We start from the raw sequence: 57,671 nt of genomic DNA, 5'->3' as shown, positions 1-57,671 counted from the left end.
ATCAAGTAGTAAGAACAAGGGAACCTGGTGGAACAGAAATTAGTGAGAAAATAAGAGAAATAATCCTGGACAATGATAACTCTAATATGAGTTATATGTGTGAAGCACTACTTTATGCAGCTTCTCGAGCACAACTAGTTAGTGAGGTTATAAAACCAGCATTAAAATTAGGGAAAATGGTTATATGTGACCGGTTTGTTTATTCTTCAATGGTGTATCAAGGCATTGGTAGGGGTTTAGGAATAGAAAGAATTAAGGACATTAATGAAGCAGCACTGGATGGTCTTGAGGCTGATTTAATATTTATGATTACCATTCCCTATGAAGAAGGACTAAGAAGAAAAAAAATGCAAGGGAAATTAGATCGTTTAGAAAACAGTGGAAATGAGTTTCATAAAAAAGTTTTTCAAGGTTATTTAGACATTTGCAAGAAATATGATAAAATAGAAGTAATCAATGGTAATAGAAATGTAGATGTAATACATGAAGATATAATAAAGGCTATTAAAAAAATAAAATTATAAAGGATGGGATTATATGAAACTAGTTATTGCAATAGTACAAGATGATGATGCAAGTGATTTAATTGAAGTGATAACGGATAAAGGCTTTAGGGTTACAAAATTAGCTACTACAGGCGGGTTTTTAAAATCGGGGAATACAACTTTACTGCTAGGTGTAGAAAAAGAAAAGGTAGATGAAGTTTTAGCTATTATAAAGGAAGTATGTAAGGCAAGGAAGCAAATAGTAACATCACCATCACCTGTAGCAGGATCCACAGGAGTATACATGCCATTTCCTATTGAAGTGGACGCAGGTGGAGCAAATGTGTTTGTAGTTGACGTAGATAAGTATATAAAGGTATAACTAATTATAAGCAAGTATATATAAATCTATACTTGCTTATATATATGGAGGACTAAAATGAGTTTTGAGAGCATAATAGGCCATAATGGTATAAAGGATCAAATAAGTAAATCTATAAAATTAGATAAGTTATCACATGCTCATCTTTTAGTTGGAGAGGATGGAATAGGTAAGAGTAAACTTGCAAGGAACATAGGGTTCAAAATTTTAGGAAAAAATAAAGACATGCAATATGTTGATTTAGTGGAATGGTGTCTAGAAAGAAATAAAAGCACAATAGGTGTTAATTCTATAAGAACTTTAATTGAAGAAATTAATAAAAAACCCTATGAAGGGGATAAAAAAGTTGTGATTATTTATCATGCAGATAAAATGACAGTGCAAGCTCAAAATGCACTTTTAAAAACAATTGAGGAACCACCTAATAATGTGACTATATTTTTATTGTGTGAGAACCTTGAAATTATATTGGATACAATAAAATCAAGATGTCAAATACATAAGTTGAAGAACTTAAATGTAAATGAGATGAAAGAATTTTTAAAAATAAATTATTCTGGGTTATCTTTAGAGGAAATAAAGGTTGTTGTAGCTTTTAGTGATGGTATACCTGGAAAAGCAGAAAAGTTTATGGGTGATACTAATTTTAAGGATATTAGAAATATTACATTGGAAATATTACTACAACTTAATAGTGTGGGAACAGAAGAATTAATAAAATATGAAAAGAAATTATCTGGTCAAAAAGAAAACTTCAAAGAAATATTAACTGCATTTCTTTCATATGTTAGGGATACTATAATATATAAGGAAATTGAAGAAGAAAATTTAATAATTAACATAGATAAGTTATTAAGCATAAAAGAATTAGCTAATACATTTTCATTTAACAAATTAAATGGTATTATAAATGTAATAAATGATACTAGAGAAAATTTAGATAGGAATGTTAACCCAGGGCTTACGTTCGAAGTAATGTTACTTAAAATGCAGGAGGTTTAAAATGGTTACGGTAATAGGAGTACGATTTAAGAAAGCTGGTAAAATATATTATTTTAGCCCAAACGATATAGATATACAAAAGGGCAATAAAGTTATTGTTGAAACAGTAAGAGGAATAGAATTTGGAGAATGTGTTATTGGTATAAAGGAAATAAAAGAAGATGCAATAGTAACTCCTCTTAAATGCGTTATTAGAAAGGCTACAGAGGCGGATGCAGAAAAGGATGCAGAAAATAAAAGAAAAGAAAAAGAAGCTTATGAAGTATGTTTAGATAAGATACACAAGCATCAGCTTGATATGAAACTCATTGATGTAGAGTATACTTTTGATAATAATAAGGTCATATTTTACTTTACAGCAGATGGAAGAGTAGATTTTAGAGAACTGGTAAAGGATTTAGCAGCTGTATTTAGAACCAGAATAGAACTTAGACAAATAGGTGTTAGAGATGAAGCAAAAATGATAGGTGGGCTTGGACCATGTGGTAGATCTATGTGTTGTTCTACTTTTTTAGGAGAATTTGCACCAGTATCTATAAAAATGGCCAAAGAGCAAAACTTATCATTAAACCCAACAAAAATCTCAGGTATTTGTGGTAGACTTATGTGTTGTTTGAACTATGAGCAGGATACTTATGAAAAAATAAGAAAAACACTACCTACTTTAGGATCTATAGTTGATACACCTTATGGTAGGTCACAGGTTATCGGAAATAGTGTTGTAAAAGAAGCTGTGAAAATAAAGATAAAACTTAATGGTAGCGATGAGGAAATAGTGGAGGTTAAAATTGAAGATCTGACATTAATCTCAGGAAGCTATGAAGATGCTGTAGTAGTGGAGGATACTAAATTAAAATTAGAATTGGTTGAAAATGAAGAAGATTCATATATAGTAAAAGAATTATTTAAAGATAACTAGGAGGATAGAGATGAGGTCAGTTATAAAAGTGTGCAATATGAGTACTTCAGATGATATTAGTAATATTAATGTAGCAATATCAAATAATCAAGGAGTTGTTGCTTGCCAAATAAATAGCGAAACTAAAGAAATAGAAATAATATATGATGATTATTTTGTTTCATTAGATAATCTAATTGAGTCCATTGAAGATGCTGGGTACGCAGTTATATAAATAAACAAATTTAAAATTTAATACATTATTATAAATACCGGATAGATAATTTAAATAATTACTATTCGGTATTTTTTTATCTAGTTTTTTATTATATTAAAGTGAAAGTATAATGGAGACATTTGAATACACTTTTTAAAATTGGAGATAATAATTTTGAAGGGAGCGTGAAATATGAAGAAAGTGGCAGTTCAAAATGGCTTAACCGCAATTAGCGATTACTTATGTAAAGAAGGATATAAAGTTAAAGAATTTGATAATAGAAAAAAAAATGCAGGTAATTTTTTAAACAAGTATGATGCAGTTGTTGTTACAGGCGAAAATCAGAACATTATGGGTATAGAGGATACTATATCAAACACTCCTATAATTGATGCAACTGGAATGACAGCGCAGGAGGTTGCTCAGAGAATAGATAAAAGTAATAAAGATTAGGCATATAGTAAAGTAAAAAATAGCCAGGTTGTTGATCTATATTCATGGATTGACAGCCTATTTTTTGTACTTAGAATTATTTAAATATATATTTATAAGATTATTGGTAACAAAAAAATATTATGTGTATGAGATATTTAAATTGTGTCAACAATTAAAATGTAAATAATTTACTAATAAATATGAAAGGGGTTATAAATATGAAAATGAAAAAAGGAATAATTAGTATATCTACTGTTGTTGTAGTAATATTAGGAGTATTTTTTGCTTTAAGGTTTATTGGAGGGCGAGAAAGTGCTACTAATGTAAAAACACCAGCAGAGAGTACAGTGAAAAGTGATAATTTAATACCAGAGGGAAATAATGAGCTATTAACAAATGAAGTAGTATCAAATGAAGTACAAAAGAATGAAAATGAAGTTGAAAATATCCAAGGAAAAACGACTAATGATATGGATTTAGCTTATATAAATGACAAAACAGATGTTGGAATATATACTGTTAAAAAGGATGATACAGTGTTTAGTATAGTACAAACATATATGCCTAGTCAGGATAAGATAAAAGTCCTCGAATTTATTAAGAATAGAAATAGTATGGATGAAAAATATAAAATTGAAGTGGGCCAAAAGTTAGTAATTCCTTATGAAAAATCAAATGATACATCTAAAGCTGTAGTTTCAGAGGATAATAATAGTAAGTATACCGTTAAAAAGCAAGACACTTTAACTTCAATTGCTAAAAATAATATGGCTACTTATAGTGTAAAACAGGCCATAGAAATATTAAAAGAAACAAATAAGATAGCAGATGAGAATGCCATAAAAGAGGGTACAATTATCTATATACCTAGATAATTGTAGTAAAAAAGAAGCATGTTTTGAGAAATTCAAAATGCGCTTCTTTTTTAATTTGCTAAATTTTAAGTATTTTCATTTTACTACTTTCAGCAAAAATAAAGTCACCATCTAAAGTCAGTAAAAAATCTATATTATTAAATTCAGCAGTAGCTAGGTGAAAAGCATCATTTACAGATAATAAGTTTTCACACATGAATTTTTTAACTAGAAAGATACATCCTTCAGTAATGTTAAGATATTTTATGTTTATAATTTTTTCAAGCTCAGATATTATTTCTACGGACTTATTATAATATATATTCAATAAATTTCTTTTCATGGAATTTTTTGAAATATTATCAAAATACCTTTTGTATGGGATATGAATAAGTCTATCTTCTTTCTTTTGCTTTAATATTTTTGTGTCATGTCGGCTAAAGCTATTTATTATAGACCTAATGTTGTCAATTGAGTTACAGGGCCTAGTATTATTTATTTTAGATTCGATGTCACTAATAAATAATTTGTAGAGTATTTGATTTAAAACTTCTGCAGATATGATGCTAGTAGTATAGAATTCAGAGCCACATTCAGAAAGCTGTTTTAAGCAAGATAAACAATCACTATGCTTAATATCATCATCATATATCAAGCTTAGCAGGAAAGAGGCGTCTAATAACACAGAATTTTTATTGAAAATTATATTTTTAAAAGGGTATAATATTAGTTCCATTTAAAACCTCATTAAAATCAATTATTATATAATTAATATATTCAACAATAGCTAGTAATAGTAGTTTTATAAACTATGAATAATGAATTTATTGGTTTATAAATATGTACCCTGTTGATTTAGTAACAAAACCTCTTGATTTAAAAACAAAAATTGAGGTATACTTCTCTTAATGCTATTTATATAGTTAACGTAAATTACAGAGAAAGGGGATATATAATGGAGTTTTTAAGAAATGATGAAACTTTAGATGATCTTAATTTAAAGGGTATTAAGGTTATTCAAAAAAAAGATGCATTTAGGTTTGGTATAGATGCAGTACTACTTGCTAATTTTGCTAAAGTAAAAAGAAATGCTAAAGTTGTTGATTTATGTACTGGTACCGGCATAATTCCCTTCATACTGGCAGGTAAAACGGACGCAAGTGATATAATGGGTGTAGAAATTCAAGAAGAACTGGTTGACATGGCTAATCGTTGCGCCCAGTACAATAATTTAGAAAAAAAAATAAGCTTTATATGTGGTGACTTAAAAAGCACAGAACTTATTAAAAGTATTCCTAAAGTAGAGGTTGTTACAGTTAATCCACCCTATAAGCTTCAAAATTCAGGACTTATAAATTTAAATGATAAAAATGCTATATCAAGACATGAGATTTGTTGCAAATTAGAAGACGTAATTATTGCAAGCAGAATTCTACTTAAAGATAGCGGAAGGGTGTATATGGTACATAGACCAGATAGATTGGTTGATATTTTATGCACCATGAGAAAGCATAAAATTGAGCCTAAACGTATAAGAATGGTGCATCCTAGTGTGAATAAGGCACCTAATATTGTACTCATTGAAGGACAAAGAGATGGAGGAACCTTTTTAAAATGGGAGACACCTCTTTACGTTCACACTGAGGATGGTGGGTATACTCAGGAGATCCAAGATATGTACAATTCAGATAATATTTAATGATAGGTACAGTTAAAACTAGAACAGGCTAATGCAAATATTACATAGTAAAGGATGATAAAAATGGTAGGAAAATTATACTTAGTTCCAACTCCTATAGGAAATCTAAAGGATATAACGCTCAGAGCATTAGAAGTGCTACAAGATGTAGATATAATAGCGGCAGAGGATACAAGGCAAAGCTTAAAATTATTGAATCATTTTAATATAAAAAAAACACTTATAAGTTACCATCAACATAATGAACAAGGAAAGAGTGAAAATTTAATTGAGCAGATTAAACAGGGTAAAAATATAGCTATAATTAGTGATGCTGGATCTCCAGGTATATCAGACCCTGGAAGTGTTATAGTTAAGAAGTGTATAGAGCAGAACATAAAATTTGAAGTATTGCCTGGAGCCACAGCAATCACTACTGCGCTTGTATATTCAGGTCTTGATACTACAAAATTTATATTTAGAGGTTTTTTACCTAGAGAGAATAAAGAAAGAAAGCCTATTATTGATGATTTGCTAAATAGAAGTGAAACATTAATTTTTTATGAAGCACCACATAGACTTGTAAGCACTTTAGAATTTTTGTATGAGAATATTGGTAATAGGAAAATATCAATGTGCAGAGAACTTACAAAACTTTATGAAGAAATAATTAGGCTAACTTTAAAAGAGGCTATAGAATATTATAAAGATAAAGCTCCAAGAGGAGAATATGTATTAGTGATTGAAGGTAAAAGTAAGGAAGATATAGATAAAGATGAAAGAGCCAAATGGGATATGCTAACTATAGAAGAACATATAGAAAGATACATAAATGAAGGTATAAGTAAAAAAGATGCTATGAAAAAAGTAGCAAAGGATAGAGGGATTCCTAAGTCGGAAATATACAAGCATTCATTAAACATTTAAACACATTTTAGGAGATATACCCCTGTTTCTGTAAGTGTGATTATAAATTTGCTTTAGAAATCCTTAGTATTGCAGCTCACAAGACAATATTCAAACTACTAAATGGTAAATTTATACAAAAAAATATGAAGGAGAATATATTTATACATATTATTATGAAATTACTTGTTCAAATATAGGAATATGTAAAAAAGTTTACATTTTAATCTGTGTTTTTCATTGAGATTTGGCATAAAGTAGGTTATAATAAAATTATTGAAAAAAACAGCAAAAACGTACAATATTTTGTTTTGATTAGGGGGAATTAGATTGCATAAAAAAATGATTTCATTGATAGTTATAATTGGACTAGTTACTACAATAAGTATGCCTACATTTGCAGATCCATTATCAGATAAGCTTAACAATCAAAAGAGTCACCTTGAGGATCAAAAGAGCGCATATAAAAAAGCACAAAGTGTGGTTGACAATATAGAGATTTCTATTGAAAAAATGGATGCAGACATAGAAAAGGTTTTAGCAGATGTACATAAAACAGAAGTTAAAATAGGTGAAACTCAGCAAGAAATAGAAAAAACAAAAGAGAGCATACAGGTTGCGGAGGCTAATATTAAAGACGAGGAAGATTTATTTAATAAGAGAATGCGAAGCATGTATATGAATGGTGTTGATAGCTATTTAGAAATTCTATTGGATTCAGAGGGAGTAGAAGATCTTATTTCAAGGGTTGAGAATATTAAAAAGATTGTTGAATATGATAATAAAATTATTGGAGAACTAACAGTTAAAAAGAGTAAAATTGAAGAGCAAAAGGTAGCACTTGAAACAGAAAAAACTAAACTAGTCGTTTTGAAAACTGATAATGAAAGTAAAATAGACAAGCTAACAGCAAAAAAGAAAGAACAAAACATATTAATTGCAGAAGCTAAAAAGAAAGAACAAACATATTCTAGCAAGATTGGTGATGCGGAGGCAATTGTTAATTCTACTATGAAACAAATACAAACAATAAGAGATAATACTCCAAAGTATACTCCATCTAGGGGATCATCATCACTTAGTTCGAATTCAGTAGTGGCTTATGCAAGTAATTTTTTAGGAACTCCATATGTTTGGGGTGCAGCAGGTCCTCAATATTTTGATTGTTCTGGTTTTATGCAATATGTATATGCTCATTTTGGAGTGAATATAGGTAGAACTACTTATGAACAGATAAATGACGGAACATATGTAGCTAGAGAAAATTTACAAGCAGGAGATTTGATTTTGTTTGGTTCAGAGTCAAATCCTCATCATGTTGGAATGTATGTAGGTAATAACTCTTATATTCATGCACCTTCTACTGGAGATGTGATTAAGATATCTGCATTAACAAGAAGTGATTATCTTACAGCAAGAAGAGTTAAATAATTTTGAAATTGAACAGGCTATTACAAATAGTCTGTTTTTTATACAAAAGAAAATATTGAGATTTTAAGTGTTTAGTAATATATGTTTTTGAAAACGCAAATAAAAAAGAATCCTATAGCTATAGGATTCTTTTTTATTTATGTTGGTAATTATAAAACCTAATTTTCTTGTTTAAGTTGTTCTAGGCAAGGTTTACATATATTTTTACCTCTGTAGTTGACCACATCTCGTGCATCACCACAGAAAATACATGCTGGTTGATATTTTTTTAGGATAATTAGCTCACCATCAACGTATATTTCTAAAGCATCTTTTTCAGCAATATCTAGAGTCCTTCTAAGTTCTATCGGGATAACAATTCTTCCAAGTTCATCTACTCTTCTTACAACACCTGTTGATTTCATAATAATTCCTCCTTAGGATAACAATTTACGACATTGTAATATTGGAATATTAATAAATATGACGTATAAAGTCAAAATTCTTACTAGATTAATTTAATTAATATTACAAAATTAATAATTACTTCCATCTAAAGATAATATACTACCATATTATACAAATGTCAATATTTTTTTAAAAAAAATACAAATTTTTACTTTACCTACAAACTGTTTAAAATCAATAAATAAGGCTTAAATAATTCTATAAACCCATAAAATTCAACGGAAGAACAGTTTTTTTATTGCTAAAATATACTGTAAGTAAAATAGTAATTTTATGGATATATACAATGATATAAATAAGTATATGTCGAAGGGTTGTACTAACAAGTAAATATGTGAGTCTGATATTTATATAAAAAGAAAAAGAAAACGTAAAATTTGAAATATGAGGCTATTTAAATACTAATAGGTACAAGTATAAATAAAAAATGCGAAAAAAAATTTTGTATTGTAAATATTGTAAAAATAAAGGAAATTTATTTCTGAAATATATTAAAAATATATTTTTTAAAATTATATTATAGGACACAGACAAATTCAATGCTTTTGATGTTTTTGTATAAAAAAAGCGTTATAGTTAATCAGTAAACGTTTATAAAATGAAGCTGGAGCTTAATATAGCTACAATCCCCTATAAAATATTAATAGACATGATTAAACATAATCTTACGGATAAAGGGATAGCTAAGTTTTTAGCGGATTATAGTAATTCATTGAAATAATATGGGAAACAAATAGCAGAAAAAAATAAAAATTGAAAGTAAAAAAGTAATTTCATACTCTTTGTTTCACATAGAATTAACAAGTTATACACAGTCCATAATGTACAATGTGGATAAAAAACCTATAAAAATAACTTTTATTATGTAAGACCCTCTAAATAGTGCTCTTAAAAATAAATTAAGTTGTCCACAACTTCTGTTGATTAAATGTTAAAAACTGTGGATAACTTTATTATAATATTTAAAATTTAGCTAATTGCAATATTAACTGTGAGTTAAATCAAAACTAATATAAAAACATTTATAAAATTGTATAATTATATATTGAAAATACAATTTTATATAAAAAAGATAAGGTTACTTTTGTTTAAGCGGTTAAAGGCCAAAAATGAAATATAAAATAACTTGTAATAGGGTAATATATACCTTAATATATATGTATATATGATATGGAGACTAATAAACATATTTTATTTAAGATAATAATTTTGGAAGGTGATAAATAGTGGATAAGGATAAATTTACTTTAGAAAATATAAATTTATTATCAAAAGAAATATCAGATAATAGTTTAATAACATATGAAGAATTACCCCAATATGACCTGTTTTTATCTCAAGTTATTGATTATTTAAATGATAAATTTGAGGCTGATAATTACACTAATAATATAGTACAGAATTATATAAAAAGTGAAGTTATATCAAAACCAGAAGATAGTAAAAAAAGAGGATATACAAAACTACATTTGGCTCAGTTGGTATTACTTAGCTATATGAGACCTATACTTACATCGGACGAAATTAAAAAGGTTTTTAGATTAGCGTTCAATGAAATTAATGATAGAGAAGATGATATTATTTCATGGGAAAATGCTTATAAGATTTTTTCCGATATGCAAAAAGAGAGTCTTGGTGATTTTATAAAAACTAAATTTTGTGATAAAGAAAAATTAGAAAAAATAATTGATACATTAGATTTAAAGGAAAGCGATAGGGAAAGAATATCTGTGTTTTTGGTTGTAATGACATTAGTATCTCAAGCTAGCACAATAAAAAAATTAGTTCAAAAGATCGTAAAGGAATATGAAAATTGAAAATTGAAACTTAAAATTTATAAAAAAATAAAAGATCCTATAAAAATAGGGATCTTTTATTTTTTGTTATTTACAAGAACTATTTGAAGTTTCAGACGTAAAAATTTTAAAAGAATCTCCAAATATGCTTTTAGTATATATAATCTCCGTATCTTCAAAAACGAATGAAGATTCATTATCTACTATAAAGTTTATTCCATTAACTGATTCTAGAATATCATCTTCTTGTTGTTCATCCAGAACAACTCCTAATATTGGACCGCCTCAACCAAAACCTTTTATAAGTAATCTAACTGAAGATTTACCCTTTTGCAAAAGTTGTTTGTTCAAAGCATTTTTAGTTGTTTCATTAAAAGAAATATTCATAAATTATCCTCCTTGTACCCACATGGGGTATGTGCTGTTACTAGTATTATATGCGTTTAATGTTATTATGTCAAATAAAAGATATAAATATAAAAAAAATTTTTACAAAATTTATTCATTAAATGTATATATTTATACATTTAATATATTGTTTTCTTTAAAATTTAAGAAGATAATTAAGAATTTTAATAAATCAACAGGAAATGGGCAGAATACTTATGCAACTAATATAAAATTCCATTGGTTGACAAGGATTGCATAACAGGATAGTATAAAAATATGGATAATTTTAATGAATTATAAAATAATAAAAAATAATAATTTGGGGGATTTAGTTATGAAAATAGTATTAGCATTAGGTGGAAATGCGCTTCAATCAGATCCTAAAGATAAAAGCTCAGATGCACAACTTAAGACTTGCAAGAAGACGGCTAAATCAATAGTGGATCTTATAGAAGAAGGCCATAGGATATCAATAGTTCATGGGAATGGACCTCAAGTAGGGCAAATTGTTGCAGCAATAGAAGGTGCTCAAAAATTTGATGAAGGAAATGTATTATTTCCATTTGATGTATGCGGGGCATTTTCACAAGGATATATAGGATATCATCTCCAAAATGCTATAGGTGAAGAACTAAGAAGTAGAAATATAGATAAGACTGTAGGTACTATAGTGACGCAAGTAGTTGTGGATAAAGACGATGAAGGATTTCAAAATCCAACTAAACCAATAGGTTCATTTTATACAAAAGAGGAAGCAGAAAAGTTACAAGCGCAGCAGGGTTATATAATGAGAGAAGATGCTGGTAGAGGATATAGAAGAGTTGTAGCATCTCCAAAGCCTATTGATGTTATTGAAAAGAATTTAATAAAAGAATTAGTGGATATGGGAAATGTGGTTATATCTTGCGGTGGCGGTGGTATACCGGTTATTTGTGAAAATGGAGCAGTTAAAGGGGTGGCAGCAGTTATAGATAAAGATTTTGCTGCTGAGAAACTTGCAGAAATACTAGATGCAGATGTGCTTCTTATATTGACAGGGGTAGATAGAGTTTGTGTAAACTATAATAAGCCAGACCAAAAGGAACTTGCCAAAATAACTATTGATGAACTTAATAATTATATTGATGAGGGCCAATTTGCTCCAGGAAGTATGCTTCCAAAGGTTGAGGCTTGTAAAAAATTTATAATGAATAATAAGGATAAAATGGCAATTATAGCATCATTGTCAAAAGCTAAAGAAGCATTAAAAGGATTGTCTGGAACAAAAATAGTATATTAATTATTCTAAAATTGGAGGTTAAAAGAAGATGGATAAGAGAAAAATCAATATTTACTCAGAAATAGGAAATTTGAAAACTGTTCTTATACATAGACCTGGAGAAGAAATTGAAAATCTTATACCAGAGTATTTAGAAAGGCTTTTATTTGACGATATTCCATTTATGAAGGTAGCTAGGCAAGAGCATGACAATTTCGCTAAGATATTAAAAGAAAATGGTGTGGAAACTCTGTACCTTGAAGATTTAGCAGTAGAAGCAATAAAAGATCCTAAAATTAAAGAACTATTTTTAGATGAGGTTATAGAAGAATGTGGTGTAAATGAGACTAAAATTATAACATCTATAAAAGATTATTTATATTCATTGCCAGAAAAAAAAATGGTAGATAAAGTTATGGCCGGAATAAGAAAAAAAGAAATAGAACTTAAAGAACATTATGATGAATATCCATTTATAATGGATCCTATGCCAAATTTATATTTTACAAGAGATCCTTTTGCATGTATTGGAAATGGAATAAGCTTAAATTCTATGAAAACTAAAACTAGAAGGCGGGAGACGATTTTCGGAAAATATATTTTCAAATATCACCCTGAGCTAAAAGATTCAGGTATTCCGTTGTGGTATGATAGGAATGAGGTATATAATATAGAAGGTGGAGATGAATTAATTTTATCCAAAGAAGTTATTGCGGTTGGTAATAGCGAGAGAACTGATAAAGAAGCAGTTATAAATATGGCTAAAAACATATTTGAAAAGGGAGAACATTTTAAAACAATTTTAGTTTTTGATATCCCAAAGACTAGAGCATTTATGCATCTAGATACTGTATTCACAATGATTGATTATGATAAATTTACTGTTCATCCGGGAATAGAAGGTACCTTAAAAGTTACAGCAATAACCTATGATTATAAAAATAAAGAATTAATAAGTAGAGAAGAAGAAGGAAGTTTGGAAAAAATACTCTCCAATCATTTAAAAAAAGATATCACTTTGATACGTTGTGGTGGTGGAGATAAAGTTATATCAGGTAGAGAACAATGGAACGATGGATCAAATACATTAGCTATATCTCCTGGTAAGGTAATAACTTATGAGAGAAATTATGTTACTAACGAGATTTTAGATAAAAACAATATAACAGTACTTCAAATGCCTTCTGGTGAACTATCAAGAGGTAGGGGTGGTCCAAGATGTATGTCTATGCCTTTCTACAGAGAGGATTTAATATAGTCAGATAAAATTAGAAATAAAGACAAGAGAGGAGAATTTATTATGTTTAACTTAAGAAACAGGAATTTTTTAACACTTATGGATTTTTCACCAAAAGAGATTAACTATTTTCTTGACTTGGCTAGAGATTTAAAAAGAGCTAAATATGCCGGTACAGAGAGGCAAACATTAAAAGGTAAAAATATAGCACTTATATTTGAAAAAAGCTCTACAAGAACAAGGTGTGCTTTTGAAGTAGGCGCACTAGACCAAGGAGCACATGTTACATATCTTGGACCTACAGGAACTCAAATCGGTAAAAAAGAATCTGTTGCAGATACAGCAAGAGTTCTTGGGAGAATGTATGATGGAATAGAATATAGAGGATATGGTCAAGAAGTAGTTGAAGAGCTTGCCAAATATGCTGGAGTGCCCGTATGGAATGGATTAACGACGCAGGATCATCCAACACAAATTCTTGCAGACTTCTTAACACTACAAGAACATTTTACAAAACCACTAAACGAAATTAAATTTGTTTATGCTGGTGATGGAAGAAATAACATGGCTAATGCTCTTATGATAGGAGCTGCAAAGATGGGTATGGACTTTAGAATAGTTGCTCCAACTTCATTATTCCCTGAAGAATCATTAGTTAGCAAATGTAGAGAAGTAGCTATGACTACAGGAGCGAAAATAACTATTACGGGTGATGTAGCAAAGGGTGTATTAGATGCAGATGTTATATACACAGATGTTTGGGTATCCATGGGAGAACCAGATGAAGTTTGGAAGCAAAGGATTAGTGTATTAAAACCATATCAAGTTAATATTGAAATGATGAATTTGACACATAATAAAGATACTAAATTTATGCACTGTCTACCAGCATATCATGATTTAAAAACTGGTGTTGGTAGAGAAGTATTTGAAAAATTTGGAATGAATGGTGTTGAAGTCACAGATGAAGTATTTGAAAGTCAAGCTTCTATAGTATTTGATGAAGCTGAAAATAGAATGCATACAATAAAAGCAGTTATGGTGGCTACATTAGGAGATTAATATGGCATCATCTTAGGTGATGATTTAAATGTAGAATTTGCATTTTTAACAAGAAACTTTCGGATTAATTCTGAAAGTTTTTTTGTTCTATATTTTATATACTCTATTCATATGGTCTTTAAAAAATATATAGGTGAATATATCAAAGTTAATAATATTTTTAGCATAAATAGCTATATATCATAATATTTATTAATTTATAGTTAATAAATATAAAAGGGGTAGATATATATGCTAAATAAGATACCATTGTTAATTTATGATATTTTTGGGGACAAAGTAGAGGTTATGAATTATACAAAAGTTTACTTTCAAAATAAAAATGTTGAGGGGTATGTACTTCATGTAGAGCAACATGATAGAATTACATCAATAAATGAGTTTGACCTCGAAAAGAGAGAAGATAAGTATTATTGTACTAGAAAGTTATTTAGTTAATTTAAATTTAAACATGATTTTTAAGAGGAAATTATTCAATCATACAGGCTTTATAATTCATAAAACTTGTGTGATTTATTATGCTTGTAGTATTATAATATATTTGTAGTATAATCTAATAATGATGACTATATTTTAGCTTGCTAAATAGAAAACATTATCTAGAAATGAGTTAAGATTTTAGAAAAATTAAATGTGAAATATAGAGAGTCTTGAGAAAGGTATGTTTATCTATATTATAAATAGAAGCATAATAACAATAATTGATACAGGGGGTAAAATATGCTAAGCCAGCAAGAGAAAATAAAGGTTTTGGAAAGCTTTGCAGAAGAAAATCAACCTATTGAAATAATAAATGAATTAAACGATGGGGAATCTGGTGCAGCTGTGTATACTGTAGAATTTGGTGAATCTCGAAAACTTGGAGTTTTAAAGATTCAGGAAATGAATGAGAGTGGACTGCATAATAAAGCATTTTTACAATCCAGGGAGAATTCAATTGAAGGATATATACCTAAAATTATTGATGAAGTGGAAATTAAGTGCCTAAATAATTTAAAAAGATTTGGAGTGCTATATGAACTTGGGGGTGACAATGTACTGGGAATTAAAACACTAAAATATTCATTGGAAAATGAATTAGCATTAGTTAAGCAAACCTCAGAACAGGTAGCTAAATTTTTGTATACTTGGAATAAACCACATACTTCAGAAATTAAATCTCCTTTTGATATAATGAAAACATCTCTAGGTTATAGATTTATGGATGAAAAACAAATAAAGGCATTTGAAAACTTAATGATTGATGAAGATAAAAAATGGCTAGTAATTGATGGGGTTGATAAATTCTTCCCTAATCCATATAAATTCTTTACAGATGCAGAGGTTTGGGATGGTAAGGAGATAAAGTATTTACATTCCTGCATACATGGTGATTTTCATGGTGGGAATATAATTGTTTCAGTGAAAAAACCATCTATTATTGATTTTGGAAGTTATCAAACTCATAGTAATATTTTTTATGATACAAGGTATCTAGAATTACATTCACTTATGGATTATTTAAAATTTGACAATAATAAACAAAGAAAATTTTGGATTAGTTTATGTGAAGAATTAACTAAAAATGTGAAGTATGTTGATATACCGGATGGAGATGGTGCTAGTATACTTAGAGATATAATACCTGAATTAAGGCATGGTATAGACTATTTGCTTTCAGATTCCAGAAATAAACTATATGAGCCATCTTTTTATTTAGCTGGAGTCGCTGCAGGATTAAACTTCATTCGTAAAACAAAGGATGAAAATAAAAGACTGGCAGCAATGATATATACAATGTATAATTTAAGAGCTGTTTTAAAGCATGAACTTATAGATCTATATAATCCTAGTCTAACTTCATGTGCCAGTTTTCAATGGTTTTTAGATGAAAGCTCAATAAATGATTATTTAGATAAGGAATCAATATATAAGATTGATCAAAAGGCATACCATATTTCAGGCATAATAAAAAATAAATCTATAGAGCTTACTGTAGAGCCTATCATAAACTTAAACAGCGGGAAGGTTAAGTCATTAGAAATACTAGTTAGGGATTCAAGATTAGAATTTTTTCCGGATGAGATGTTTGAAAAAGCTAGGCTTACCGGTGACTTAGAAAAGCTTACATTGCTTGCTTGCGATAAATTGTGCAATTATCTAGATAAACTGAAGCCGTTTATTGAAGAAGGGCTATTTTTTAAACTTCAATCAGATACAACAAGGCACACTATTAAAAAAGTTATTAGAAAATTACAGGATACAAATTTAGTTTTAGAAATCACTCAACGTATACCAAGAAGCGCGTTTTGGAGGAATTTTGCCAAGGAACTAAAATTTAAGCTAGCTATGGAGAATTATGGAGAAGGAAACTCTAATATGGTGGAGCTAATAAAGATGAAGCCACATTTCATAAAGATTTCTCAACAAATCGTTAGAGATGTTAATAAAGACGAAATAAAAGCATTGATGGTAGAACACATGGTTAGAATGGCTATAAAAATTGACATGAAAATTATAGCAGAGGGAATAAGAACTTTAGAAGAAAAAGAAAAATTAATAGAACTAGGAGTTTCATATGGTCAGGGTACATATTTTTCTTCTGCCATGCTTATTGACCATGCAGACTATGAAATTTGGGAAAGAGGATTTTAAAATTTTAATTATGAAAGGACATTTCTTATATAAGAAATGTCCTTAGTTTTTATAATTTATACGGTGTTATTGAATTTTATTTTAAAAGACATATGGCATTTGAAGAAATTCCTTCTAATCTGCCTGTAAAACCAAGGCCTTCTTCAGTAGTAGCTTTAATATTAACCTTATCTATAGGCAATTGTAATGCAGTTGCAATATTTTTCACCATATAGGGAATATGTGGTGCCATCTTAGGGCTTTGCGCAATTATTGTAGCATCAATATTTTCAATTATATATTTACTATTTTTAATTAAACTGCCTACATGTTTAAGTAAGACAATGCTAGAGACACCTTTATATGTAGAGTCAGTATCAGGGAAATGCTTCCCAATGTCTCCAAGAGCTGCAGCACCGAGTAGAGCATCCATAATAGCATGAACAAGAACATCTGCATCTGAATGCCCCAATAAACCAGTTTCGTTAGGTATGTTTACCCCGCCAAGTATTAAGCTTCTTCCTTTAACTAATTTATGAACATCGTATCCCATTCCAATTCTCAAGCAAATTACCTCTTTTCAATTTGATTTGTTAACATTTTAGAACTTCAGCTGATGATTTTAATATATCATTTTCTAAGAAGGTAATCAAGAAATTTATAATCAGCAAATTTAAATATGGTATTAGTAATATGCACACCTATAAGAATAGCCATTCATAGGCTTATAGTAAAGAAAAAAATTATAGAAAAATAGATAAAAAGTTATCAACATGTTATCCACAAAACTGTGGATAATGTGGATAACTTTAAAAAAATATTTTGAATAATTTAATTTAAAAAGCATATATTTACATTGTATTTTTAAAAATATCTGCAATTAATACTAATAATCAGTCACAAACATCAATTCCACAAGTTATACACAGGGTAATTGTGGATAATGTGTATAAGTCTCCAATAGTATATATTAATTTTTGAAAAAGCGACATATTTTCACAATATTTGTGGACTAGTAAATGTTAATGTGTATAATCTGTTAGTCTAAAGAAAAACAGGAATGTATTTTAAATAGATAATAAATTTATAAAAATTTATGGTAATACTAGTAAAAAAGAGAAATATTTAAGGATAATTATTTTGAAGCATCTTCAGTTTTAATTGAATTAGAGATTAATTCATTGATACCTAGTAGTTCCTTCGATGTTAGGTATCTCCATTTGCCAAGGGCTAAATTATTTATAGAGACATTCATAATTCTAAGCCTCTCGAGTTTTACAACAGCATAACCTAAATGCTCACACATTCTTCTTATCTGACGATTAAGCCCTTCTGTTAAAATTATTCTGAAAATATATTTGCCTTCTTTTTTTACAAAACAATTTTTAGTAATAGTATTAAGTATGGGTATGCCGTTTGCCATACTTTTTATAAAATCAGAAGATACAGGTTTATCCACAGTAACAATGTATTCTTTTTCGTGATTATTACCTGAACGCAAGATTTTATTTACAATATCTCCGTCACTTGTTAGAAAAATAAGACCTTGGGAAGGCTTATCGAGGCGACCAATAGGAAAAATTCTTTTCGGAAAATTTATAAAATCTATAATGTTTCCCTTAATCTTATGTTCTGTAGTACAGGTTATTCCAACAGGTTTATTGAAAGCTAAATAAACGAATTCTTCTTTAGTTTTTAATGGCTGCCTGTTAATTTCAATATAGTCGGATTTAGATACTTGGGTGCCCATTTCAGGTATTTTACCATTTACGGTGACCTTTCCTGCATCAATTAATTTATCCGCCATACGCCTTGAACAATAGCCAGTTTCACTAATAAATTTATTTAATCTAGTTTTTGAATCATTATTATCGTAGGTCTGGGTTACATTATTTTCTTTTTGGTTATGTATGGTCTTCATATTACACCGTCCTTTGAAATTATAAAGTAAAATTAAGTTGAATAATTCATATTATATGGTAAAATAGTTATAATATATGGTTAAATAGTCATACAGATAGAAGCAATTTTATAATTATTGGACAAACTGTTGTTTAACAAAAGTATTAATTTATTTAATTATATTAAATAATGTGCCAAATATAAAGGAAAATAGCAAATTAATTAATTTAATTTTGTAGTAAAGATGTTGCATAGTCCACCTTAGTGGATTTCCAATAAAAAGTATAGGGGGAAGATAAATTGATAAATAAATTGTTTTCAAACAAATTGATGTTATGCTTAGGCATAATGTGTTGCCTATTTATATTTATTCCAAATACTGTTATAGCGGCTCCAAATCCGATTCAGTGGGGACAAAAGACTGTAAATGTGAAGTCTGATAAAGTATGGAAGATTAAGTTTAACCAGGAAATTAATGTGGACAACATTGCAAAAGGTGTTAAGATTTATAATCCTGTTGGAATTTCAGCGGATGTAAATATATCTTATGATTCTAATAATAATACAATAATAGTACAACCGCCAGTTTCTGGATATTTACCTGGGCAAACTTATTCACTACAAATAAATGATACTTTAAGGGCCTTAAACAGTAATCAACTTAAGACACCTATAATTATGAGTTTTACTATAGCAGTACCAGATAATGGACAATTAAAAGATGAAGGTAATAAGAAATATGTTTATAAGTCATATGATACGACATTAGATCAAATGGTAGGAGTGCAAAGTAAAGACAAGCCTATTAATTACGTACCTAATTATCCGGATTTAATCCCTAGTGATATAGATATTCGTAATTATTTGAATCCTAAAAACTTTGAATATCATGATTATGCTGTATATCAATTTTTAACACTAAATTATGTTGAAGGGATTAGTTCAGAGGAATTGGATAGTGCATTAACGGGACAGGGAATATTAGAAGGACAAGGGAAAACAATTTTAGATGCTTGTAAGGAATATGATGTGAATCCAGCCTATATTATTGCCCATGCCATATTAGAAAGCGGTCATGGAAAATCACAATTATCTATAGGTTATCCAGTATGCATGGTTGCGGGCAAAGCAGTTCCAAGTAAAATTACATACAATATGTTCGGGATTGGAGCATGGGATAGTGATCCTCTTAGATTAGGCTCAGAAAAAGCTTATACAGAAGGGTGGTTTACTCCAGAGGCAGCTATAGCAGGGGGCATTAAATGGATTTCTACAGGGTATATAAATAAAGCTATTTCTAAGCAAAATACATTATATAAAATGAAATGGAATCCAATCGTCCCAGCAACAAATACTGATCGTCATCAATATGCCACAGACATAGCATGGGCATATAAGCAGAGTTATTATATTAAAGCAATTCTTGATAAGTGTACGAATGCAAAATTAACATTTGAAATACCTCAATATAAATAGTAATAAGGGTATCCTGTATAGGATGCCCTTATTCAATTGAAGCTTGTCCATTATTGTTTATAAACACTTTAAAATTATGTGTGCCAGCATATTTTTGAAAATCACTTAAATCAATAGGAGCGTTGTCTTTATTTCCAGAAATAAATATAGAAATTTTGAAGCCGTCGTCCGCGTGTGCTTTAGTTAAGTATTTTTGCTTAATAGATTCATCTAAAATAATATGCAAGGCCTCCGATAAAGACTTATTTTCTAATGGTAGTAGTTCTTTTACTTTATAGCCTTTAGAGTTAATGCCCTCAACTTTTTTTATCTTATTTGAACTGCTTACCTCCATTTTTATAGAACAATTCATGTCTACTATAACGGAAAAATTGTATTTATTATTCAAATATAATTTTCTGATTGAAAACATAAGCAATAGTATACAAAAGATGGATAACAAATATTTCCAATAAACTGATTTTTTAAATTCTTCTCCTGCATATAATTCACCTATTTTAGGATCTGCAGTGTGCTTTTCAAGAGTTGCAAATTCTTTATTTGCAGTTATGATATACACTTTATTTTTTTCAATATTAATTATTTTACCAGCTTTACGCATAAGACACCTCTTTCATAGGATAATAGTAGTTAGGGTAAATATTTAATAATACTTGACATAAGGTGAAAAAATTGGTATTTTCATTATAGAACATACAAAATTATTAATAATGAATAGAGGTAGATTATGAAAAAAATTTCTTGGATTAATGATTTATTTTTCATATGCATAGGGATTATATCAAGTATTATATATATTCGTATTAAAATTAAAAGGGTAACTATTAAAAAATCCAAAGAATTTGATAAAAAAATTAAGACTACTATTGACATATTTAAATCTACAACAGATATAAAAGGAATTTTTAAGTCATTAATAGATAATTTATATGAAATTTTAGACTATGATGCTGCTATAAGTGTATTAAAAACTGATAATGAATTTAAACTTATGGCTTGTCGTGGTTATGCAGAGAAAATAGATTTAAATAGCTATTTACAAGAGAGCAAATGTATTGAACTTATAGAGAAAATTATAGAGTGTGGTAAGCCTAGTTATATAAAGGATTTAAATAAATCTGAATATACAAATTATAACACTTGCTTTCAATTAGTATTATATCACATGAGAAGCATACTTATAGTTCCAATAATATATAAAAAGAATATATATGGAATAGTTATTATATTAAAGTGTAAAAGGTCAGCATACAATGAAACTGAAAGAACTAATGCTTTTTCTTTTGTTAGGGAAGTAGCTGTAGCCATAGAAAATGCTATGCTTTTTCAAAAACTAAAAGATATGGATACGATGAAAACGGATTTTTTATCTACTGTTTCTCATGAACTTAGAACACCATTAACCTCTATTATTGGTTTTGCAGAAATGGTTAAGAGAAAATTTGAAGGCTCTATAGTGAAAGAACTAGATCTTAAAATTGAAAAGAATCAAAATGCAGTAGTTAAAATAAGGAGAAATGTAAATATAATTTTATCAGAAGGAGAGAGATTATCTAGCCTTATAAATGATTTGTTAGATATATCAAGATTGGAAGCGGGAAAATTTAAATTAAATATGATGGAAATGGATATGGAAGAACTTATTACTGAGGTAATAACATTAACAAATCCAATTATTAGAAATAAATCGCTTCAAGTTATACTAAGCATAAGAGAGCCACTTCCCAAAATTATGGCAGATAGGGATAAAATAATGCAGGTGATAATTAATCTTGTTTCTAATGCTATAAAATTCACGCAGCAAGGGTGCATAGTATGTACAGCAAGAGTAGTGAAAGAGAATATTATAGTATGTATTAGTGATACAGGTGTAGGTATTAGGGAGGAAGATAAAAAATTTATATTTGAAAAATTTAGTCAAGTTGGAGATACACTTACAAATAAACCTAGAGGTACGGGGCTAGGACTAGCTATATGTAAGCATATTATTGAAGAGCATGGGGGAGAGATATGGGTTGAAAGTGAAACTCAAAAGGGAACTGATTTTTCCTTTAGTATACCTATTTTGAGGGTGAAAATATAAAGGTTCGCGAAGGCACTACTGGGGGGTAAAAAATGAGAAAAAAAATGTTTATAATTAGTTTTATAGCATTGTTTTTGGCTATAATAGGATTTCAGTATAAAGTGGAATATGATATAAGGTCGCAGTCACCATCTGCTAAGTGGAGTAAAGAAGTTGCTATATCTACCGGAGATGTTACATGCTTCCCTAAAATATTAAAAGATTATGAGAATAATATAGTAGCATTTAATGATGGGGACAAGTTACGACTTACAAAAACAGATGATTTAGGTAAAAAGATTGTGGAGAAAAGCTTTGACACTAAAGGTGATTTAATTAAAGAAGTTAATTTTTTAAAGTCACAAGATTTTTTTTATCTTAGTTATAATTCTTATGAAAATGGTACTAATTCATTAAAAATTATAAAATTGGATAAAGGATTAAATAAGGTGGATTCATCTATAATAGAAAATATAACTGAGACCTATCAAATAGGAGATGATATTTTAATAGTTGGATATAAGGACAAAATTCAAGTATTAGATATGGCTAAAAATTCTACAAAGGATTTTAATATAAAAGGAGCAACTTTATTATCAGGTGTAAAAACTAAAAATGGAATTATGCTTACATATTGTAATGGAGAAGAAGGATTTAGTTATATAACTATGGAGAAAGGGGTGGCATCTGGGCCTAAATCAGCAGGAGTGCTTAATAAAAGTGAAGCTATGATATTTATACATACTGCTACCTCTAGTGATAGTAAAAATGGATATTTATTAATAGAATACAGTGTGCAAGGAGAAGTTGTCGGGACTAGAATTTTAGAATTTGCATTAGATGGAAGTAGCAAAAATTCTAGTGAATTGTATATTGATAATAATAAATATATATATAATGTAATTGGGAGCTATTCTAAGGACGGTGCTAGGTTTTTTGCCACAACTGATAGAATATTTGGAACTAAAGATAAGCAGCAAGGGATAGTTGATTTTATCTTAAAGGATAACAAGGTAAGTAGTTATAGCTATGTAACTAGACTAGCTGGACTTTCTACTTATCCTGCAATAAATGGAGAGATAATTGCATACTGTAGTTATATTAAGCCAGATGTGTATGGGGTTTACTTAGCATCACAAAATCAGGGGTTTAAGGTAGCTAATAATGTCCATTTACCCATAGAAACAAAGCAGGCAACATTAAATACACTGCAAGGTGTTGTATACAGCTTAGTTTACATAATATATCCTATTAAATGGTTAATGCCTATAATACTTCTAATAGCTATTATGACTTTTATCTCTTTTAATCTTTCAGAAAAGAAAAAGAAAAGATATTTCATACTTATTTCTATTGTGAGTTTTGCATTAAAAATATCAACGGTATTAGAAAATTCCTATGGAGATAGACTGTATTTACTTCCACAAATGTTAGCACATAAATGGGTTGGAATACTTATATGCGCCTTTATAAGCACAATATGTTATTGTTTTGGATATAATCTCTACAGTGAAGATTTAGAAGGAATGGTTATTGGTAAGTTTGGTATAGCTTTGTTATTGGATGCTATGTTAACTATGATGATATTTGTGCCCTTCTTTCTTACAATTTAACATTATATAGGAAACAGCTTGCGGAAAACAATGTGGATAACTTTTTTATAGATGAGAGTTAAAATAATATTTATAAATTTTTATTTGTTAACAAATGTTTTTATACGCAAAAAAAAGTATATATTACGTATAATGCATTGAAGCGAGCTTTAGAACTTCTTATTTTATTTTTAATTGATATGCGTTTAGAAAAATATATGTTTGAGCGACAGCGAGTTTATATTTTTTAGCAGATTAATTAAAAATAAAATTAGTAGTTCTTAGCAAAGTGACTGCATTAATCGTATTGCAATACGCGTAATATATACTTTTTTTTTTATTTTTATAGTATGGGAGAAAGTAATCTTGAAACGGATTCCTTGATTTTAACAATAAAGGTTCTGTTAGTATATTTTTCTAGAGTTAGCTCATCACAGAATTTTAGGTCATCATTAAAATAGACATCTAATTGTGAAGTTATTTCCTTATCATATATAAAAGCATTGATTTCAAAGTTCAGTGTAAAGCTTCTAATATCTAGATTAGCAGTACCTACAGAGCTTATAGAACCATCAATAGAAAGAAACTTACTATGAAGAAATCCCCTAGTGTAGGTATAACATTTGACACCAGATTCTAATAGATCTCCCATATATGAAGTAGATGCCCAATATACAAAGGGATGATCAGGTTTACTTGGTATAATTATACGCACATCTACTCCAGATAGCGATGCTATTCTTAAAGCCTCTAAGATACTATCATCTGGAATAAAATAAGGAGTTTCTATAAAAATATTTGTTTCGGCTTTACTAATCATTTTTAAATATCCATTTTTAATAGAATCGAATGTAGAATTAGGACCACTTGAAACCATTTGAAGTCCGGTTTTGCCAAGGTGAGGTCTGTGGGGAAAATACTTGCTATCGAAAACTGAATTTTCATTAGCAGCAAATCTCCAATCCATTAGAAAATGCAATTCTAATGCATCTATTGCATCCCCTTGTATGAATAGATGTGTATCCCTCCAAAATCCAAATTTTTTAGAGTGCCCTAAATATTCATCTCCAATATTAAAACCACCTATAAAGGCATATTTACCATCAATAGTGCAAATTTTACGATGGTTCCTAAAATTTACCCTAAGATTTATATAAGGGAGAAATGGTGGAAAGAAACAAGCAATTTTACCGCCGGCTTCAGTTAAAGAGGCGAAAAACGATTTGGGAACCTTAAGGCAACCCATACCATCATAGAGCAATTTTACTTCTACCCCTTCTTTAGATTTTCTACACAGAATTTCAAGAATGCATTTTCCTAAGGTGTCATTTTTAAATATATAATATTCCATATGAATATATAAAGTTGCAGCTTCTAAGCTCTTTTTAAGTTGATCAAATTTAGATTTACCATCAATAAATATAGTTACTTGGTTATTGTTAGTGTAAAAGGCATTATCGCTACAAAGGTTAAGTTCCATCATATCAGAATATTTATTTAAAAATGGATTAGTTTTAATTAAATCTTCGTTATTTAGAAATTCCTTTTGTTTGTCTATAATTGAGGTAAGATTTTCTTTTTCTCCTTTTTTTAAGGAAAATAGTTTTTTCCTTTTTAGATTTTGACCAAGAAATAAGTATAAAACAAACCCTATACTAGGTAAAAATAGTAAAACCATAAGCCAAGTCCAAGTGCTTGCAGGATTTTTTCGCTCAATAAACACAACGGCTATGGCGAAAAAAATATTAATAAAAAATAATAAATTAAAAAACCGTAATAATAGTTCATTTGTAAACATAAGATCCTCCAAAAAATTCATTATATATTATAATTATAGTATACATATAAAAATGCATAAAAAACCATATAAACGAAAATTTCCATGTTTTTACTGAATATTATCGTTTATAATTTAGAAGTTTTTAAATTTTATAATTATATTAGTAAAGGAAAAGTGAGTTCTATGGTATAATAAAAATGAATTACTAAAGTGAATTTATGGGGGATAAGGGTATGGGTTTAGTTCATAGGATAGTTGATGAGGAAATAAACCAGTCCTTAAAACTTATAAAAGAATTAGAGCATATAGTGAATGAAATCCAGAAAAATAAAGAGCTGTTTAGTTCTGACATTCAAAATATGTCCTTGGGTGATAAACAAAATATATTAGATAAGTGGGTAAATTATGTAGGATGCTATAATGGATTAAATGAAATCAGACAAAAATATAAAAATGAACTTACATTAAAGCATAGGGAAGATTCACATATTAAATTTAAAAATGTGTTATTAATTTATGCTTCAACTATAGCAATACGTAAAAATTCTGTGTTATTAGCTAATATTATAGACAAAAACAAGTATTTGGAGTCAATGTTTAACGAAAGTAGGCCTCAATACAATATTAATAAAAAACAGTATTATTACATTACACAAGAAATTACTGAAATTTCTCAAATGATATCTTTGTTTAAAAATAAACATTATTTTGATTTCATGGTAAGTTGTTATGAAGTCTATGAATATGAAAGCTATGAAAGTGAAAAAAAACTGTTAGATTATGCAAGTAACAATTATTTAAATCTAATAAAACTTGTTAAAAATCATAGAAATATCGTTTTTAATAATATGATTGATTTCTTTGGGAAAAATGCATTTGATTTTTGGTTTCCATTTCAAAAATGGATTGCTATAAGTATTACTGGGGTTGATTATTCTAGTAGAAAAGAGAAGTATGTTAGTAATGAAGATATTAATATTATAAAAGGTGAGTTGCTACCAGGAGATATACTTTTAAAGAGAAATAATTATCAACTAACCAACCTAGGATTACCAGGATTTTGGACTCATTCTGCTATTTATATAGGCGAGTTAGAGGTGCTAGACGATTATTTTGTGGACATGTCATTAGGAAATTTTTTGCGTGTGTCTGATTACGTAAAAAATGTATATCCTAAAGTATATGATATCTTATGTGATAAAAGTAAAAACAATAGACAGTACATTATAGAAGTTGTTGCTCCTGGTGTGGTAATAAATCCTCTAAATGCTATTGCAAAAGTTGATTATTTTTCTGCGCTGCGCCCTAAGCTATCTAAAGATGATAAATTAAAAGCACTATTTACAGCTTTTGAATACTTAGGGAAGTTATATGATTATAACTTTGATATTATGACGGATAATGCACTGTTTTGTAGTGAACTAATTTATAAGTCCTATTTATGTTCAAACAATAAGAAAGGACTTAATTTTAAATTAGAACCTAAAGCAGGTAGATTATTACTCTCGCCTAATAGTATTATTGAAAAATTTGATGCAGAATTTGATAGTGAGGATTCAGAATTTGATTTTGTAGTATTTTATGATGGTAGTGAAAGAGAAAGAAAAGCAATAAGGAAAAGTGCAGTGGATTTAAAAACAACTTGGAAGTTGAACAAGTGGTCAATAGTAAAGCGTAAGATTATTTCAAATACAGAAACAAGGTATCCTATTGTAAAAATTAATTCAGCACTATCAAAGTTAAGGATTATTTTATACGGGATGTTTTACTAATTGCGATATATGTATATAATATAAAGTATGTATTAAAAAATATTTAAAATATTAGATCAAACTCTAAAATAGAAAGTAGGATAAATAAAATTATGAGAAATATTAAAATTGTAATAGAATATGATGGTACTAAGTACAAAGGATGGCAAAGACTTGGAGATAGTGATAATACAATACAACACAAAATCGAAACTGTTTTAAGTAAGATGGCTGGAGAAAACATTGAAATTACTGCTTCAGGTAGAACAGATGCAGGGGTACATGCAACAAATCAAGTTGCAAATTTTAGAACAGAATGTACAATGTCAGATCACAAAATCCGTAGTTATTGTTATGAGTATTTGCCAGAGGATATTGTGGTGAAATCAGTACAAGAAATGGATTTGAATTTTCATGCTAGATATAATGCTAAAGCTAAAAAATATGTTTATAATATTTGTAACAACAGAGAGCACAATGTGTTTAATAGAAAATATGAGTATCATATACCACAATCTCTAAATGTTGAAAATATGAGAGAAGCATCAGAAGTTTTAATAGGAGAACATGATTTTCAAAGTTTTACAACTCTTAAAAGCAAGAAAAAATCTACTGTTAGAAATATTTATACTATAAACATTGTAAAAGAGGATGGAAACATAGAAATTAGTGTTCAAGGAAATGGATTTATTAAGAATATGGTAAGGATCATAGTTGGAACTCTTGTTGAAGTTGGCCTAGGTGAAAAAACCGTGGCTGATATCAGTGATATTTTAGATAAAAAGGAAAGAAAATATGCTGGGCATATTGCACCGGCTAAAGGATTATTTTTAGAAGAAGTTAATTATTAAGAATATTGAGATAAACAGGTCATAATTTGTAAAATAGATGACTTGAAATTAAATATAATAAAAGCACCACATTCCCCAATATATAATATATTTGGGAATGTGGTGCTTTTATTATTAATAGTTAAATGTAATTTGTATAGCTTTGGGAAAACTATAGTATACCTTCATTTTTTAATATATCCTCAATCTCATCAACTTTCTTAGAAAGAGTATGGAAACTTTCTTTTAGTGCATTTTTTGAAAGAGGAGTTTCTTTTATAGTTTTCTCTAGCACCTCTATAGTTTCTAGTGCATCATCAATACCCTTTTGTGCTAATTTTATATTATCTTCACTCATTTTTTTAATCTCCTCTTTATATTATTTATTATTCTTATAAACTTTATTTTTAACATCTTTTAAAATAGAATCTAGTCCCTTAAATTTCAAGTCAGGAAAGGCTTTTATAAGTCTTGAATAATCAGGATGTTTTTTAATGTATAAGGAATCATGTTTTATTTTAAGTTCTTTAATAATATTTTCAACTTCAGATTTCTTTTTACTAACTTTCATTTCAGCACTTTCGATTAATCCATCTAATCTGAGTTTAAGTTCGGATATATCTCTAGTATTCCCTAAATTTAATTTAAACTCTGAAAGTTTATCAGTTAGGTCTGAGTAAGCTGTATTTAACTGAGTTAACATGGATCTTAATTTAATTACTGTTATTACAGTAATTGTAAAGTCAACGATAAAATATATAAGCATAAAATAGAAAAGTACTATGCCGGGTTTAGGTGGTATTACATTCACTAGATAAACAATATATGGATGAACTACCTTCAAAACAAACATGGAAACAATTCCCCATATTATAGAGAATGATAAGCAAATCCTTCCATGAAGATTAAAGGGCTCTTCACTGTAATCCCACCAAGTACTATTAAATGCAGTTTCTAGAACATAGCCTGTTACATATTCAAGAATAGAGGTTGTAAATATTGAACCTATAAAAAGTAAAATATAATTATCTTCTATAGGTTTTAGCAAAATAATTATTGAAAGAGTTCCAAACCCATAAATAGGACAAAATGGACCGTGGAGGAAGCCTCTATTAACAAATTCTTTATTCTTTATTGTAGAGTAGACTGTTTCAAGACACCAGCCCATAAAAGAATAGATAATAAAATAATAAAAAAGTGTAAAAATATTAGAATTTAAAAAAGGTATATTAATCATAAAATAACTCCTTTTATATCGTTAATTATATATTCAACAAGAAAATAATAACACAAAATGTACTTTTATTATAGTGTGTGCAATGAATTAACTAATAATAGGTGTAATTAAATAAATATTATTATAGGCAATTATAGAGAAATAAATACATATACATTAATATTATAGGACTGAGGGTGATGGTTAATTTAAATTCTAGGAGGAAAATATATGATAAATATTATTTGGTTTTTAATATTATTTCTTGGGATAATTATTGGCATTTTTACAGGAAAAGGAGAAATTTTATCAAAAGCTGTTGTTTTAGGAGCATCTGGTGCTGTGGAACTGGTAATTGGTCTGATTGGAATGATGTGTCTTTGGTGTGGAATAATGAAAATTGCTGAAAAAAGTGGACTAACTGATAAATTGGCAGGGGTACTTAGGCCAATTTTAAAAATCATATTTAAAGGGAGTGGTAAAGACCAGAAAGCAATGTCCAGTATTACTATGAATTTAACAGCAAATATGATGGGATTATCTAATGCAGCTACTCCCTTTGGTATAAAAGCTATGGAGGAGATGCAGAAAACAAATAATGAAAAAGATACAGCGAGTAATGATATGGCTTTATTTTTAGTGCTAAATGCTGCCTGTATTCAGTTTCTACCTACAACGGTTATATCTATAAGGGCTGCTTATAATTCTCAAAATCCAGCAATTATAATACTCCCAGCCATAATTGCCACTGGCACTGCTGCAATTTTAGGTATAGTTTATTGCAAAATTTTACAGAGGTATTTTTAATAAAAATATATGCATATTCATATTAAAATTCAGATAAGGTAGGTGGATAGGTTGATTTTAGGTAATTTATTAGCATATATTTTAAAGGGTACAATTCCAATTATTATTGGATTGGTGGTAATATATGGAGTTATTAAAAAAGTAAAGGTATATGAGTGTTTTGTTGAAGGGGCTAAGGAGGGAATAACTATTTGTCTTAAAATTTTTCCCTATCTTCTAGCTATGATTATAGCCGTTAATGTATTTAGAGCCTCCGGAGCTTTAGACTTTTTAATTTATTTAGTAAAACCAGTTGTTGTGTTTATTGGACTCCCGCCTGAAGTTGTTCCTCTAGTTTTAATAAAACCACTTTCAGGAAGTGGGGCTCTTGGAGTATTTACTGACATCATAAAACAATATGGTGCAGATAGTTACATAGGGCGGGTAGCATCTATAATAATGGGGTCGACAGAGACTATCTTTTATACCTTGACAGTTTATTTTGGAGCAGTAAATATAAAAAATATAAGGCATACATTATTTGCAGCGATACTAGCAGACATTACAGCAATTATAATGGCAGTTAATTTAGCCAAGTTTTTCTTTTAATGACATTTTAGTTTAAAAGGCATTAATACCATAATAAGTAAAAAAAAGATAACATATATTGTAAGAGAATAAGAAGTATGGTATCATTAAATGTACATTTATTAGTTGTTAAATGTCGATAAGTAGGTAAATAAACTTGAGCAAAATAATTGTTATATACTACAGAGGAATACAGGAGGGATAACAATTAATAATTGTTATCTACTCCAGAGAAGGGCAGGAGGGTAAAATATGATTGAAATTACGAATGTAAATAAAAGTTACAATGGCAAGAATAAAGCTGTAGACAATATAAATATAACCATAAGGGATGGAGAAATATTTGGGTTTTTAGGACCCAATGGAGCAGGTAAAACTACTACTATAAAGATGATTACAGGAATATTAACTGCTGATAGCGGAAAAATCACTATAAATGGAATTGATATAGAAAAAAATGATCTAGAGGCTAAAAAACAATTTGGATTTGTACCAGATAATCCAGATATGTTTTTAAGACTTAAAGGCATAGAATATCTAAATTTTATGGCTGATATTTATGAGGTGACAAGCACTATTAGAAAAGAAAGAATTGAAACCTTGGGAGATAGATTTGAAATGAACAATGCACTAACAGACCAGATTCAAAGTTATTCTCATGGTATGAGACAAAAGATTATCATTATGGGTGTACTCATTCATGAGCCAGAAGTATGGATCTTAGATGAGCCAATGACGGGACTTGATCCAAAATCTTCATATGTTTTAAAAGAAATGATGAGAGAACATGCAAATAACGGAAAAAGTGTGTTTTTTTCAACTCATGTTTTAGAAGTAGCCGAAAAACTTTGTGATAGGGTTGCTGTAATAAATAAGGGGAAAATATTATTCTGTGGAACGCTAGATGAACTAAGGGAGCATTTTAAAGCCAGTGGGTCTCTTGAAAAAATCTTCTTGGAGATGACTGAAAATGAATAAGTTTATAGCGCTAACTAAGGTGCTATTAAAAACAGGAACTGGCTCCTCTAGTAGTAAGAAAAATAAAAAGAAGATAAAGGGGTTATTGCTTGGACTACTTTTAGTACTAGCATTTACACCTATGGCAATAGGATTTGGACAGTTCATATTTGCGGCCTATGATGGATTACACCAAATTGGTCAAGAAGCAGTTATATTGGGATTTGGATTATCTATTGTTTGTGTTGTTATTTTCTTTTTCGGCATTTTCTATGCTATGAGCATATTTTACTTTTCTATGGACGTAGAAAACTTATTACCACTACCGTTTAAACCTTGGCATATTATGGGAGCTAAATTTACCGTAGTATTAATTTATGAATACATGACAGAAATTATATTTTTTGCGCCAACATTAATTGCTTATGGGCTAAAGAGTGGCGGAGGAGTACTGTATTATATTTACGGAGTTGTTATATTTTTACTATTGCCTATAGTACCACTAGTAATTGCTTCTGTAATTAATATGATTATAATGAGATTTACTAATATTGCAAAAAATAAGGACCGGTTTAGATTAGTAGGTGGGCTTATAGCTATGGGCTTTGGTGTAGGAATCAACTTATATATCCAAAAATTCTCACAAAATTTAAGTCAATCACAAATTACTGAGATGTTTTCAAAGGGAAATAACTCCCTTGTTGATTTGGCAACAAAGATGTTTCCAAGTACTAAGATAGCTGTAAATAGCTTGGTTAATACTAAAAATATTGTGGGTGTTATTAATCTGATTCTATTTATAGCCATAACGCTGGCTGCAGTAATGATATTTATAATATTAGGCCAAGTATTGTATTTTAAAGGTGTTATGGGAGTATCTGAAACATCCTCAAAGAGAAAGACTCTCAGTAGTAACGAACTTATAAAAAATACAACACAAAATTCTTCTCTAAAGATATATATAATAAAAGAATTAAAGGTTTTATTTAGAACACCAATTTATTTTATGAATTGTGTGCTTATGAATTTTTTATGGCCTTTATTTTTACTTGTACCAATTTTCGCTCAGAAGGGTGGCTTGGGGCAAATTAAGGAATTAACTGGGCTTTTACAGAATGGTAAAAGTGCAGGTATAGTATTAAGCATTTTTTTTGCATTTATGGTTTTTTCATCTTGTAGTAATTCAATTGCAACTACAGCAATATCAAGAGAAGGTAAAAACTTATTTATATTAAAATATATACCTATGAAATATAAAGATCAGCTTATGGCAAAAGTGTTATCTGCGGTAATTTTAGGGGTAGTTTCTATGATTACAATAAGTATAATTGGTTTAATATTACTTAAATTACCATTGAATTTAGTTTTATTAATGATTATAGTTGGACTTTCGGGAATAGTATTTACTTCCTTTATAGGAATATTTATTGATTTGAATTTTCCTAAACTTCAGTGGGATACAGAGCAGGAGGCAGTTAAGAGGAATTTAAATGTGCTGATTAGTATGATTATTTGTATAGCCTTAGGTGCACTTACGGTATTTATGGTTATCAAGTTTGGACTAACTAAATGGATTGCATTTGCCTTAATAGTAGGTTCATATGGGATTTTAGATTTAATGCTATATTATCTACTAGGTACAAAAGGTGTAAAAATGCTAAGAAAAATAGAATCATAAAAATTGGCTTTTTTAAGTATAAGGTTTTTAAGTATAATTTCAGGAATTTAGGATAAAAATATTGACAGAGTAGTTTAATTGCAATATACTTATTATTAAACAAATGTGATGATGAGAAGAGTAGTAAGTCTAAATGCTAAAAGCGAGCTGAGATAGGTGAAAATCAGTAGCATGGCAACTTATGAACATGGCCTCTAAGCAGATTATCTGAATTTGATTATTAGGATAATACGGTTGCAACCGTTATATTGACAGGTGATGATAGTCATCCATTGAGGTCTTTATAGTGATGTAAAGATGAATTAGAGTGGTAAAACGTTAATACGTCTCTAAACAGAATTTTTTCTGTTTAGAGACTTTTTTGTATTTTCTAGAAAATTTTAAACTTTGGCAATTGTCATTGAAAGGTAATATATTGTATTTATTTTCATGTATTTAAAGTTAATAACTATAAATAATTATAAGTAAGAGAGGTTGGAGAAAAATGACTAAAAAAACTTATTACATTACTACACCAATTTATTATCCATCAGCAAATTTACACATCGGTAATACTTATACGACAGTATCAGCAGATGCAATTGCTAGATTTAAGAGGCTTACCGGCTATGATGTAATGTTCTTAGCTGGAACAGATGAGCATGGTCAAAAGATTCAAAGAATAGCGCAGGAAAAAGGTGTTACTCCAAAAGCATATGTAGATGAAATAGTAGCGGGTATACAAGATTTATGGAAGATGATGGACATAAGTTATGACAAGTTTATAAGAACTACTGATGATTATCATAAAAAGGCAGTCCAAAAACTATTTAAGCAGTTATATGATCAAGGTGATATATACAAAGGTTCTTATGAAGGTTGGTATTGTACTCCTTGTGAATCTTTCTGGACAGAAACTCAGGCAGTAGATGGGAAATGCCCTGATTGTGGAAGACCTGTAGAGAAAGCAAAGGAAGAGGCATATTTCTTCAAAATGTCAAAATATGCAGATAGACTTATAAAATATATTGAGACTCATCCGGAATTTATTCAACCAGAATCAAGAAAAAATGAAATGATAAATAACTTCCTTAAACCAGGGCTTCAAGATTTATGTGTCTCAAGGACAACATTTAACTGGGGAATACCAGTAGAATTTGATCCAGGCCATGTTATATATGTATGGGTAGATGCATTGTCTAACTATATAACGGCTCTTGGATATAATGGAGAAGATACTTCTCTTTTCGAAAAATACTGGCCAGCAGATGTACACTTAATAGGTAAAGATATACTAAGATTCCATACAATCTATTGGCCAATAATGCTCATGGCATTAGGACTTCCTCTTCCAAAACAGGTATTTGGTCATGGTTGGCTTCTTTTTGATGGTGGAGTAAAAATGTCAAAATCTAAAGGAAATGTAGTAGACCCAGTAATACTAGTTAATCATTTTGGTGTGGATGCAGTTAGGTATTATTTACTTCATGAAATACCATTTGGTTCTGATGGAATATTTACTAATGAAATATTCATAAAGAAAACAAATTCAGATTTAGCTAATGATTTAGGAAACTTATTATCTAGAACCGTGACAATGATAGAAAAATATTTTGATGGAGTTATTCCAGCGCCTATTGATATAGCAGATGTTGATAACGAGCTTATAGAAATGGCACTTGCAGCTCCAGGTAAAGTAGAAAAAGCTATAGATGAACTTAAAATTCCTGAAGCACTAGATTATATTTGGGAACTTATTAGGCGAACTAACAAGTATGTAGATGAAACTACGCCTTGGATACTCGGAAAAGATGAAACTCAAAAGGGAAGACTAGGAACAGTAATGTACAACTTAGCAGAATCCTTAAGAATAACATCAGTATTGCTATCAGCATTTTTACCAACGACAAGTGGTAAAATAAATGATCAACTAAATATATCAGCAACTACCTGGGAAAGTTTAGCATCATTTGATGGAACAATAGCAGGAACAAAAGTTAATAAGGGCGATATAATGTTCCCAAGAATAGATGTAGAAGCTAAAATAGCAGAGCTTAATAAAATTGTAGAAGAAAATCAAAAGGCGATACAAAAACCTACTATGGAGAAAATAAAAGAAGAAATTACAATAGAAGATTTTGAAAAAATAGATATGAGAGTTGTTAAAGTATTAGAATGCGAACCCATGAAAAAATCTAAAAAGCTTCTTAAGTTAAAAGTAGATTTAGGAGGAGAAATACGGCAAGTAGTTTCAGGAATAGCCCAGAGCTATAAACCGGAAGATTTAATTGGGAAATATGTAGTGCTAGTAGCTAATTTAAAGCCTGTTACACTAAGAGGCGAATTATCACAAGGAATGATAATTGCAGCCGTAACCCAGGACGATAGCAAGCTATTTGCAGTATCTATACCAGGAGAATTGCCAACAGGAAGTACAGTTAGGTAATTTAACAAAGCATGAAGTGCTAGTAAAATAGACTTCATGCTTTTGTATTTAAATCTTAATGCTCAAAACATAGCAGTCTATTGAATTTTAACAAATATAGATTTATAATTAGATGTTGCAAATACTACAGAGAATTATAGTACAAAACAATTGAGAATTGTTTTGTACTCCAGAGAATAGCAAGGGGGAAAATAATATGAAATTTCTTATAGGATCTTTAATTGGATCTATTATCGGGTTTATAACAAATTGGCTAGCTATAAAAATGTTATTTAGACCACACCAAGAGATTAGAATTGGTAAATTTAAAGTACCGTTTACTCCAGGTCTTATACCAAAGGAAAAGTCTAGAATTGCTAAAAGTGTGGGCGAAAGTATAGGGCAGCATCTCTTGACAAAGGAAACAATTATGAAGGCATTATGTAGTGAAAATATGAATGATCAATTGGATTCTTGGGTTAAGAGTAAAATCGTATCTATAGAAAATAGTCAGGTTACGGTAGAAAAAGAAATAAAAACAGTACTAGGCCATGAATATTCTGAGTTTATTCAGAGTACTAACGATAACCTTTCTAAATTACTTATAGATTATATAAATGAAGAGGATGTTAAACAAGGTATTGCTAAATATGCAACAGCACAAATAATGTTAGAATTAGATGCTAAACCGCAAGTTATTTATGAAAGTGAATTATACAATTCAATAAAAAACAAGGTACTAAATGCGGCAATCGAATATAAGGATACAGAATGCTTTTATGGGGAAATCGAAAAAATATTAGAAGAAAAGGTTAGTGACCTAAAGGATTTAGATAAGAATTTCGAAGAAGTTATACCTAAGGGAATAACAAACAATTTAAAAGTATACATTTATGGTAAAAGACATGATATTGCCTTGGAAATAAAAAAATTAATGAAAGAAGAAAAAAATAGGCAGAAATTGAGGCAAATTGTAGGCGAGGTAATATCAACTAAAATAACTCCAATGATAGCAATGTTTATGAATGCAGACAGTGTTTATGAAAAAGTTGTAACGGGTATAAATGAATTCTTAGATGATGATAAAAACCATAATGATATTGCTTCAATTATTAATGATATAATAGACAAACTTTTACAAAATTCAATATCAAGTGTATTTTCTGAAATTTCTATTGACGGAATTAATGATGGAATAAAGCCTCTTATTAATTTATTTACAACAAAAATTGTAGATGAAAAACTTATTAGGAGCATTTTTGAAAAAATTGAAGGCAAGGTTAATAACTATGCATCTATTCAAGAACTTTTACAAACAACAGGAATAGACTATGAAAGTGGAATAGAAAAAGCTGTAAAGGGAAGAATTGAAGCTATTACTGCAAGCAGTTCTGTGAAAATAAAAGTAGCAGAAATAGTAGCTGTAATGATTAATAGACTTTTGCACATGGAGATGAAATCCATAATTGTGGGGGAACCCGATAAAGTAGCTCAATCTATTTCTAAAGTAGTTAAAGAATTATACAATAAGTTTATAGAAAATAAGGCTGCAGATGTAATTGAAATATTAGATGTAGCTAAAATAGTTGAAGATAAAATTAATGAATTTGATGTAGCTTTTGCAGAGAAAATTATATTAGAGATTGCAAGTAAAGAGTTAAATGCTATAACTTGGCTAGGAGCAATTTTGGGAGCGATTATGGGACTATTATCGCCTATATTGGGGTCGCTTTAAACACATCTCTTAAGGAAATTATATAGCGCAATGAAAGGAAGGTGAAGCCTGTAATTAAACCTCTGGAACTATGGGGGTTTAATAAGGCATTTATTATGATATTTGATTCACATGCACATTATGATGATGAAGCATTTAATGAGGATAGAGAAGAAGTAATACAAGAGTTAAAGGACAATGGTGTAATAGGGATTTTAAACTGTGGGGCATCACTGGAGGGTGCAAGGATGTCAGTAGAATTATCTAGTAAATATGATTTTATATATTCTGCTGTAGGAATACATCCTGAACATGCTGATATGGTTAATGAAGAACTTATTGAAGAACTTAGAAAGTTAGCTCAGAATTCAAAGGTTAGAGCTATAGGAGAAATAGGATTAGATTATTATTACGAAGAAAACCCAGCTAGAGAAATTCAAAAGGCCGCATTTAAACTTCAGATGGAGCTTGCCAGGGAACTTAAATTACCAGTGGTTATCCATGATAGGGATGCTCATAAAGATACTTTAGATATATTAAAGGAGTTTCCGGGGGTAATAGGTACCGTTCACTGCTTCTCAGGAAGTGTTGAATTTGCACAGGAGTGTTTAAAACTTGGATATTATATAGGGTTCACTGGAGTTATAACCTTCAAAAATGCAAAAAAAATAGCAGAAGTTGCAAAAGTTGTACCAATGGATAGGATACTTGTAGAGACGGATTGCCCATACATGGCTCCAACGCCACATAGAGGAAAAAGAAATCAATCTGATTATATTAAGTACATAATAGAAAGAATATCGGAAATCAAAGGAATAACGATAGAAGAAATTGAAGTTGCAACAACAAGCAACATAAAACAGTTGCTAAAAATAAACAAATAGTGTATAGTGGTTATTAATTCAAATTATAGTAAAAAAATACATAAATATAATTGTAATTAAAATTGAATAAGTGACATATAATTTTATTGGTAAATACTATTTTACTGATTTACCCTAAGAGACTGGATTTTTTGTCCTATTTTGTAATTATAATTTGATATTATAATTGTATGCACAATGTTGCATTAACAGTCAAAACTAAGAGTTGTGGGCTTAAAATTTGACTTATTTCATGCTTCAAGGTATAATACCCAAGTACTCTTGACTAAGGGAGGGAATCTCTATGATGAAAAATATGAAAAATAATCTGAAGAACTATTTTTCAAATGGTCCCAAGACAGTTTTTGTGGTAATGTTATTATTAACCTGCATTACGGTGACTATATTTAACATGAAAAAAGTTATATCTGTTATTGTTGATGGTAAGTCTACACAAGTTATAACTTTAAAAAGTAATGTTAACCAAATATTAAAAACAAATAATATAGCACTAGGGGCAAAAGACCAAATAACAGTTAGTTTAGACAGTGAAGTAAAAGACGGAGACAAAATATATATAAAAAAGGCTGTAAATGTTAAAGTAAAAGTTGATGGGAAAGAATTAAATATTCAAACTGCCGAGAATACAGTAGCAGATATGCTAAAAGCAGAAAAAATAGTATTAAAGGCTGAAGACAAAATTACCCCATTAATAAGTGAATCGCTAAAATCAGGGTTACAAGTACAAATAACAAGAGTAAACACTGATATTCTTCAAGAAACTAAAGCGATTAACTTTGCAACTGAATTTAAGAACAGTAATGAACTGGACAAAGGAGTAAAAAAAGTCATTCAAAAGGGCAAAGCAGGTCAGAAGGTTATCACCTCATCTGTTGTCTATGAAAATGGCAAAGAGGTATCTAGAAATTTAGTTAGTGAAAAACTTAAATCGCAGCCAGTTAAACAAATAGTTGCCCTAGGTACTGTAGGGGTATATTCACCATCACGTGGAGGCGACGTTCGTTATACTAAGAAGCTTAAGGTTAGAGCAACAGCATATACTGCTGATTATAATTGCACTGGGAAAGGCCCTGACGATCCTTACTTAGGTATGACTTCCACTGGAGTAATGGCAAAAAGAAACCCTGATGGATATAGTACTATAGCTGTAGATCCTAGAGTTATTCCATTAGGAACGAAACTTTGGGTAGATGGATATGGATATGCCATTGCAGAAGATATAGGCGGAGCTATAAAGGGTAAAATAATAGATCTTTATTTTGATTCCAGTGGTGAAATGTGGGATTGGGGATCTAGAAATGTAGATATTTATATTTTAAAATAGGAGCATAAGCTCCTTTTTTTTGCTTTACAATTCACTATAAATAGTGTTCGCTTTTAATAATTAAAATGATATTATAGATATAATAACAAAAAGAAATACTAAAGGATATATTTTTTATATGATGAAATAATAATAAGAAATACCTTAGATAATATATTATGGAGGAGAACATGAAGGATAATATGAGGGATAATATGATTAAAGAAGTAATAGTAGTTGAAGGAAGAGATGATATTACCGCGGTTAAAAGAGCGGTAGATGCTGAACTTATTTCTGTGAGTGGGTTTGGAATTAATGAGAAAATAATTAATAAAATAAGAGAAGCTCAAAAACGAAAAGGAGTAATAATCTTTACTGATCCAGATTTTGCTGGAGAAAAGATAAGAAAAATTATTACTAAAAGAGTACCAAATGTAAAACATGCATACATATCTAAAAAGGAAGGTACTAAAGATGGAGACATAGGTGTTGAAAATGCATCACCTGAAACAATTCTAAGAGCACTACACGCTGCAAAATTTGAAGTTCAAGAGAAGAGAAAAGAGTTTGACGTGCAAGATATGATATTTTTTAAATTAACAGCTGATATCAGAGCAGTGGAAAGACGCCATGCGCTAGGAAACGTATTAGGTATAGGCTATGGTAATTCAGCACAATTTATAACTAGGTTAAATAACTATGGAATTGTGAAGGAAGAATTTATAGAGGCCTTGAAAAAGATAGATAAGGAGATGAACTATGGCAAATTTAACTATTAGTGAGGTTGCAAAAAAATATGAATTTAGGTTTAAAAAAGGTCTGGGACAAAACTTTTTAATAGATGATTCTGTTCTAGGTGACGTGGTAGATGGAGCGGATGTTAACAAAGAGGATTTCATTATAGAAATAGGGCCAGGATTTGGAACATTAACTAGAGCGCTTTTGAAAAGAGCTAAAAAAGTTTGTGCTATAGAACTAGATGAAAAACTTTTTCCTATCTTAGAAGAGGAGCTTAAGGATTTCGATAATTTTGAACTTATTCATGATGATGCTCTTAAAGTAGATTTTAATGAATTAATGGGAGAAGAGAAATCTGTAAAGCTCGTAGCTAATTTACCATATTATCTTACGACTCCAATTATTGTTAATTTACTTACTAAAGGCTATAATTTTAAATCCTTAACTATAATGATACAAAAGGAAGTTGGGGTAAGAATAGATTCTGAGCCAAATTGCAAGGCTTATGGAGCTTTTTCAATATTAGTTCAATACTATTGTAATACAAAAATCCTTCGATTAGTTCCCCCTTCAGCATTTATACCAGAGCCTAAGGTGGAATCTATAGTTATTAGGTTGGATAAATTAGCACAGCCTAGTGTTGTGGTTAATGATGAGGCCTTATTTTTTGCTATAGTAAGAAAATCTTTTAATATGAGAAGGAAGACTTTGTGGAACGGCATTAAAGATATAGGAATTGATAAAGAAGAGCTGCTAAAATGTTTTGAAAGAGCAAACATTGATCCTGGTAGAAGAGGCGAAACTTTATCATTAAAAGAGTTTGCTAAACTTTCGGATGAAATAGGGTTTGTAAAATAAATTTTCAAATGTTGTTCACTTTCTATTATATACTTCATATAGTATAATGAATAAGTTTTATATGGAGGTAAAAGAAGGTGACACCTAAAAAAAGTTATAGTAGGTACTTTATTATATTACAAGAAGATGAAAAAGGATATTCTTTAAACTCTGATAAGATTCCTTCTGGATATGCAAAGCTAGAGATGAAAAATAATAAATGTAAGATTTCATACTACTTGCAAAACCTAAGGAAAGAAAAACAACCTTATTACATGGTTTTAATATGTGGTAAAAAAGATGTTAATAAAATTATAAAACTTGGTAAAGTGAACATAGACGATTATGGCAGGGTAGACATTTCTAATGAATACGATATGGAAAATATAGCGGACACAGGGATTTCTGCAGAAAAAATTATTGGGGCTGCAATTGTAAAATTTTTAGATAATAATGTGGTTTCAATAATGAGCGGATTTTCTACAACAGATAAACCTAATGAATGGAGAAACTATAAATTAGCAGATTTTAATGTGGAAAACAAAGAAACAAGAGAATCGGATTCAATAAATGAGTTTGATGAATATGAACAAAGTATTGAATTAATCAAAGTAAAGACTGAAGAAGTACACGCTGAGCAGAGAGATAATGTTTTAGACAGCAAAATTTCAGAAAAATTAGAAGAAGAGATTAAAGTAGAAACGCCTGAAGATGTTTCTGATGTAATTAGAAATAAGGATAAAAAACAAGATAAAGAACAAAAAGAAATCAAAGAAGATAAGTGTAATGATAAAAATGAATTTCCTAAAGGTGCCATGGGAGACTTCTTTAAGACAGTTGCACAAGACTTTCAGGAAGTACATGATTTTTCTAAGGAAATCAAATGGTGCACGTGGTATAAAGTCCCTGTGAATAATTTAGAGGATATGTATGATTTCAGTGACTATAATAAATATACAATAGCATATTATCCTATGATTTGTTATTATCCATACATTAGAAACTATAAATCTTTCATGCTAGGATATAAGTGTGATTCTAATGGGAAAATGAAGTATATTGTTTATGGAATACCTGGAAGCAAAGCTAAAGCTCATCAGCCTTATGGAGGGAAAACAGGTTTTGTAACTTGGATTTCAAATAATGAAAATGATGAAATGGGTCATTGGCTGATGTTTTATGATTTTAAAAAATCTACAATTGTTATTCCTTTAAAAAAATAATACATGTAAAATTAAATGTGTGACTATATAATCTAGTCACACATTTAATTTTTTAATATTATTTTAGTTTGTATCATATAGTATATTAATATTAATATATGGGGGTACAATTTGAGGGTAATATTTATAAACAGAAAAAAGGTTGGAATTACAATAATAATAGTGGGACTTATGATTTGCCTTTTGGGGATATCAAAACAATTTGATAAAAATTTAAAAGCCACTATTCTTGTGGAGAATAAAATTAATTTGTTAGATGATTATTGTGCTTTAGATGGTAAAATGAGCTATAAATTGCCAGAAGGATGGACAACAAAACAAAGAAGCTTTCCTGGCGGTGAGATTTTGTATCATAACGATTTTCAATCTTCAGATGCATTAATTCACGGATTCGTAGAAGTGTGGAAGAGCAAGCAGGAACTAAAAGCATTCTTAGATAATAGCAAAAATATATCGGAGCAGCAAAATATAATTAAAAATTATAGAATTGACAATATTATTATAAATGGCAAAAAAACATATGTAGTGCAATACCTAATTAATATAACTGATAATAATTGGTACAAGGCCTATGAATATTTTATTGATGGCGGAAAAGAGTTTTATAGGGTTTCATTTTTCACAAGAAATATTAATTTTAAAGAAACTTATGGAGCTATTTTTGAAAGTATAGTTGAGACATTTAAAATCAATTAAAGTTGATTGAACTTTTCTGAAGTATTATAATTTATTCAATGATATTTCAAAACAAAGATTCATTGATTTGTTATAAGTGAATTAAGGCCATTTAATTGATTTTTAATGATTGTTTAAGCAAGAGGAGCATTATGGCTTCTCTTAATATTTTATTGCTCTAGGTAGCGGAATACAAGGCCAAGAACGTTTGTTAGTTTTGATTTTGTGTTAGCATTCTTTTCAATGTGGTATGATAGAAGAAAAAGAAAAACAATATCTGAGGGTTAGAATAATAGACGATGATTGTTATTACTAGCAGAGAAAACCTAGGAGGATAAACAAATGCAAAATAATAAAAATAAGCTCCTTATATTTTCTTTTATAATTATAGTTGCCTTTATATTTATAGGGTGTAATAGCTTTGATGGTATTAAAGTGAAGCTTGGAGTGAAAAATAATGATTTTGAGTATATTAAACAGGGCAGAATTAAAAAGATAATAATACAAAGTACTAGGGATAAAAGCTTTAAGTTTGTAGTTACAGATGAAATAGCCATAAAAGATTTATATGAAATTCTATCATCATCCAAGGAAGTTAGCGCAAAGTCAGAACTAGACTCTGATTATATATTTGAAATGTATGAAGGCATAGATAAAATTCATAAATTCAACTATATAGCTGGCCTGGATGAAAAAGATGGAGCTAATTTATATAGTGCAGATAAGAGTTATATTGTATCTAAAAGAATTGACAATGATATAATACAAAACTTTTGGAATATTAGAAAGCCTATAGACTTTAAAACTGTATATTATGATTCAATCTCAAATGTTGTGGAAAAATATGTAAATGGAGAAGGGAAAAATAAAAAATTAGTTCTGGATATAAGTGAAGATAATACAATAGCTAAATTCATACTATCAACGGATTTAGAATCCTTCAACAGTAAATTGTTAGATAATTATAATGTTGTATTACTAAAAGATAAAAAGATAAATTATGATCAGTTAATAGAGGTTAAAACAGAAGGGTATAAAGCTACTATATACAAATCCTCTGTAACTATTAAAAGCTCAAGCAGTGATAAGGAAAAAAAATATTATGTAGTATCTAAATATGAAAAAGGTGCATGGGTTATTGACACTTTTGAAGATAAGGAACCTGCTAATTTCTAAAAAAAATTTTTGAAATCTAAAGTGTAGCCTCTTAAGAGGAGGGATAACTGCATAGGGGTGACTGATCTAATAAAAAGATGTATTTTAAAAATACATCTTTTTATTATTAAATAATATTAGAAAAGATTTTCCATTTTATCATTTGTCATATTAATAGGTGCTCCAATATTAAAATCAACTGAATCTCCTATTTTTGAATTTTTAGGTAAGCGAGTTATGCTAATATCTATAGTAGTTCCATCTGAAAAATTTATAAAAGCATCTGTACTGTCCATATCTATTATTTTTCCAAACATCATGAAAACATCCTTTCGTAAAACATAAACTATTTTTATTATAGTTTTAGCAAATATAACTAATATATTCACGAAGTGCTAATGTTTTTATGAATTGTATGAAATAAGTAGATTGACTACCTAACTTAAACTAAAAACCACCTATCACAAAGTGATAGGTGGTTTATCTATAACTAATTTTTATTATAGATTAATTTAGATTTTGAATTATATTCTAGTAACGTTAGAAGCTTGAGGTCCTCTAGCTCCAGTAGTTATTTCGAATTGAACTTGTTGTCCTTCTTCTAATGATTTATATCCGTCTCCTTGGATAGCTGAAAAATGTACGAATACATCCTCTTCTCCCTCTACTGATAAAAATCCAAATCCTTTTTCTGAGTTAAACCATTTAACTGTACCTGTTTTCATATAACTTTCCTCCTGAATAAAAAAATTTGTAACATTTGTAACCTAAAACATTTGTAACATAAGTATTATAATACTACACTTTAACAGATTTTTAAATAGTTTTTCAAAAATAAATAAATAATATTGATTTTATGTAATTTATTTACCCAAAACATCTATAAACGCAACTTGTTTTATCATAATATGGATATATTAAAATATTTACAGTTTAGCTATGTTAGAAAACTATTTTCACCTATAAAACTATATTAATTATAATTGTCTTAATAAGTTTAATTTAAGTTACAAATATAGTTTGGCTTTTAATATTTTTTTTATACTATTCAATTTTTAAATTTATAAGAGGTATATTAATACTAGCAATACATGACTTTGTTCTAATTAAATATAATTTAATATTTTAACAGCCATTGATTCCTGTATTTCATCCGTAACTATCAATTTATTACTATTAATTTTTATGGCATTTTTCATATGAATAAGAAATGTTTCAACACCATCTAAGGGAAAGGATACTTGTGGAGTTTTATAGTGCATGGGTATAACTATCTTGGGATTTACTTTTTTAGTAATTTCACAAGCTTCCTTGCCACCTATGGTGTAATTACCACCCACAGGAATAAACAATATATCTACATTTCCAATAGCATCTATATCATCATTTGAAAGACTGTGACCTAAATCTCCTAAATGACATAAGGTATAGTCATCTATTTTAAAAGTGAATATTATGTTATCACCACGTTTTGCACCTTTATCTTTGTCGTGATAAGAAGGAGTGCCTTTTATAGCTATATCATCTATAATAGATATACCAACTTTATTTATAATTTTACAATTATATTTTAGATCTTTAGTATAGTTATGATCAAAATGTTGATGACTTATAGTTACAATATCTGGATTAGCCGTATAAGTTTCATATCCTATAGTAGGGTCAAATGGATCCGTTAAAAGAGTTCTTCCTTTTTTATTTTCTAGTAGAAAGCAGGAATGGCCTAACCAAGTTATTTCCACATAAATCCTCCTTTTGAAAAAAATTATTCTTATTTTGAAAAAAACATTCTCATTATAAATTGAAACTGAAACAAATTGTTAAATGGAACGTATTTTATAATGGGGGAACATTTTATACTTGGGATCATCATTAAATTATGACACATTTCTTAGAGTAATATACTATTATATGAGCTAATATATTAAAATTTAATAAATCTTTCAAATTTGAATTAAATATTTATAAACTATAGAGATGATAATAAAAATGTAGTATAATTAGCTGAAGAATAATACATATTTTACAATACTTCTTAAAATTATCTAAATAATGATACAAATACTAAAAACGAAGAATATTATGGTTTAGGAGGGGCTATATGAAAAAAATATTTAAAACAATTATAATTACTATTTTAGCTTTTGCATTGTTTATACCTATGCAAATAACAGTTAAGGCTAGTACATATACAGATATGGGGCCTAAAAACGATGTGGTAGTTAGCAAACCTTGGACAGTTAGTTTTAACAAAGCATTGAGTGCCAATACTGTTACCACTACAAACATTAAGGTGGTGGGGGAAGATAATAGTTCCATCCCTATTAATGTAACTTTAGCTAATAATAATAAAAATGTAATAGTAAGGCCTGTAAAAAATTATGAATCTAATAAGACGTATACTTTGATAGTGACGAATAAGGTTGAGTCTACAGACGGTAAACCCCTTCCTAAAGAAGTTAGGATGAATTTTAATACTAAAATTGAAAATATAAAACCAATTATACCCATAAAACCAAGTGACTTTACTGTATGCATTGACCCAGCTCAGTATTATACCAGTAACACTGGTATAAATGGCACTAAGGCTAAAGATATAAACTTAAGTACAGCACTAAAACTAGGCGGTATATTGAAAACAAGGGGATTTAATGTAGTATATACTAGAGATAGTGATTCGGCATCTTGGGACAAACCTAGCGAGGATGATGTAAAAGCCACAATAGCTAAAAATGCAAATGCCAATTTATTTTTAAGTATAAATACTAATTCGTACTCTTTAGATACTGCAAATGGTATTGAAACATATTATCTAGGTGATGCGAGTAATAACAACAAATTGTTAGCAAGTTCAATACAAAGTGAACTTATAAAAGCAACAGATGCTAAAGATAGGGGAGTACTATTAGCGGATGATATACCAACTTTTGGAATATTAAAAAAGACAAGCTGTCCTGCTATAATATTGGAATTAGGATTCCTAAGTAATCCAACAGAAGAGACATTATTAAGTAGCGAAAAGTATCAGAATAATGCTGCAAAGGCTATAGCGAATGGGCTAATGAATTATGCTGGATTTGCCAATATAGATACTAAATATGATTCTATTTTTGAAATATCTTCAGCGGAAGACATAACAGCTAGTGTACAAGCGGGTAGCACATATACCTTCCCTAAAACTGTTGGAGTTACTATGAGTAATGGCTCAAAAAAAGATGTGGAAGTAGTATGGCCTAATAATACGGCTTTTCTAAATGAGATAGGTATTTATACTTATGAGGGAATTATAGCAAATTATGATAAGAGTGTTAAAGTTATAATTAATGTTACTAAAAAAACCTATAAGATAGTAATAGACCCAGGTCATGGAGGTGGTGACTCGGGAGCAGTAGGGGTAACAGGAACCTATGAAAAGGATGTAGTTTTAAAAATTTCTTTTAAAATAGGAGATATATTAGTTAAAAATGGTGTTGAAACGGTGTACACAAGAAAAAATGACAATATACCTTATTCCAGTAATCAAGCCAGAAATCTTCAAGATAAATGTGATATTGCGATTAATGCTAAACCAGATTACTTTGTAAGCATTCATGCTAATTCCTTTGAAAGTTCTACAGTTAGTGGCATAGAGACCTTCTACCTTAGTGGCAGTGCTGCTGGAGCAAAGCTAGCTCAAAATGTCCAAACTGAATTAATTAAAGCAACTGGAAGAAAAGATAGAGGAATTAAGACTGAGGGTCTTTATGTTGTAAGAAATTCAGGGACTACGGCTATATTGGTAGAAACATCCTTTTTATCTAACCCAGAAGAAGAAATGTTGTTAAAAACTGAAGGCTATCAAAACAAATTAGCTTTGGCAATTGCAACTGGTATCCTTAAGAGTTTAGGAATAACGAATATAATACCTTAATAAAATTATAATAAGAAAATAACCGCCATATTAATTATGGGGGTTATTTTCTTATTATTTTTAATATATAATTTGTGAATTAAATGTCTAACAAATTCTTTTTGTAATTATTATAATACATTCTGAGCTCTTCCATATCTGAATCTAATTGTACTTGTAATGATGAAAGCGCGTTATAGTTTTTAACTTTAGAAGCTTCTTTTATTTTAGTAAATTGGCTAGTTTTAGAATAAGTGTCTTTCATAATAGAATGTCTTAAGTCATTAATTTTCTGCCAATTTGCTAAATCTAAATCCAGTGCCTTTTCAGGAATATGAACCATTTTGCACTTTCGGATTTCTGCTGCATAATCATTTAAAATTCTATTATTTATTTCAGTAACCCATCTAGTGGTTATTGCCATCTTAAAGCTGTTTATTATGCTAGTAGTAAACACCCCTGAGACTTTAAGAACTTCTAATTTATCCGGATATTCGTCTAACGTACCCAGATTTTCATAAATAGTTTTAGGTGCTTTCCCGAAATATTTGCTACGCTCTTCATCTGTATAGAATTCGAATACATCTTCCTCACTTCTGTAAGCCCTAGATTTTTCTAAATAATCACTATCTTCACCTGGTGCTTTAGATAATTCTTTTAAAAGGTCATCTTCATTTTTCTTGTTTGTTATAGCATAGGTAATCCCATCTAGCATCGTCATATATAAGGTAGATAGCGCTAGGTAGGTATTAGTATGTGGACAAGGTGATCTTAGTTCAAATCGTGTAGCAAGAGGATTATCAAGATCTCTTATTAGCGCAAGTAGTATAGATCTATTTCTTGAAGGAACATCTACACTGTGACCAAGGGAAGTAACTATACAAACTGGAGCCTCAAAACCAGGTTTTAGTCTTCTTAAAGAATCGTTTGTTGCAGAAACAAATGGATTTATTACTTCATAATTTTTAAGTATACCCATTGCAGAAGCATAACCAAAAATGCTTAAAAAATGTTTTTTAGTTGAAGTAAATAAGTTGATTCTTTTACCATTTTTTAATTTTACAGTTATTCCAATGTGAGTGTGTTCACCACTTCCTGCTACATCATGAACAGGTTTAGCTAAAAATGTTACATCTAAACTATTACGTCTAAAGGTTTCTTTTACTAAATTTCTGACAAAGAGTTCATTATCCGCAGATTGAAGCACATCAGAATATTTCCAATCTAATTCAAGTTGCTCCATAATATGAGTTAGAGAACCATCCTCACCTATTTGAGCCTTTACACCACCCACTTCTTTATGGCCCATTTCAGGTTCAAAACCATAAGCTATCATTAGGGAAATGGTTTGTTCAAGGGCAGTTCTAACATTTCCTTTAGTTTTACTCCAATATTGTTCTTTTAATACTTGAGAAGTAGATAATTCCTCAATATCAGCTTTATCATTAGGCGTTTTAACCCAAAATTCTAACTCGGTGGCAGAGGTAAGTATCATTTCATCAATATCTTCATATGAAAAATCAAAAGAAGCTAAAGCAGAAGGATACTGTTTTAATAGATTAAGAAGATTTGTTTTAAAGCACTCTACAGATTTTTTTAAGACAGATCTTGAATCCACTGGAATACTATTGTGTACCAATACACATGGAATTTTTAATGTGCCCACAGGGAAATTAGTTTCAGGGTCAATATTTTCATAATTGTAATCGATAAACCAATTACAATCAAAGTCTGCAAGCATATCTGTTTTGGCATTGTTTAAAGTTGCAATTCCAGGCAATACTACAGATGAACCATCAGTTTGAATAGCTCCCCTAGCAAAGCCACTAATATCATCTAAAAATATTTCTATTGGTATTCTTTCATCGGTGTCATTTCCAGCTAAGTCAATACCAACTAGGGAAACAAATTTCACCTCAGAGTGGGCAAGTAGAATTTCTTTAATATCTTTTTCGGAATGGTTTTCTTTAGCAATTACATAAATTAATTTTTTCAAAATAAACTTCCTCCTTTAAAATATATATTTTTTATTTAAAAGCCATGAATGTGATTTCATTAGTAATCTTAGAAATAGAATCATATTATTATTAAAATAAATGATATAAATAAAAAAATTTTATTATAAAAATGAAAGTATGTCAATACAAAATGTCATGGAATATAATTAGTTAGAAAATAAAGGCACTATTTTGCAAGTTACTTAGCATGTAGATTCATTTGTGTAAACGTATTCTATATTTGTTTATACTTTGAATTCTTACAAATTTCATTTTTATCTAATATTATATCACATATATCTATAGAAATATGCTTTTTTAACAATGAAATTTATAATTATAGACATAAAATCATAGTATTTACGTACAATTATTGTAAAGAAAGAATTATAGTTCGTTAAGATAATTTTAAATCTTTATTACATAAAATTTATTATGGTAAATACAAGTAAATTTACACAGCTGACGCATAATAGTATTGACCTTTTAGATCAGGGGCTAGGATTTTTTTTGAAAATTATTTTTGAAATGGCACTGAACTAACCAATAGCTGAAATGTTATGATAATTGTGGAAAGGTAGGTAGGACGAAATCATGGACGATACGATATTATAATGGAATACTCGGGGAAAATTTGCTTTTGATGATATATAACTTATAAAATGGACGAGCAAAAAAAACAAAGTAATTCGATAATACCTGAATATATTATAGGTACTCAATTCATTATAGTTGTTCTAAAGGATTTTGAACCTATTTATTTAGACATTGACATACCAGGAGGCTAAATGAAATTATGGAAAAAAATAAGTTAATAACTAGCATGTTCTAGGATATAAGCAAGTATTTGGATCTAGATTATACTATTTTGTTAAGAGTGGAGATTAAGTCTTCTTTGGTAATAATATTTGAAAAAAACTCTATAAATTATAAATAATGCTAGTAATTGGATATTTAAGAGAAAATCAATGATTTTAAAATAAATCATTCTTAAGTTCTGACTTTGACCCATTAAATTTGACTGGTATTAGCGAATTAAGTATAAGTAGAAATATGCCGCATTAATATATTATATTTACATATTTTTGTAATCTATAAGAAGTATTAAATATATTATAAACAAACCTACAAGAAGCTGTAACAAATACGTCTTAAGAAAATGAAAATTCAAAATATTAATGGTTTAGCTTGTTACTAAAAAAAACAGTATAATAAAAAATTATACTGTTTTTTCTTCAGCAACCTGACAATTTGTACTAATTTACTTTATTTAAACAACTTTTCTTCCACTTTTAACCTCATCATTCCAGCATTCAGTGTTTTCAAGCCCATCAATAGAATCTGCATGAAATATTGGATCTTTGCCTTGTTTAGTTTGAATTGCATAATCCTTAATTATCTTTGGAAGCACCTTACTTACTTTAGCAATAACAACAAGATTTATAAGTGCCATTGCTCCCATGAATAAATCTGCCATATTCCATACAATATCTATTGAAGACATGGATCCCCAAAATACCATACCAATTACCGAAAATCTAAAAATAGTAAGACATGTTTTGTTTCCATTCATAAACTCAATATTTGATTCTCCATAATAATAGTTTCCTATGATTGAGCTCCACGCAAACATAAAAATACATACTGCTATAAATATATTACCCCAGTTACCTACCTGTGAGGTTAGTGCTGCTTGTGTAAGTTCTATTCCTGTAAGTCCTTCATTTAAGTGTTCTCCAGAAACTAAAACAATAAATGCTGTTGCACTACATATTACTATAGTATCTAGAAAAACTCCAAATACCTGCACAATTCCTTGTTTAACAGGATGGCTTACATCTGCTGTAGCTGCTGCATTTGGGGCACTTCCCATACCAGCCTCATTTGAAAACAATCCTCTTTTAATACCCATCATAATAGCTGCGCCAACTCCACCACCAGTAAATTGTTTAAAACCAAAAGCACCTTGAAATATCATTTTAAATACGTTTGGAACTTGATTTATATTTTTCAAAATTACAAATAATGCAACTATTACATATGCTACAGCCATAACTGGTACTAGAACTTCTGCAACTTTTGCTATTCTCTTAACACCACCAAATATAACCAACGCGGTAAGTGAAACAAGAATCATACCACCCCAGAACTTGGTAATTCCAAAAGCTCCTCCAAAAGCTAATGTTACAGTATTTGCCTGAACTGAATTAAATACAAGTCCAAAAGATATAGTTATAAGTACTGAGAATACTATACCAAGTTTTCGATTGCCAAGAGCTTTTTCCATATAGTATGCAGGACCGCCTCTGTATCCATTTTCACTTTTAACTTTATAAACCTGTGCTAATGTATTTTCAACAAAACTTGAAGCTGCACCTAAAAGAGCTATAACCCACATCCAAAAAACTGCCCCTGGACCTCCAACTGTAACTGCTATTGCAACTCCAGCAAGATTTCCAGTCCCAACATGAGAAGCTACACTTATGCAGAAGGCTTGAAATGATGAGATTCCTGCACCGTCCCCTCCCTCTGAGGTTTTTCTTCCATTTCTAAGAAGCTTAAATGTATGAGAGAAAAATCTGAACTGTGGAAACTTAAGATGAATAGTAAAATAAGCACCTATACCTATAAGTAAAAATATGAGAACATAAGACCAAAGTATGTCATTACATGATGTTACAATAGAATTTAAAAATTCTAACATTTTGTCACCCTCCCATTAATAATTTTATTCTTGAAAGATACTTAAATTAAGTTTATTAGAAAGTTCTTCTAAAACTCTTGATCCGCCAATGCTATTTCCGTACTTATCAAGAGCTGGCCCTACAACTGCTATTCCCATACGGTTTGGAACAACAGCCATTATACATCCACCTACTCCGCTTTTAGCAGGAATACCAACCTCGATGCAAAATTCTCCAGATCTGTCATATAATCCACAGGTCATCATAATAGCCATAACTATTCTATTGACATCCACTGGAATTAACCGTTCATTTGACCATGGCGCTACACCATTGTTTGCAATAACTGATGCTATCCTTGCAATATCCTCAACAACTACCTCTACTGAACAGCATTTAAAGTATGCATCTAATACGTCTTCTACACCTTTTTCAATTATGCCTGCCCCCTTTAGATAGTAAGCAATAGCTCTGTTTGTATTGCCCGTCAATTTCTCAGAGTTATAAACTGAATAATTTACCTCAATGTCATCGTTGTTTGACAATCTCTTCATAACATTGAGAATTCTACTAAACTTTTCTATACCATTATCTCCTGCCACAAGTGATGTGCAAACTATTGCTCCTGCGTTTATAAATGGATTTGATGGTTTATGTGTCTCCATCATTTCAAGCTTTGCCATTGAATTAAACGGGTCTGCTGAAGGTTCTTTACCTACTTTAGAGAAAACGACATCCTTACCATTATCAACAAGAGCGCATATAAGGATTATCACCTTTGATACACTTTGAATAGTGAACTTTGTTTTATAATCACCTTCTGAAATAACGTTACAACTTGTGTCAAATATGCATGCTCCAAGGGCATCTCTATTACCTTTTGCAAGTTCAGGAATATACGTTGCTACTTTTCCATTACTTGTAATTTTTTTGCTGTTTTCAATTGCTACTTTTAATATTGATTGCATTTACATTCCTCTCCTCCATAATCTCTTAACATTAATATACAAAGCAATATTCATGCCAAATTCAAAATATACATATAATTCAGAAAAATAACGTTTTTTTACGACATTCCTATTAATATGTTATAAAGCGAGCAAAAAAGTGCTCTATATCAAACAAGTTGTTTGATATAGAGCACTTTTCATTAAAAATCAAGTTAATATTAATTTAAACATCTTTCACTACATTGTTAAATCATCATCTTCGATGCTGAAATATTAACGACTTCAAAAGGAGATTTATACTTCTACTGAAATTTTCTATTTATTAGGGTATGTAACACGCACTTATAGAAGTGGGGGACTTTCCTTATAAAATGTCGTTAAAGTACTTTTCAATCCTTCTGTTAAGTGCATGCCTAGAAATTCCAAGAAGTTTTGAAGCAGCACTAGAATTTTGATTTGTACTATGTAGCGCCTTTACTATATAAAATTTTTCTAATTCTGCTACCTTTTCTTCTAATGAAAAACCCTCATCAATACTGGCTTCCTTTTCGTCTGAATCTTTCATATTTTTATTCTGAACTAGCTCCTTTTGCATCTCGCTTGGAAGTTGCTTAACATCAATAAGCTTTGCATCATTAAGAATTACAATTCGCTCTATAATGTTTTTAAGTTCTCTTATATTTCCAGGCCAACCATAAGATGTCAAAATATCAATAGCACCCTCTGTGAAACCTTTGAAATTTTTCTTGAATTTTATGTTGAAAATATTCAAGAAGTGCTTTGAAATCTCTAAAATATCAATTTTTCTTTCTCTTAATGCTGGTATAAATATGGGGACTACATTTAACCTATAATATAAATCTTCCCTAAACTCTTTTCTAGCTATTGCTTGTTCAAGATTTTTGTTAGTAGCTGCAATTATTCTTATGTCAACCTCTATTTCCTCAAGCCCACCTATTCGGTTAAATTTTTTTGTCTCAAGAAATCTAAGAAGCTTAGACTGCATTCCAATTGGCATTTCTCCCAATTCATCAAGGAGTAGAGTTCCACCATGAGCTAGTTCCAAAAGCCCTTTTTTCCTTGAGGCTGCACCACTAAAAGCATTTTTTTCAAAACCAAAAAGCTCACTTTCTAGAAGCTCTTTTGGTATTGCAGCACAGTTAACACTGAGTATTATTGCATTCTTTCTTTCACTATTTTTATGAATATAGTTAGCAATAACCTCTTTACCCGTTCCAGTCTCTCCTCGTATAAGTACAGTTACAGAGTCATTTTTAGCCAATATATTCATTTTTTTTATTGTGTCTTCCATTACAGGATCTTTGCTTATAAAATTTTCTTCGTCCTTCAATTCTTTTTCTTCATAAAGCCTTAGTTTTTTCTTCATATTTTGACTGGCAATTGCCTTTAATATTGTAACCTCAATTTCATCAATATCTAAAGGCTTTTTTATATAATCTATGGCCCCTATCTTAATTGCATCAATTGCAGTCTTAATATCTCCATATGCAGTCATTATAATTATTTCTACATATTCATCTATTTCCTTTATTTTTCTTGCAATATCAAGTCCATCCTCAGATTTAAGTCTCATGTCCAGCAAAATTACATCGGGTCTAAATAGCTTTAACTTCTCCATTCCATCCGATCCATTTGAAGCCGTGGCAACCTGATACCCAAGATCAAAAAGTCCCTCTTTAAGGGTAAGTCTCATTATTTGTTCATCATCAATCACTAAAACTTTAATCTTCATTAATATCTCCCTTATATTTTGGTAAATATATTTTCACAATAGTTCCTACTGACTTTATACTTTCAATTTCAATGTTTCCATTATTGGCTATTACTAATTTGTGAACCACAGACAGACCTAATCCAGTTCCGTTTTCTCTTGTTGTAAAAAACGGATTAAAAATTTTATTTATGTTTTCCTTCTCAATTCCACATCCATTGTCTTTAAAGTTTACACTTATATATTTTTTACCGCTTTCAGCAGGGCTTTTTAAAGTTATTACTAAATTACCGTTTATATTAATAGCATCCAATGCGTTAGATATAATATTTAAAAATATCTGAGAGAGTTGTCCCTTATCAAAATATACTTTTTTTTCATTAATATTATATTCCACATTAACCAGAGCTTGTTTCGCTCTGATTTTTTCTTTTGAAAAAATTAAAGCTCTATCAAGGATTTCAGATACATCTATAATTTGGAACTTAGGTATTCGTGGTTTTGAAAAGTTTAAAAGGTCTGTAATCAGAAAATCTAGTCTTTCCGTTTCTTTAATTATAGCATCAAAGAGATTTTGGTCTGATACCTTAAGCTGACTAACAAATCTTTTGTTTAATATTTGAGCACTCATTTTAATTCCTGAAAGCGGATTTCTTATCTCGTGTGCTAATGCTGCGGTAAGCTCCCCAAGGGATGTAAGCCTATTTATTCTTTCTACACTTTCTTCAATTTTTTTTCTGCTTGTAATATCATTAAAGTTACATATAACTCCAATACATTCTCCTAAAGAATTTTTCATTAAGGATGTAGTTATATCAAGGTAAATTGACCCTTTTGCGTCATAACCATTAAAACACTCTATTCTATTTACGAAATCCAGAGTTTCTATGGTTTCATTTATTTGCATCATGAGTATTTTTACAATCTCAGGATTTATTTCATTAAGGCACATTACCTTTTTTATAATATCTGATGCTGCATCATTATAGTTTTTTATTTTTCCACACATATCAGCGGTTATCATACCTGATGATATACTCCGCAATATATCATCATTAAACATTTTCATTAATAAAAAATTATTACTACCAATGGCTATACGCTTTTTCATTTCATTAAAGGCTTTTCCCAAAAGGCCTAGTTCATCTTCTCTGTTGATATTTATATCGCGTTTAAAGTTTCCAGATATTATATCATTATATCCGTCTAAAAGTATTGATATAGGCTTAAAAAAGCTATCCATCAATAAGAGTATTCCTAGCAAAGAAATAAGAATTGAGAGGTAAGTTGTATAATGAAATGACCGAAGGATAAAAAAAATAAAGACTCAAGAGAAATACTCTAGTATAATGTTAAGTGCAAAACCAACATATAGAGGAGGATTTCAAATGAGTCAATTAAATTTTATCACAGAGAGTAGAAAAGGTAAACACCTAACCTACGAGGAACGAATAAAGCTAGAAGCATTGCATAGGATGGGGCTAAATTCAAGCCGTATTGCGGAGCAAATAGGTGGGCGATCAGAACGCACAATAAGGCGTGAAATTGCTAGAGGAATGGTACTATTATTGAATAGTGACTTAACCACTCGGATGCAATATAGCGCTGAAATTGGGCAAACAGAACATGACAGACAAGGAACAGCTAAAGGTCCTGCGTTGAAAATAGGGAAAGATTACAAATTGGTGAAGTACTTAGAAAAAGCCATAGGTAAAGACGGTGAATCTCCATATGCAGCAATTCAAAATATTACAAATAAAGAACTGCAATTTGAAAC

General features: G+C 29.6%; 53 protein-coding genes, 1 pseudogene and 1 other annotated feature (1 of these 55 running past the window's edge). Of the genes and pseudogenes, 38 read left to right on the top strand and 16 right to left on the bottom strand.

Going from position 1 to position 57,671, the window contains the following annotated elements:
* From tmk to ACREVU_RS19545, 7 genes are all read left to right on the top strand, one after another.
* Positions 1–524, top strand: the 3' portion of a protein-coding gene (gene tmk / locus ACREVU_RS19575; RefSeq protein ID WP_431553276.1) for a dTMP kinase. Its footprint begins 97 nt before the window's first position; 524 of the gene's 621 nt are visible here — the last part of the coding sequence; its start codon lies off the left edge, out of view; the stop codon is at positions 522–524.
* 13 nt (positions 525–537) lie between these two features.
* Positions 538–867 (top strand): cyclic di-AMP receptor DarA, encoded by a 330-nt coding sequence (gene darA, locus ACREVU_RS19570; protein WP_431553275.1) that lies wholly within the window; start codon positions 538–540, stop codon positions 865–867.
* 57 nt (positions 868–924) lie between these two features.
* Positions 925–1,869 carry a DNA polymerase III subunit delta' gene (locus ACREVU_RS19565; protein ID WP_431553274.1) on the top strand — a complete coding sequence of 315 codons (945 nt, stop codon included), beginning with the start codon at positions 925–927 and terminating at the stop codon, positions 1,867–1,869.
* A gap of 1 nt (position 1,870) precedes the next feature.
* Entirely contained in the window at positions 1,871–2,788 is a 918-nt protein-coding gene (locus ACREVU_RS19560) for a PSP1 domain-containing protein (protein ID WP_431553273.1), read from the top strand.
* 10 nt (positions 2,789–2,798) lie between these two features.
* Positions 2,799–3,002 (top strand): heavy-metal-associated domain-containing protein, encoded by a 204-nt coding sequence (locus ACREVU_RS19555; protein WP_431553272.1) that lies wholly within the window; start codon positions 2,799–2,801, stop codon positions 3,000–3,002.
* Between the two features lie 174 nt (positions 3,003–3,176).
* The gene (locus ACREVU_RS19550) at positions 3,177–3,437 is read left to right on the top strand and encodes a YkuS family protein (RefSeq protein WP_431553271.1); all 261 of its coding nucleotides are present in this window, start codon (positions 3,177–3,179) and stop codon (positions 3,435–3,437) included.
* A 200-nt stretch (positions 3,438–3,637) separates the two neighbouring features.
* Positions 3,638–4,294: a LysM peptidoglycan-binding domain-containing protein gene (locus ACREVU_RS19545; protein WP_431553270.1), complete on the top strand. Its 657-nt coding sequence runs from the start codon at positions 3,638–3,640 to the stop codon at positions 4,292–4,294.
* 58 nt (positions 4,295–4,352) lie between these two features.
* On the opposite strand, the gene ACREVU_RS19540 is transcribed toward ACREVU_RS19545, so the two are convergent.
* Positions 4,353–5,009 (bottom strand): PIN domain-containing protein, encoded by a 657-nt coding sequence (locus ACREVU_RS19540; protein ID WP_431553269.1) that lies wholly within the window; start codon positions 5,007–5,009, stop codon positions 4,353–4,355.
* A 219-nt stretch (positions 5,010–5,228) separates the two neighbouring features.
* On the opposite strand from ACREVU_RS19540, the gene ACREVU_RS19535 reads away from it, so the two are divergent.
* The 3 genes from ACREVU_RS19535 (at position 5,229) to ACREVU_RS19525 (ending at position 8,288) form a co-directional block, all read left to right on the top strand.
* A complete protein-coding gene (locus ACREVU_RS19535) occupies positions 5,229–5,972 on the top strand; it encodes a tRNA1(Val) (adenine(37)-N6)-methyltransferase (RefSeq protein ID WP_431553268.1) in 744 nt (247 codons plus the stop codon).
* A gap of 63 nt (positions 5,973–6,035) precedes the next feature.
* Positions 6,036–6,878, top strand: coding sequence for a 16S rRNA (cytidine(1402)-2'-O)-methyltransferase (gene rsmI, locus ACREVU_RS19530; RefSeq protein WP_431553267.1), 843 nt, complete (start codon positions 6,036–6,038; stop codon positions 6,876–6,878).
* A 309-nt stretch (positions 6,879–7,187) separates the two neighbouring features.
* Positions 7,188–8,288, top strand: a complete 1,101-nt coding sequence (locus ACREVU_RS19525) for a C40 family peptidase (protein WP_431553266.1) — start codon at positions 7,188–7,190, stop codon at positions 8,286–8,288.
* 158 nt (positions 8,289–8,446) lie between these two features.
* On the opposite strand, the gene ACREVU_RS19520 is transcribed toward ACREVU_RS19525, so the two are convergent.
* Positions 8,447–8,692: an AbrB/MazE/SpoVT family DNA-binding domain-containing protein gene (locus tag ACREVU_RS19520; RefSeq protein WP_216158471.1), complete on the bottom strand. Its 246-nt coding sequence runs from the start codon at positions 8,690–8,692 to the stop codon at positions 8,447–8,449.
* A 656-nt stretch (positions 8,693–9,348) separates the two neighbouring features.
* Between ACREVU_RS19520 and ACREVU_RS19515 the strand changes: the two are divergent.
* The 7 genes and pseudogenes from ACREVU_RS19515 to ACREVU_RS19485 form a co-directional block, all read left to right on the top strand.
* Positions 9,349–9,456 (top strand): annotated as a pseudogene (locus ACREVU_RS19515) (fructose-6-phosphate aldolase); the annotation flags it as partial.
* 505 nt (positions 9,457–9,961) lie between these two features.
* Positions 9,962–10,552: a DUF1836 domain-containing protein gene (locus ACREVU_RS19510; protein WP_431553265.1), complete on the top strand. Its 591-nt coding sequence runs from the start codon at positions 9,962–9,964 to the stop codon at positions 10,550–10,552.
* Between the two features lie 703 nt (positions 10,553–11,255).
* Positions 11,256–12,200 carry a carbamate kinase gene (gene arcC, locus ACREVU_RS19505; protein ID WP_431553264.1) on the top strand — a complete coding sequence of 315 codons (945 nt, stop codon included), beginning with the start codon at positions 11,256–11,258 and terminating at the stop codon, positions 12,198–12,200.
* Between the two features lie 28 nt (positions 12,201–12,228).
* Positions 12,229–13,437, top strand: coding sequence for an arginine deiminase (gene arcA, locus ACREVU_RS19500; protein WP_431553263.1), 1,209 nt, complete (start codon positions 12,229–12,231; stop codon positions 13,435–13,437).
* Between the two features lie 42 nt (positions 13,438–13,479).
* Positions 13,480–14,478, top strand: coding sequence for an ornithine carbamoyltransferase (argF, locus tag ACREVU_RS19495; RefSeq protein WP_431553262.1), 999 nt, complete (start codon positions 13,480–13,482; stop codon positions 14,476–14,478).
* 231 nt (positions 14,479–14,709) lie between these two features.
* A complete protein-coding gene (locus tag ACREVU_RS19490; RefSeq protein WP_431553261.1) occupies positions 14,710–14,916 on the top strand; it encodes a hypothetical protein in 207 nt (68 codons plus the stop codon).
* Between the two features lie 282 nt (positions 14,917–15,198).
* Positions 15,199–17,112 carry an EAL domain-containing protein gene (locus ACREVU_RS19485; RefSeq protein ID WP_431553260.1) on the top strand — a complete coding sequence of 638 codons (1,914 nt, stop codon included), beginning with the start codon at positions 15,199–15,201 and terminating at the stop codon, positions 17,110–17,112.
* A gap of 76 nt (positions 17,113–17,188) precedes the next feature.
* Here the strand turns inward: ACREVU_RS19485 and ispF are convergent, their stop codons facing one another.
* Together ispF and rluF are read right to left on the bottom strand one after the other, a co-directional pair.
* On the bottom strand, positions 17,189–17,656 hold the full coding sequence (gene ispF, locus ACREVU_RS19480; RefSeq protein WP_431553259.1) for a 2-C-methyl-D-erythritol 2,4-cyclodiphosphate synthase: 468 nt from the start codon (positions 17,654–17,656) through the stop codon (positions 17,189–17,191).
* A gap of 570 nt (positions 17,657–18,226) precedes the next feature.
* Complete coding sequence (gene rluF / locus ACREVU_RS19475; RefSeq protein ID WP_431553258.1) at positions 18,227–19,012, bottom strand: 23S rRNA pseudouridine(2604) synthase RluF; 786 nt, start codon at positions 19,010–19,012, stop codon at positions 18,227–18,229.
* Positions 19,013–19,293: 281 nt separating this feature from the next.
* Between rluF and ACREVU_RS19470 the strand changes: the two genes are divergently transcribed.
* Positions 19,294–20,469 (top strand): N-acetylglucosaminidase, encoded by a 1,176-nt coding sequence (locus tag ACREVU_RS19470; protein ID WP_431553257.1) that lies wholly within the window; start codon positions 19,294–19,296, stop codon positions 20,467–20,469.
* A gap of 28 nt (positions 20,470–20,497) precedes the next feature.
* Here the strand turns inward: ACREVU_RS19470 and ACREVU_RS19465 are convergent, their stop codons facing one another.
* The gene (locus ACREVU_RS19465) at positions 20,498–21,070 is read right to left on the bottom strand and encodes an anti-sigma-I factor RsgI family protein (protein ID WP_431553256.1); all 573 of its coding nucleotides are present in this window, start codon (positions 21,068–21,070) and stop codon (positions 20,498–20,500) included.
* Positions 21,071–21,196: 126 nt separating this feature from the next.
* On the opposite strand from ACREVU_RS19465, the gene ACREVU_RS19460 reads away from it, so the two are divergent.
* Both ACREVU_RS19460 and ACREVU_RS19455 read left to right on the top strand, forming a co-directional pair.
* Entirely contained in the window at positions 21,197–22,552 is a 1,356-nt protein-coding gene (locus ACREVU_RS19460) for a GAF domain-containing sensor histidine kinase (RefSeq protein ID WP_431553255.1), read from the top strand.
* A gap of 32 nt (positions 22,553–22,584) precedes the next feature.
* Positions 22,585–24,144 (top strand): hypothetical protein, encoded by a 1,560-nt coding sequence (locus tag ACREVU_RS19455; protein WP_431553254.1) that lies wholly within the window; start codon positions 22,585–22,587, stop codon positions 24,142–24,144.
* 322 nt (positions 24,145–24,466) lie between these two features.
* Here ACREVU_RS19455 and cls read toward each other — a convergent pair whose 3' ends face one another.
* Complete coding sequence (gene cls, locus ACREVU_RS19450) at positions 24,467–25,921, bottom strand: cardiolipin synthase (RefSeq protein WP_431553253.1); 1,455 nt, start codon at positions 25,919–25,921, stop codon at positions 24,467–24,469.
* A gap of 215 nt (positions 25,922–26,136) precedes the next feature.
* On the opposite strand from cls, the gene ACREVU_RS19445 reads away from it, so the two are divergent.
* On the top strand, positions 26,137–27,675 hold the full coding sequence (locus ACREVU_RS19445; RefSeq protein ID WP_431553252.1) for a YiiX/YebB-like N1pC/P60 family cysteine hydrolase: 1,539 nt from the start codon (positions 26,137–26,139) through the stop codon (positions 27,673–27,675).
* Between the two features lie 92 nt (positions 27,676–27,767).
* Complete coding sequence (gene truA, locus ACREVU_RS19440) at positions 27,768–28,505, top strand: tRNA pseudouridine(38-40) synthase TruA (protein WP_431553251.1); 738 nt, start codon at positions 27,768–27,770, stop codon at positions 28,503–28,505.
* Positions 28,506–28,656: 151 nt separating this feature from the next.
* Here truA and ACREVU_RS19435 read toward each other — a convergent pair whose 3' ends face one another.
* A complete protein-coding gene (locus ACREVU_RS19435) occupies positions 28,657–28,842 on the bottom strand; it encodes a hypothetical protein (RefSeq protein WP_431553250.1) in 186 nt (61 codons plus the stop codon).
* Between the two features lie 21 nt (positions 28,843–28,863).
* Positions 28,864–29,721 (bottom strand): putative ABC transporter permease, encoded by an 858-nt coding sequence (locus tag ACREVU_RS19430; protein ID WP_431553249.1) that lies wholly within the window; start codon positions 29,719–29,721, stop codon positions 28,864–28,866.
* Between the two features lie 210 nt (positions 29,722–29,931).
* On the opposite strand from ACREVU_RS19430, the gene ACREVU_RS19425 reads away from it, so the two are divergent.
* The 13 genes from ACREVU_RS19425 (at position 29,932) to ACREVU_RS19365 (ending at position 44,663) form a co-directional block, all read left to right on the top strand.
* Complete coding sequence (locus tag ACREVU_RS19425) at positions 29,932–30,507, top strand: nucleoside recognition domain-containing protein (RefSeq protein ID WP_431553248.1); 576 nt, start codon at positions 29,932–29,934, stop codon at positions 30,505–30,507.
* A 51-nt stretch (positions 30,508–30,558) separates the two neighbouring features.
* The gene (locus ACREVU_RS19420) at positions 30,559–31,095 is read left to right on the top strand and encodes a spore maturation protein (RefSeq protein WP_431553247.1); all 537 of its coding nucleotides are present in this window, start codon (positions 30,559–30,561) and stop codon (positions 31,093–31,095) included.
* A 231-nt stretch (positions 31,096–31,326) separates the two neighbouring features.
* Positions 31,327–32,052, top strand: a complete 726-nt coding sequence (locus ACREVU_RS19415; RefSeq protein WP_431553246.1) for an ABC transporter ATP-binding protein — start codon at positions 31,327–31,329, stop codon at positions 32,050–32,052.
* Positions 32,045–33,709 carry a putative ABC transporter permease subunit gene (locus ACREVU_RS19410; protein WP_431553245.1) on the top strand — a complete coding sequence of 555 codons (1,665 nt, stop codon included), beginning with the start codon at positions 32,045–32,047 and terminating at the stop codon, positions 33,707–33,709. Before ACREVU_RS19415 ends, ACREVU_RS19410 begins: the two co-directional genes overlap by 8 nt.
* A gap of 99 nt (positions 33,710–33,808) precedes the next feature.
* Positions 33,809–34,043 (top strand) — a binding site (T-box leader).
* A 150-nt stretch (positions 34,044–34,193) separates the two neighbouring features.
* Complete coding sequence (gene metG, locus ACREVU_RS19405; RefSeq protein ID WP_431553244.1) at positions 34,194–36,134, top strand: methionine--tRNA ligase; 1,941 nt, start codon at positions 34,194–34,196, stop codon at positions 36,132–36,134.
* A gap of 196 nt (positions 36,135–36,330) precedes the next feature.
* Entirely contained in the window at positions 36,331–37,848 is a 1,518-nt protein-coding gene (locus ACREVU_RS19400; protein WP_431553243.1) for a DUF445 family protein, read from the top strand.
* Between the two features lie 95 nt (positions 37,849–37,943).
* Positions 37,944–38,711: a TatD family hydrolase gene (locus ACREVU_RS19395; protein WP_431553242.1), complete on the top strand. Its 768-nt coding sequence runs from the start codon at positions 37,944–37,946 to the stop codon at positions 38,709–38,711.
* Positions 38,712–38,994: 283 nt separating this feature from the next.
* Complete coding sequence (locus tag ACREVU_RS19390) at positions 38,995–40,035, top strand: resuscitation-promoting factor (RefSeq protein ID WP_431553241.1); 1,041 nt, start codon at positions 38,995–38,997, stop codon at positions 40,033–40,035.
* A 194-nt stretch (positions 40,036–40,229) separates the two neighbouring features.
* Positions 40,230–40,793, top strand: coding sequence for a ribonuclease M5 (gene rnmV, locus ACREVU_RS19385; protein ID WP_431553283.1), 564 nt, complete (start codon positions 40,230–40,232; stop codon positions 40,791–40,793).
* Positions 40,774–41,610, top strand: coding sequence for a 16S rRNA (adenine(1518)-N(6)/adenine(1519)-N(6))-dimethyltransferase RsmA (rsmA, locus tag ACREVU_RS19380; RefSeq protein WP_431553240.1), 837 nt, complete (start codon positions 40,774–40,776; stop codon positions 41,608–41,610). Before rnmV ends, rsmA begins: the two co-directional genes overlap by 20 nt.
* Positions 41,611–41,687: 77 nt before the next feature.
* The gene (locus tag ACREVU_RS19375) at positions 41,688–42,812 is read left to right on the top strand and encodes a DUF7922 domain-containing protein (protein WP_431553239.1); all 1,125 of its coding nucleotides are present in this window, start codon (positions 41,688–41,690) and stop codon (positions 42,810–42,812) included.
* A 111-nt stretch (positions 42,813–42,923) separates the two neighbouring features.
* Positions 42,924–43,508, top strand: coding sequence for a hypothetical protein (locus ACREVU_RS19370; RefSeq protein ID WP_431553238.1), 585 nt, complete (start codon positions 42,924–42,926; stop codon positions 43,506–43,508).
* A 321-nt stretch (positions 43,509–43,829) separates the two neighbouring features.
* The gene (locus ACREVU_RS19365) at positions 43,830–44,663 is read left to right on the top strand and encodes a YhfM domain-containing protein (protein ID WP_431553237.1); all 834 of its coding nucleotides are present in this window, start codon (positions 43,830–43,832) and stop codon (positions 44,661–44,663) included.
* Positions 44,664–44,779: 116 nt separating this feature from the next.
* Here ACREVU_RS19365 and ACREVU_RS19360 read toward each other — a convergent pair whose 3' ends face one another.
* The 3 genes from ACREVU_RS19360 to ACREVU_RS19350 form a co-directional block, all read right to left on the bottom strand.
* Entirely contained in the window at positions 44,780–44,962 is a 183-nt protein-coding gene (locus ACREVU_RS19360) for a hypothetical protein (protein ID WP_431553236.1), read from the bottom strand.
* Between the two features lie 204 nt (positions 44,963–45,166).
* Positions 45,167–45,367, bottom strand: a complete 201-nt coding sequence (locus tag ACREVU_RS19355) for a cold-shock protein (RefSeq protein ID WP_216147183.1) — start codon at positions 45,365–45,367, stop codon at positions 45,167–45,169.
* A 381-nt stretch (positions 45,368–45,748) separates the two neighbouring features.
* A complete protein-coding gene (locus tag ACREVU_RS19350) occupies positions 45,749–46,384 on the bottom strand; it encodes an MBL fold metallo-hydrolase (RefSeq protein WP_431553235.1) in 636 nt (211 codons plus the stop codon).
* A 359-nt stretch (positions 46,385–46,743) separates the two neighbouring features.
* Between ACREVU_RS19350 and ACREVU_RS19345 the strand changes: the two genes are divergently transcribed.
* Positions 46,744–48,552, top strand: a complete 1,809-nt coding sequence (locus tag ACREVU_RS19345; RefSeq protein WP_431553234.1) for an N-acetylmuramoyl-L-alanine amidase — start codon at positions 46,744–46,746, stop codon at positions 48,550–48,552.
* A 79-nt stretch (positions 48,553–48,631) separates the two neighbouring features.
* Here the strand turns inward: ACREVU_RS19345 and ACREVU_RS19340 are convergent, their stop codons facing one another.
* Positions 48,632–50,530 (bottom strand): type I glutamate--ammonia ligase, encoded by a 1,899-nt coding sequence (locus ACREVU_RS19340; RefSeq protein WP_431553282.1) that lies wholly within the window; start codon positions 50,528–50,530, stop codon positions 48,632–48,634.
* A 660-nt stretch (positions 50,531–51,190) separates the two neighbouring features.
* Here ACREVU_RS19340 and ACREVU_RS19335 point away from each other — a divergent pair.
* A complete protein-coding gene (locus tag ACREVU_RS19335) occupies positions 51,191–51,316 on the top strand; it encodes a hypothetical protein (RefSeq protein WP_431553233.1) in 126 nt (41 codons plus the stop codon).
* Positions 51,317–51,798: 482 nt separating this feature from the next.
* On the opposite strand, the gene ACREVU_RS19330 is transcribed toward ACREVU_RS19335, so the two are convergent.
* From ACREVU_RS19330 to ACREVU_RS19315, 4 genes are all read right to left on the bottom strand, one after another.
* Positions 51,799–53,232 (bottom strand): alanine/glycine:cation symporter family protein, encoded by a 1,434-nt coding sequence (locus ACREVU_RS19330; protein WP_431553232.1) that lies wholly within the window; start codon positions 53,230–53,232, stop codon positions 51,799–51,801.
* A gap of 24 nt (positions 53,233–53,256) precedes the next feature.
* Positions 53,257–54,180, bottom strand: a complete 924-nt coding sequence (gene glsA / locus ACREVU_RS19325; RefSeq protein WP_431553231.1) for a glutaminase A — start codon at positions 54,178–54,180, stop codon at positions 53,257–53,259.
* 346 nt (positions 54,181–54,526) lie between these two features.
* A complete protein-coding gene (locus ACREVU_RS19320) occupies positions 54,527–55,915 on the bottom strand; it encodes a sigma-54-dependent transcriptional regulator (RefSeq protein ID WP_431553230.1) in 1,389 nt (462 codons plus the stop codon).
* Entirely contained in the window at positions 55,905–57,137 is a 1,233-nt protein-coding gene (locus ACREVU_RS19315) for a sensor histidine kinase (protein ID WP_431553281.1), read from the bottom strand. Before ACREVU_RS19315 ends, ACREVU_RS19320 begins: the two co-directional genes overlap by 11 nt.
* Positions 57,138–57,282: 145 nt before the next feature.
* On the opposite strand from ACREVU_RS19315, the gene ACREVU_RS19310 reads away from it, so the two are divergent.
* Positions 57,283–57,671, top strand: a 389-nt coding sequence (locus tag ACREVU_RS19310; RefSeq protein ID WP_431553229.1) for a helix-turn-helix domain-containing protein, incomplete at its 3' end; no start/stop codon positions are given.

It is taken from the genome of Clostridium sp. (assembly GCF_050717535.1).
In the GTDB taxonomy this organism is placed as follows: domain Bacteria; phylum Bacillota; class Clostridia; order Clostridiales; family Clostridiaceae; genus Clostridium_AD.
This window is presented reverse-complemented; position numbering and strand designations above follow the sequence as displayed.

Coding starts and splice junctions, on each gene's coding strand:
- ACREVU_RS19425 (WP_431553248.1), top strand. CDS start 29,932: ATGATAAATATTATTTGGTTTTTAATATTATTTCTTGGGATAATTATT.
- cls (WP_431553253.1), bottom strand. CDS start 25,921: ATGTTTACAAATGAACTATTATTACGGTTTTTTAATTTATTATTTTTT.
- ACREVU_RS19330 (WP_431553232.1), bottom strand. CDS start 53,232: ATGTTAGAATTTTTAAATTCTATTGTAACATCATGTAATGACATACTT.
- rsmI (WP_431553267.1), top strand. CDS start 6,036: ATGGTAGGAAAATTATACTTAGTTCCAACTCCTATAGGAAATCTAAAG.
- ACREVU_RS19320 (WP_431553230.1), bottom strand. CDS start 55,915: ATGAAGATTAAAGTTTTAGTGATTGATGATGAACAAATAATGAGACTT.
- ACREVU_RS19395 (WP_431553242.1), top strand. CDS start 37,944: ATGATATTTGATTCACATGCACATTATGATGATGAAGCATTTAATGAG.
- ACREVU_RS19435 (WP_431553250.1), bottom strand. CDS start 28,842: ATGAGTGAAGATAATATAAAATTAGCACAAAAGGGTATTGATGATGCA.
- glsA (WP_431553231.1), bottom strand. CDS start 54,180: ATGCAATCAATATTAAAAGTAGCAATTGAAAACAGCAAAAAAATTACA.
- ACREVU_RS19545 (WP_431553270.1), top strand. CDS start 3,638: ATGAAAATGAAAAAAGGAATAATTAGTATATCTACTGTTGTTGTAGTA.
- ACREVU_RS19490 (WP_431553261.1), top strand. CDS start 14,710: ATGCTAAATAAGATACCATTGTTAATTTATGATATTTTTGGGGACAAA.
- rnmV (WP_431553283.1), top strand. CDS start 40,230: ATGATTAAAGAAGTAATAGTAGTTGAAGGAAGAGATGATATTACCGCG.
- ACREVU_RS19365 (WP_431553237.1), top strand. CDS start 43,830: ATGCAAAATAATAAAAATAAGCTCCTTATATTTTCTTTTATAATTATA.
- ACREVU_RS19400 (WP_431553243.1), top strand. CDS start 36,331: ATGAAATTTCTTATAGGATCTTTAATTGGATCTATTATCGGGTTTATA.
- ACREVU_RS19345 (WP_431553234.1), top strand. CDS start 46,744: ATGAAAAAAATATTTAAAACAATTATAATTACTATTTTAGCTTTTGCA.
- ACREVU_RS19535 (WP_431553268.1), top strand. CDS start 5,229: ATGGAGTTTTTAAGAAATGATGAAACTTTAGATGATCTTAATTTAAAG.
- ACREVU_RS19555 (WP_431553272.1), top strand. CDS start 2,799: ATGAGGTCAGTTATAAAAGTGTGCAATATGAGTACTTCAGATGATATT.
- ACREVU_RS19560 (WP_431553273.1), top strand. CDS start 1,871: ATGGTTACGGTAATAGGAGTACGATTTAAGAAAGCTGGTAAAATATAT.
- ACREVU_RS19550 (WP_431553271.1), top strand. CDS start 3,177: ATGAAGAAAGTGGCAGTTCAAAATGGCTTAACCGCAATTAGCGATTAC.
- arcA (WP_431553263.1), top strand. CDS start 12,229: ATGGATAAGAGAAAAATCAATATTTACTCAGAAATAGGAAATTTGAAA.
- darA (WP_431553275.1), top strand. CDS start 538: ATGAAACTAGTTATTGCAATAGTACAAGATGATGATGCAAGTGATTTA.
- ACREVU_RS19460 (WP_431553255.1), top strand. CDS start 21,197: ATGAAAAAAATTTCTTGGATTAATGATTTATTTTTCATATGCATAGGG.
- ACREVU_RS19565 (WP_431553274.1), top strand. CDS start 925: ATGAGTTTTGAGAGCATAATAGGCCATAATGGTATAAAGGATCAAATA.
- rsmA (WP_431553240.1), top strand. CDS start 40,774: ATGGCAAATTTAACTATTAGTGAGGTTGCAAAAAAATATGAATTTAGG.
- arcC (WP_431553264.1), top strand. CDS start 11,256: ATGAAAATAGTATTAGCATTAGGTGGAAATGCGCTTCAATCAGATCCT.
- ACREVU_RS19430 (WP_431553249.1), bottom strand. CDS start 29,721: ATGATTAATATACCTTTTTTAAATTCTAATATTTTTACACTTTTTTAT.
- truA (WP_431553251.1), top strand. CDS start 27,768: ATGAGAAATATTAAAATTGTAATAGAATATGATGGTACTAAGTACAAA.
- ACREVU_RS19315 (WP_431553281.1), bottom strand. CDS start 57,137: ATGGATAGCTTTTTTAAGCCTATATCAATACTTTTAGACGGATATAAT.
- ACREVU_RS19390 (WP_431553241.1), top strand. CDS start 38,995: ATGATGAAAAATATGAAAAATAATCTGAAGAACTATTTTTCAAATGGT.
- ACREVU_RS19540 (WP_431553269.1), bottom strand. CDS start 5,009: ATGGAACTAATATTATACCCTTTTAAAAATATAATTTTCAATAAAAAT.
- ACREVU_RS19455 (WP_431553254.1), top strand. CDS start 22,585: ATGAGAAAAAAAATGTTTATAATTAGTTTTATAGCATTGTTTTTGGCT.
- ACREVU_RS19335 (WP_431553233.1), top strand. CDS start 51,191: ATGGACGAGCAAAAAAAACAAAGTAATTCGATAATACCTGAATATATT.
- ACREVU_RS19415 (WP_431553246.1), top strand. CDS start 31,327: ATGATTGAAATTACGAATGTAAATAAAAGTTACAATGGCAAGAATAAA.
- ACREVU_RS19355 (WP_216147183.1), bottom strand. CDS start 45,367: ATGAAAACAGGTACAGTTAAATGGTTTAACTCAGAAAAAGGATTTGGA.
- ACREVU_RS19445 (WP_431553252.1), top strand. CDS start 26,137: ATGGGTTTAGTTCATAGGATAGTTGATGAGGAAATAAACCAGTCCTTA.
- ACREVU_RS19485 (WP_431553260.1), top strand. CDS start 15,199: ATGCTAAGCCAGCAAGAGAAAATAAAGGTTTTGGAAAGCTTTGCAGAA.
- ACREVU_RS19520 (WP_216158471.1), bottom strand. CDS start 8,692: ATGAAATCAACAGGTGTTGTAAGAAGAGTAGATGAACTTGGAAGAATT.
- ACREVU_RS19465 (WP_431553256.1), bottom strand. CDS start 21,070: ATGCGTAAAGCTGGTAAAATAATTAATATTGAAAAAAATAAAGTGTAT.
- ACREVU_RS19410 (WP_431553245.1), top strand. CDS start 32,045: ATGAATAAGTTTATAGCGCTAACTAAGGTGCTATTAAAAACAGGAACT.
- rluF (WP_431553258.1), bottom strand. CDS start 19,012: ATGAAGACCATACATAACCAAAAAGAAAATAATGTAACCCAGACCTAC.
- argF (WP_431553262.1), top strand. CDS start 13,480: ATGTTTAACTTAAGAAACAGGAATTTTTTAACACTTATGGATTTTTCA.
- metG (WP_431553244.1), top strand. CDS start 34,194: ATGACTAAAAAAACTTATTACATTACTACACCAATTTATTATCCATCA.
- ACREVU_RS19360 (WP_431553236.1), bottom strand. CDS start 44,962: ATGATGTTTGGAAAAATAATAGATATGGACAGTACAGATGCTTTTATA.